Consider the following 57069-nt stretch of genomic DNA (forward strand, 5'->3'; position numbering starts at 1 on the left):
GCGCCGTCGAACAGATCAGGCTTTGCAAGGCACGCCAGGAACGCTGCGTAGTCCTGTTCGGTCAGGCCTCGAACATAACCGGCAACGCCGAGCTCCCCCAGCGCACCGACGGGGTCGGCGATCTCGGCGTATTTGAAGGTGGAGGGATTGAAGACCGTGCCGTTGCGGTTGACCATCCGGACGAACAGGCACTGGGCGTCCTTCGACAGCTGTGAGAAGCGAGCGACAAAAGCATGATGCCTCTCGGCCAGCACCGGACCGTAGGTCTCGCAAACGAAGCTCAGCATCTCCGTGAAGTGGTCGTGATAATAGTAGACCGGCAGGACAGGCAGCGTCATCCGCGCGCAGCCCTCGGCGCAGCGCAGCGCGACCCCGCTCCGGTCGAAGTTCCCCGTGATTCCTTCGCGTTCATGTTCGACTTCTGTTCTTTTCGCCGGGCACTGTCAAGCTCGGAACTTCGCGACCCGGCGCCGTCCCGACGCCGGGTTTCGGCGACAACCAGGGCGCGTGGACGCGCCTATTGCACCGCGGAACGATTTGCGACGCACCATTCAAAATGAGACTGCCCGTTAAGCCGCGCGTGGCGCCGACCGGTGCGCCGTATCCGAGTTCGGTTAGCCTTCATCCCAAGAAATCGTCGAAGACCCGATGGCCTTGCAAGAACGTCGCACCGCGCGGCGGAAGCGTGAGGTGCGGTGAAAAACAGCGACAAGAACGACCAGGGAGGAGAGCAATGTTGAAAGGCAGTCTAGGACTGATTGCGTTGAGCGGCCTGCTGATGTCGGGTACCGCCTTCGCGCAGGAGAAGATCAAGGTCGGCGTCACCGCGACCCTCGAAGGCACCTACACCGTGCTCGGCGAGGACGGCATCCGTGGCTTCCAGACCGCACTGAACGTGCTCGGCAAAAAGGTCGGCGACAAGGAACTCGAATTCGTCATCGCTTCGACGGACGCGACACCGGACTCGGCTGTGCGCGCCGTGCGCAAGCTGATCGAGCAGGACAAGGTGCAGATCCTGCTGTCGCCGCTCTCCGGCGACGAGGGCATCGCGGTCAAGAACTTCGCGAAGACCCATCCGGAGCTGACCTTCATCAACGCAGCCTCCGGCGCGCAGGAAACGACCTATGTCGATCCGGCCCCGAATTTCTTCCGCTACAACATGGACGGCGCGCAATGGCAGGTCGGCCTCGGCAAATACGCCTATGACACCAAGGGTTATCGCAAGATCGCAACGGTCGGCGAGGACTACTCCTTCATCTACACCCAGGTGTTCGGCCTCGTGCTCGAATTCTGCGGCGCGGGTGGACAGGTCACCAACCGGCAATGGGTGCCGCTCGGCACCAAGGATTTTGCGTCGGTCATCGCGGCGCTGCCTGACGACGTCGATGCCATCTATCTCGGCCTCGGCGGCGGCGACGCCGTCAACTTCCTCAACCAGTACCAGCAGGCCGGCGGCAAGGCGCATCTGATGGGCGGCTCGATCATGATCGACCAGACCATCCTGTCGTCCAAGGGCAATGCCAAGAACGCGCTGATCGGCACGCTGGCCGCCAGCGGCCAGGCCGACACGTGGGAGGATCCGGGTTGGCAGAAGTTCGTGAAGGACTATCAGGACGCCTTCCCGCCGAACAAGCGCTTCCCGAGCCCGTCGCTGCTCGCCACCAACTATTACGGCTCGACCATGGCGCTGATCCTGGCATTGCGTCAGGTCAATGGCGATCTCAGCGACAACCAGTCGAAGTACAAGGCTGCGCTCGCCAAGATCGAGCTCGATGCGCCCAACGGCAAGATCAAGCTCGACTCCAACCGCCAGGCGATCGGCACCAACTTCGTCACCGAAGTGGTCGATGACGGCAAGGGTGCGCTGTTCTCGAAGGTGGTGAAGGTGATCCCGAACGTAAACCAGACGCTGGGCTATGACCCTGCCGTGTTCGCCAAGATCGGTTTGCCCAGTCGTACAGTACCGGAATGTAAGAAGTACTGACGTAGTCGCATCAGCGACGCAATGACTGATCGGGGAGAGATTTGCAGAGGCGCGACACGCGCGCTCTTGCATTCTCTCCCCGGTTGTTGAACCCTACAAAAAAAGACAAAAGCTTTTGGGAGGGAAGGCATGAGCCGGGCGCTCGCCGTCTTCCACGGCCGCTTCGGCCGGGCGACGGTCTATCAGTTGAACCGCCCTTTCAATATCCACGCGCATCGCGAAGGTCATTTGATCTTCCATGTCGGCGGGCGTTCCGCATGCATCGATGTCAACGACGGACGCTACGACCTCACCGAAGGCTCAGTCGTCGCGGTCAATCCATGGGAACCGCATAATTTTCTTCCCACCGACCTCGACGGCGGCGCCGTCTTCTTCGTGCTCTATGTCAATCCGGAATGGTTCGCGCCGGATGCGCCCGGCGCCGACCGCCTGCGCTTCGGCCGCACCCAGTTCGCGCGATCGCCTGCGCTGGACAAGCAGATCAGGCACGCCGCAGCCCTCGTGTGCGGCGCCCCCTCGCTGAACAGCCTCGATGGCGAGCTGCGACGGCTGATCGATAGCTGCTACGACGAAAGCTGGCACCAGGCCGAGACCGCGCCCGATCTGCGCGCGAACGGTTCCATCACCGATTTTCGCGTCCGCAAGTGCATCAAGATGATGTCGGAGAGCCCCGGCGCGGAGATCGAGCTCGACACCATCGCACGCGAATCCGGCCTGTCGCGGCCGCATTTCTACCGGCTGTTCCGCACCCAGACCGGCGTCACGCCGCACCTTTATCTCAACACGTTGATGATGGAGCAGGCGCTGGAGGCGCTGGTGGAAAGCGAGGTCCCGATCGCCGATATCGGCTTCGATCTCGGCTTCTCCTCGCAGAGCGGCTTCACCCGCTTCTTCGCCGCCAATGTCGGGATGGCACCGACCGATTATCGCCGCGCGGCCAAGGTTTTGCGCGGCTGACGAACGCGCGAAAAGATACTCACGATCAAATGCCTCTCTCTCCGCCCCACTAGGATGGACGGAACGCGATCCCGGCAAAGAGGGTCGCATGTCCGGGGAGGACGCAAATCCATGGCGCGGTACGCAGCCTGCACAGGGCTGTCCGACCTGCATAAGAAGTGTCGTGGCGCCCGTCGCAAGCGGAGCGAGGAGACGCCATGACCCGCTTTGTCGAGCGTCATCCGGCCTGGGCGCTGATCGTCATCATCGCGGTCGCAGTCGTGCTGTGGCTGATCTTTGCGGTATGGCCGCCGGGGCTTGAAGATGCGATCGGCCGCAAGCGCGTGTTCCTCAACGCGGTCTTCAACGGCATCACGCTCGGCGGTCTCTATTTCCTTGTCGCCAGCGGCTTCACGCTGATCTTCGGCCTGATGCGCAATGTCAACCTTGCGCACGGCTCGCTCTATCTGTTCGGCGGCTATGTCGGCTACGCCATCAGCGCCTCGACCGGGTCGTGGATCCTCGCCTTCATTGTCGCCTTCATCCTGACGGCGCTGGTTGGCATCCTGCTCCAGGTGCTCGTGTTCCGCCGCATGGAGGGCCAGGATCTGCGCCAGACCATGGTGACGATCGGACTCTCGATCGTGTTCGCCGACCTGATGCTGTGGGCCTGCGGCGGCGACTTCTACCAGATCCAGACCCCGAGCTGGCTGATCGGTCCGGTCGAGCTGCCGCTGATCACCGCACTGAAATCCTCCGGCGAACCGGTTTACTTGCGCTATCCGCTGGTGCGACTCGTGATCTTCCTGGCCTCTGTCATCATCGGCATCGCGATGTGGCTCGCGCTCAACCGCACCCGGATCGGCATGATCATCCGCGCCGGCGTCGACGATCGCGACATCCTTGCAGCGACCGGCGTGCGCATCCAGATCGTCTTCGTGCTGGTGTTCGCGCTCGGCGCGGGGCTTGCCGGTATCGCGGGCGTCGTCGGCGGCACCTTCCAATCGCTCTCGCCCGGCGAGGACATCCGCTTCCTGCTCGCCTCCCTCGTCGTTGTGATCGTCGGCGGCATGGGCTCGATCCCCGGCGCCGCGCTCGGTGCGCTCATCATCGGCCTCGCCGAGCAGCTCGGCTCGGTCTACATCCCGACCTACGCCATCGTCGTGACCTTCCTCATCATGGTGCTGGTGCTGGCGCTTCGGCCGCAGGGCCTGCTGGCGAGGCGCTGACATGTCCGTCACCCACGATACGCGCATTCAGATCCGCAGCCCCGCCTCCTCGGCGCAGCGGCAGGCCGCACGCGGCTGGCCCGATCTCAACAATCCCGCAGCCTGGATCGTGGCGGTGATCCTGCTGATCATGCCGCTGATCGCCAACGGCTTCTTCCTGATCGAGATCTTTGCGACCACGCTGATGCTCGGCACCATCGCGCTCAGCCTGATGTTCCTCGCCGGCTACGGCGGCATGGTCAGCCTGATGCAGCTCACCATCGCGGGCTTTGCCGCCTACATGGTCGCGGTGTTCGGCACCAGCGACAACGCCAATATCAGCCTGGGCTGGCCGTGGTGGCTGGCGGTGCCGACGGCGCTGACGCTCGCGACCATCTTCGGCACGTTCGGCGGCGCGCTCGCGGTGCGGACCGAGGGCATCTACACAATCATGATCACGCTGGCGATCGGTGCCGCGTTCTACTACTTCACCAACCAGAACTGGGCGATCTTCAACGGTCATACCGGCATCAACAACGTCGCGACGCCGCATTTCTGGGGCGTCAACTGGCGGTCGGACATTCCGTTCTACTACGTCGTGCTCGCGATCGCCGCACTCTGCTATTTCGGGGTCGACTACATCTCCCGCGCGCCGTTCGGCCTGGCGCTCCAGGGCGTGCGCGACAATCCGCGCCGCATGGCCGCGCTCGGCTTCAACGTCAATGCGCACCGCGTCGCCGCCTACGCGGTCGCTTCGTTCATTGCGGGCCTCGCCGGCGTGCTCCAGGTCTGGAACTACCGCCAGATCTCGCCGGGCTCGGTCAGCGTCGGCGCCTGCATCGATATTCTGATCATCGCCATTGTCGGCGGCATCACCCGCCCGATCGGTCCTTATATCGGCGCCCTGGTGTTCGTGCTGCTACGCACCTTTGCGCTCGACTTCCTGGTCAAGATCGGGCTCGACGGCAACCGCTTCCGGCTGCTGATCGGGCTCGGCTTCCTTGCCATCGTGTTCTGGTCGTCGGATGGCGTGATCGGCCTGTGGCAGCGCTGGCGGAGGAGCCAGCGTCCGCAGTCGGATCGCCCGAACGGAGGGCGCGGCCATGGATAGCGTCGCCCGGCGCCTCTCCGCGGTCGGAGCCGGTGCAGCGCTGGAGCTGCGCGGCGTGACGCGGCTGTTCGGCGCACTGGCGGCGCTGACCGACGTCACCATCACCGTGCGCCCCGGCGAGCGGCGCGCCGTGCTCGGCTCCAACGGCGCCGGCAAGACCACGCTGTTCAACTGCATCACCGGCGACTTCCCGCCGACCTCAGGCACGATCCGCTTCTTCGGCGAGGACGTCACGCACTTCCCGCCCTATGAGCGCATCCGCCGCGGGCTCAGGCGCACCTACCAGATCTCCGCGCTATTCCCCGGCCTCACCGTGCAGGACAATGTCTACCTCGCCTGTCGCGGCGTCTCGCGGGGACGCTTCTCGTTCCTGAGGCCCGGCCAGAACGATGCGCTGATGCATGCGGCCGACAATCTGGTGCAGGCAGTGCATTTGAGCGCGGTTAGGGATCAGCGCGTCGCCGAGCTCGCGCACGGCCAGCAGCGCCAGCTCGAGATCGCCCTGGCGCTCGCAGGCGCCCCCCGCTTCGTGCTGTTCGACGAGCCCGCCGCCGGCCTGTCGCCGACCGAGCGGGCCGAGCTGGTGGAGATCCTGACCTCACTGCCCGCGCATATCGGCTACATCATCATCGAGCACGACATGGACGTTGCGCTGCGCGTCGTCGAGAGCGTGACGATGATGCACAATGGCCGCATCTTCAAGGAAGGCGTGCCGGAGGAGATCCAGTCCGATCCCGAGGTGCAGGAGCTTTATCTCGGAGGCGGCCATGAGTGAGGCCCGCCGCAGTGCCGCCGCTCTCGAGGTCCGTGGCCTCGATGTCTACTACGGTCATTCGCACGCGCTACAGGGTGTCGACCTCACGCTCGACGCCGGCGTGTTTTCCGTGGTCGGCCGCAACGGCATGGGCAAGACCACGCTGTGCAAGGCGATCATGGGGCTTGTGCCGGTCAGCGGCGGCTCGATCCGGGTTCGCGGCGAAGATATCACGCGGCGGCCGCCGGCGAACATCGCGCGGCTCGGGGTCGGCTACGTGCCGCAGGGCCGCCGGCTGTGGCGCTCGCTCAGCGTCGACGAGCATCTGCGGCTCGCCGGCGGCATCCGCTCCGGCGCCTGGACGGTCGAGCGCATCTACGACACCTTTCCGCGGCTTGCCGAACGCCGGGATCACGGCGGCGGCCAGCTCTCAGGCGGCGAGCAGCAGATGCTGGCGATCTCGCGCGCGCTGCTGACCAATCCGCAATTGCTGATCATGGACGAGCCGACCGAAGGGCTTGCGCCCGTCATCGTCGCCCAGGTCGAGGAGATGCTGCTGCAGCTCGGCGAGGACGGCGACATGTCCGTGCTCGTGATCGAGCAGAACATCGGCGTCGCCACCGCGATCTCGCGCAACGTCGCGATCATGGTCAACGGCCGCATCAACCGCATCATCGACTCTGCGCGGCTGTCCGCCGACCGCGCGTTGCAGCAGCGCCTGCTCGGTGTCGGACTGCATGCCGAGCTGGAGCCCGACATCGACGTGCCTTCTGCGGGCGACGAAGCAAAGCCTGTCGCTCAGCCCGCACGCACCAGCGGCCCGATGCGCATCTACATTTCCAATCCGACGCCGCCGACGCGCTGGTCACAGCCGGTCCCGATCGCTCGCATCGAAGCCGCCGCGCGCACGCTGTCGACGCAAGTCGCGCGTCTTGATGAGACCGCGAGGCGCAAGCGTGAGCCGATAACGGCGCAGACCTCGGGTCCGCCGGTCGTTCTGGTCGTCGGCACGCTCGACACCAAGGGCACCGAGCTACGTTTCATCCGCGACGTCATTGGCGAGAGCGGGCTGCGCACGCGGCTCGTCGACGTCTCCACCACCGGCAAGCACGCGACCTGCGACGTCTCCGCGCAGGAGATCGCGCTGAACCATGGCCGCGGCGGCTCGGCCGTGTTCGGCCCGGACCGCGGCGCCGCTGTCACCGCGATGGCGGACGCGTTCGCCAAGTGGATCAAGCGCCAGGGCAATATCGCCGGCGTGATCTCGGCCGGCGGTTCGGGCGCCGCATCGCTGGTCGCCCCCGCCATGCGTACCCTCCCCGTCGGCGTGCCAAAACTGATCATCTCCTCGGTCGCCTCGGGCGATGTCGCGCCTTACGTGGGTCCCGCCGACATCACCATGATGTATTCGGTCACCGACGTGCAGGGCCTCAATTCGATCTCGCGCGCGGTGCTTTCGAACGGCGCCAATGCCATCGTCGGCATGGTCAAGGCCCGCCTCGACCAGCGCGAAGCCAAGGAGCGCGCCGCGAGTGCCGGCTTGCCCTCGATCGGCATCACCATGTTCGGCGTCACGACACCAGCGGTGCAGAAGATCGCGGCCGATCTCTCTGGCGATTTCGAATGCCTCGTCTTCCACGCCACCGGCGTCGGCGGTCTATCGATGGAGAAGCTGGTCGATTCCGGCCAGCTCGCCGGCGTGATCGATCTCACCACCACCGAGATCTGCGACCTCTTGATGGGCGGCGTGTTTCCGGCGACGGAAGATCGTTTCGGCGCCATCGTCCGCACCCGCCTGCCCTATGTCGGCTCGGTCGGCGCGCTCGACATGGTCAATTTCGGCGCACCCGACACCATCCCCGAGCGCTATCGCGGCCGCAAATTCCACGTCCACAATCCGCAGGTGACCTTGATGCGCACGACAGCGGACGAGAACGAGCGCATGGGCCGCTGGATCGGCGAACGGCTGAACCAGATGGACGGGCCGGTGCGCTTCTTCCTGCCCGAGGGCGGCGTCTCCGCGCTGGATGCGCGTGGCCAGCCGTTCTGGGACCCCGCGGCCGACGCTGCCTTGTTCCGCACGCTGGAACGCACGGTGCGTGCGACCGGCAACCGGCAACTCATCCGCGTCAAGCAGAACATCAACGATCCCGAGTTCGCCTCGACCATCGTGAGCGCGTTCCGAACCCTGTTCGGACGCGCCGGGGCGCGCCGGAGAGCAGCGAGGTGACCGATGGCCCGGTTTGAACGCGCAGCACTCCTGAAGCGATTTCGCGACATGGCGAAGCGCGGCGAGCCGATCGTCGGCGGCGGCGCCGGCACCGGCCTTTCGGCCAAATGCGAGGAAGCCGGCGGCGTCGATCTCATCGTGATCTACAATTCCGGCCGCTATCGCATGGCCGGCCGCGGCTCGCTTGCCGGGCTGATGCCCTATGGCGACGCCAACGCGATCGTGGTCGAAATGGCCGGCGAAGTGCTGCCGATCGTCAGCAAGACGCCGGTGCTCGCGGGCGTGAACGGCACCGATCCATTCCGCGACATGGATGTGTTCCTCGACCAGCTCAAGGCACTCGGCTTTGCCGGCGTGCAGAATTTTCCAACCGTCGGACTGATCGACGGCCTCTTCCGCGCCAACCTCGAAGAGACCGGCATGTCCTACGCGCTGGAGATCGACATGATTGCGAAGGCGCGCGAGAAGGATTTGCTGACGACGCCCTACGTCTTCAGCGAGAAGGAAGCCGCCGCGATGGCGATCGCCGGCGCCGATATCATCGTCTGCCACATGGGCCTCACGACCGGCGGCACGATCGGCGCGCAGACCGCGCCCAAGCTGAACGACTGCCCGGCACGCATCGACACCTGGGCATCGGCGGCGCTCAGCGTCAACCCGGACATTCTGGTGCTCGCCCATGGCGGCCCGATCGCGGATCCCGCGGATGCCGATTTCATCATGAAGAACACCCGCTACTGCCACGGCTTCTACGGCGCCTCCTCGATGGAGCGGCTGCCGGTGGAGCGGGCATTGACGGAACAGGTCCGCAAATTCAAGGCGATCGGCGCGCCGTAACGCCTTACAAGATCGAGGGAGGGAAACATGTCAGGGATCCTGGTCGGCGAGCTCATCCTCTGGCTGATCGTCGCCATCATCGTGATCGTGGTTGGCGTCTACATCGTCAATTGGCTCTACCACCGCTCTTCCAAGGAGGTGTCGTTCGTCCGCACCGGCTTCCTCGGCGAGCGCGTGGTGATCAACGGCGGTGCCTTCGTGCTGCCGTTCATTCACGACTACACGCCCGTCAACATGAACGTGCTGCCGATGGGCATCGTGCGCTCGCGCCAGGACGCCGTGATCACCCGTGATCGCATGCGCGTCGACATCGAGGCAGATTTCTATGTGCGGGTGCAGCCGACCCGCGAGGCCGTCTCGATTGCCGCCGCCACGCTCGGCCGCCGCACCATGGAGCCGGGGCAGCTCCATACATTGCTGGCCGGCAAGTTCATCTCGGCCATCCGCTCGGTTGCCTCGGAAATGACCATGGAGGAGATGCACGAGCGCCGCGGCGACTATGTCGCGCGGGTCAAGACCAACGCGGCCGAGGCCCTTGCCCTCAACGGCCTCGAGATCGAGTCCGTCGCCATCACCGATCTCGACCAGACCGATCTCGAATTCTTCAACCCGTCGAACCGCTTCGACGCCGAAGGTCTGACCCGCCTGATGGAGGACATCGAGGCAAGGCGCAAGCTGCGCAACGACATCGAGCAGGACTCGATGATCAAGATCCGCGCCCGCAATCTGGAGGCCGAGCGGCAGGCGCTGGAAATCGAACGCGAGAGCGAGACCGCGCGGCTCGAGCAGGAGCGCGACATCGAGATGCGCCGGGCGCTCCAGCGCACCGAAGTCGCCCGCGAACGCGCACTGCGCGAGACCGAGGCCGAGCAGGCCCAGATCTCGGCGCGCGAGGCCATCGAGCGCTCGCGCATCGCCAACGAGCAGGCGATCGCGGAGGCCCGCATCGCCTCCGAGCGCGAGACCCGCCAGAAGGAGATCGAGCGCACCCGGACCATCGAGGAGAAGGAGCTGCTGGCGCGCGAGGAGATCGAGAAGACCCGCATCGCCAACCAACGCTCGATCGATACGACGCGGATTGCCAGCGAACGCGAGGTCCGCCAGCGCGAGATCGAGCGGATGCGCACGGTCGAGGAGGCCGAGATCGCAGCCCGCGAGGCGATCGAGAAGGCCCGCATCCAGCAGGACCGCGTCGTCACCGACGCCCGCATCGCCAATGAGGAGGAGACAAGGCGCCGCGAGATCGAGCGCACCCGCGCCGTCGACGAGGCCGAGATTGCCGCCCGCGAGGCCACTGAGAAGGCGCGCATCGCGCAGACGCTGATCGTCAATGTCGAACGCATCTCCTCCGACGAACGCACCCGCGCGCTGGAGATCCAGCAGGTCCGCACCATCCAGGAGGCCGAGATCGAGGCGCAGCGTGCGGTGGAAGCCGCCCGCATCGCCCGCGAACGGACGCTCGCCGCGGAACGGATCGCCGCCGAGCAGAACACGCGACAGCTCGAAATCGAGCGCAACCAGACCCTCGAAGTCGCCGGCATCGCGGCACGCGAGGCCACCGAGGCCTCGCGCATCGCCCAGGAAGAGCGCGTCCGTTCGCTGGAGATCGCGCGCAACCGCGCCGTCGAAGAAGCCGATATCGCCTCCCGCGAGGCGATCGAGGCGGCGCGCATCGCCCAGGAGAAGGCGGTGGCGGCCGAACGCATCCAGGCCGAGCGCGACACGCGTTCGCTGGAGATCGAACGAACCGGCATTCTGGAGGCCGCCGAGCTGAAGCGGCGCGATGCCATCGAACGCCAGCGCATCACGGTCGACCTCGCGCTCGAGGCCGAGCGGATCAACTCGTCCAAGAAGCGCGAGGTGCTCAACATCGAGCAGAAGAAGGCGATCGAGATCGCCGACGAGGACCGCGTCATCGCCCTCTCCGCCAAGAAATCGGAACGGATCGATGCGGATCGCCAGGTCCGCCAGGCCGAGATCGTCGCTCGCAGGGACGTCGAGACTACAGACGTCTCGCGCGAGCAGGCGTTGGAAGCCGCCCGCCTCGAACGTCGCCGCGCCATCGAGCAGCTCGAGGTCGCCCGCGTCCAGTCACTGCAGGAGGCCGAAATCTCATCCCGCGAGGAAGTGGAGCGCGCGCGCATCGCCTCCGATCGCGGCCTCGACGAGGCCCGCATCGGCCGCGAGCGCGAACTGCGCAAGCTCGAAGTCAATCGCGAGAAGGAGGTCGAGACCGTCTTGATGGAGAAGGCGATCGCCATTCATCAGAAATCGCTCGAAGAATCCGCCGCCCGCGCCGCGGCCGAAGAGGCCCGCATGCGGGCTACCGAGGCCGCCGAGCGCGTGGTTACGGCGCGCGAGAGCGAGATCGCAAAACGCCGCAAGACGGTCGAGGTGCTGCTCGCGGAGAAGCAGGCCGAGGAAACCCGCATAGCCGCGGATGCCGAACGTGTCCGCGCCGCCGTCGAGGCTGAGGCGCAGCGGATGCTCAACGAAGCCGAGAACGTGCTGACGGACCAGGCGCGCTACTCGCTGTTCCGCCGCAAGCTGCTCGACAAGATCGAGGGCATCGTGCGCGAGAGCGTCAAGCCGATGGAGAAGATCGAGGGCATCCGCATCCTCCAGGTCGACGGCCTCAACGGCAACGGCCACGGCGGCAATGGCGGCCGCAGCGCCACCGACGAGGTGATCGACTCGGCACTGCGCTACCGCGTGCAGGCGCCGCTGATCGACTCCATCCTGTCCGACATCGGCGTCGAGGGCGGCAGCCTCGCCAAGATGCCGGGCCTGATCCGCGAGGCCCGCGACATGCAGGGCATCAAGGATTCCGCGCGCAAGGGCGGTGGCGACAAGCAGGCCAGCGCCCCGCCCGCGGCCGAGGGCGGCGAGCCGCCCGCCGAGCGCGGTCCGCGGAAGAAGAGCTGAGGTCCCACCCATGCCCCGCGTCTACGTCTCCACCGTCGTCAATGCGCGCAACGACCGCGTCTGGGCGCGCGTGCGCGATTTCAACGGCCTGCCGAACTGGCATCCCGCGATCGCCGAAAGCCGGATCGAGGGCGGCGAGCCCGCCGACAAGATCGGATGTGTGCGCGACTTTCGCCTGCGCAACGGCGACCGCATCCGCGAGAAGCTGCTCGGCCTCTCCGACTACGACATGTTCTGCACCTATTCGATCCTGGAATCGCCGATGGGCGTCGAGAACTATGTCGCGACCTTGCGGCTGACGCCCGTCACCGATGGCGACCAGACTTTTGTGGAATGGACCGCCGAGTTCGACTGCGCCCCGGAGCGCGAGACCGAGCTTGTCGGCGACATCGGCGGCGGTGTGTTCCAGGGCGGGTTCGATGCGCTGAAGCGTGTGTTCGGAGGCTGATATCAGTGCCGCATATCGTCAAAAGCACCATCCTGGACGCGCCCACCGATGCAGCGTGGGCACTGCTGCGCGATTTCAACGGGCACGATCGCTGGCATCCGGCGGTCGCGACGTCTTCGATCGAACGCGCGAATTCGTCCGACAAGATCGGCTGCATCAGACGGTTCAAGCTGCAGGACGGCGCCGAGCTGCGCGAGCAATTGCTGGCGCTGTCCGACCTCGAACAAAGCTTCAGCTACTGCCTGCTCGATACCCCGATCCCGATGTTCAACTACGTCGCCCATGTCCGCCTGCTGCCTGTCACTGACGGCGACCGCACCTTCTGGCACTGGGAGTCGCGCTTCACGACCAGGCCGGAAGACCGCGACCGCATCACCCACATGGTCGCCGAAGACATTTACCAGGCCGGGTTCGATGCAATCCGCCGGCACCTGAAGGAGGCCGCCTAGATGGCCGTGACAGTGAAGACTTTTGCCAGCGCCAGCGAGGCGGCCGGGGCGCTGTCCTCGGACCGCAGCGCCCGCTATCTCGGCGGCGGCACGCTGGTGATGCGGGCGCTGAACGAGGGCGATGTCTCGATCTCGACGGTGGTCCGCGCCCAGGATCAGGCACTGACGCGGATCGACGCGTCCGGCCCGCGCATCACGTTGGGCGCCGGCGTCACCTTCGCTCGTGTCCTCGCCGAGCGCGACCTCGGCTTCCTGCACGCCCCGGCCAGATCGATCGGTGGCCCAGCGGTGCGCAACATGGGAACGGTCGGCGGCAATCTTTTTGCGCCGAACCCCTATGGCGATTTCACCGTCGCGCTGCTGGCGCTCGATGCGACCGTAGCCGTCGCGGGCGGCTTTGGCTCGCGCGACATTCCGATCGAGGAATTTTTGCAGGCGCGCGACCGACAGGCGGGGGCATTGGTCCTCTCGATCTCCTGCACCCGGCCAGCAAGCACCGAGGCGTTCCGCTATCGCAAGATTGCGCGCATCAAGCCGAAGGGTGGCTCGGTCATCACGCTGGCCGCGCATCTGCCGATCTCGGGCGGCCGTATCGCAGGCGCCCGGATCGCACTCGGCTCGATGGCGCCGACGCAGATCCGCGCCCGCGCCGCCGAGCGTGCGCTGGACGGACGTTCGCTGGATGCCGCGACCATCGCCGCTGCCGCATCGGCCGTCACCGAGGGAACATCACCATCCGACAATGCGCTCGGCAGCGCCTGGTATCGCCGCGAGATCGTCGGCGTGCATCTGCGCCGCCTGCTGTCGGGACAGGAATAGAGCCCCATGTCCAAGATCCCGCTTCAATTTCGTCACAACGGCCGCGACGTCGCCATCTTCGTCGACGGCGGAACCAATCTGCTGGTGGCACTGCGCGAGCTGATCGGCGACATGACGCCGAAATTCGGCTGCGGCCAGGGCGGCTGCGGCACTTGCAGCGTGCTGATCGACGGCGAACTCCACCTCTCCTGCCTGACGCTGGCGGAAACGGTCGCTGGCCGCGCCGTCGAAACGCTCGACGGCATGAAGCAGGGTCCGAACCTGCATCCGCTGCAGCGCGCCTTTGCCGACAATTTCGCCGCGCAGTGCGGTTATTGCACGCCGGGCATGCTGATGGCCGCCAAGGCCTTGCTCGACCGCAATCCCTCACCGAGCCGCGACGAGGTCATCGAGGCCATCTCCGGCAACATCTGCCGCTGCACCGGCTATGAGCCGATCATCAATGCCATCCTCGCCGCCGCCGGCGGCCGGGTCAGCGCGTAAGGGAACGCGACCATGCTGGAACTGCGCAAGGACATCTTCGCCGACGAGCGCGACGATAATTTAAAGGAAATCGGCAAGGGCACGCAGCGGCAGGACATGCTCGGACATGTCACGGGCACGTCGAGCTATTTCAACGATCACAAGCTTCAGGGCATGTTGCATCTGAAGGTCGTGCGGTCGACGCAGGCGCATGCACGCATTCGCCGCATCGACACGACGGAGGCTGAGCGCTCGGCCGGCGTGCGCCGGATCATCAGGGGCGCCGATGTGCCGGTCAATCTGAACACGCTGCTCAGCCTGATCAATTTCGGCAAGGACGACGAGCCCTCGCTGGCGGTCGATAAGGTCCGCTACAAGGGCGAGCCTGTTATCGCCATCGTCGCCGACAGCGAGCGCGAGGCCTTTGAGGCGATCGCGAAAGTCAGGATCGACTACGAGCCGCTGCCGGCGGTGTTCGACGTCGAGGACGCGCTGAAGCCCGGCGCACCTGTCGTCAACGAAACCTATCCCAAAAACACCTTCACCTATCACGAGACCTACGATCACCAGCGGCTGCGCTTCGGCGATGCCGATGCGGCGCTGGGGACCGCCGATCATGTGCTGGAACAACGTTACCAGATGTCGCCGATCGAGCACGCGCCGACCGAGACCAACGGCGCGATCGCTGCGCCCGACACCAACGGTCGCTATATCGTCTATACCTCGACCCAGGCGCTGTTCTTTTCGGTCGATACCTGCGCCAAGATTCTGAACGTGCCGTCCAACACCTTCCATTTCATCGGCGGCACCGTCGGCGGCGGCTTTGGCGGCAAGGTCGACACGCTGACCGAGCCGCTTGCCATCCTCGGCGCCATGCTGACCGGAAAGCCCGTGCGCTACGTGTTCGGGCGCGAGGAGGAGATGCAATATGGCCCGCCGCGCGGCGCCGAGCGCATCTACATCAAGGACGGCGTGATGCGCGACGGCCGCATCGTCGCGCGCAAGATCCGCGCCTATTTCGACAGCGGCGCCTATACCCGCCTCTCCAGCTACGCCGCGGTGAAATGCGCCGCGCATCTGCCGGGCCCCTACACCATCCCGAATGTCTATGGTGACGTCTATTGCGTCTTCACCAACCGCACGCCGGCGACCGCCATGCGCGGCTTCGGCGTCACCGCAATGGATTTTGCCATCGAGTGCCAGATGGACAAGCTGGCGCACCTCATCAACATGGATCCGATGGAGTTCCGGATCCTCAACGCCTATCGCGACGGCGACATGAAGGCGCACCGGCGCGAGGCCAAGAACACGGCGCTGATCGAATGCGTGCAGGTCGCGGCTGAAAAGGCCAAATGGCCGCTGCGCGAGGAGTTCAGGCGGGCATCCTCGCGCAAGGACGGCGGCGGCAGCCGCGCCATGATCCCGCCGACACCGGCAGACTCACGCGTACGGCCAGCGGCTCCGGTGCAGCAGCGCACCAGCTACGACCGGCTGCCACCGACCGTCACCCGCGAACCGCCGCGCGATCCGCCTCCGCCGGCTCCGACGCCGCCTTCGCCGCCGCCCGCCGCGCCCTCGCATGGCGCGACCCGCTTCTCCTCAGTCTTCGGCACCAGGAGGCGCTAGATGACCCGGCATCGCGGACGGGGCATGGCCTCGATCAACTATCCCATCGGCATGAATCTCGGCGGCGATCCCAGCCAGGCGCTGGTGCATTCCAATCCGAGCGGCAAGTTCACGGTCGCGCTGTCCTCGATCGACCTCGGACAGGGCATGAAATCGGTGACGCGGCAAATCTGTGCGGAGACGCTGGGCGTACCGGTGGAGGACGTCTATGTCGACACGGCCGACTCGGACACCGGCCCGCATTGCATGGGCTCCTTCGCCTCGCGCGGAACGCATCGCGTCGGCAATGCGGTGATGGCAGCCGCCCGCGAAGCCCGTGGCGTGATGATGGAAGCCGCCGCCGAGGAGCTGGAGGTCAACGCCGCCGACCTCGATACCGACGGGCGCGGCAACATCCACGTCAAGGGCGCGCCGCACCGTTCGATCTCGACCAAGGACGTCGCAATCGCGGCCCAGTTCAAGCAGGGCAAGACCATTTCCGGCCGCGGAATTTTTCTCGTGCCGCTCTCCGAAGTGAATCCGGAGACCGGCGAGATGTCGCCCGCGACCTGCTACGCGCATGCCTGTCTTGTCGCCGAGGTGGAGGTCGACGACGAGACCGGCGAGGTCGCCATGGTGCGAATGGACTCGGCCTATGAGCTCGGCCGCGCGCTCAATCCGCGGCTGGTCGAGCAGCAGCTCGTCGGCGGCGCCTGGATGGGCGTCAGCCACGCGCTGTATGAGACGCCCGAGCCGTATTATCCCGAGCCGGTGCATGGCCCGCGCGACTTCGTCGAATATCTGATGCCCGGGCCCGGCGACATCTGCCCGCACGATATCGCCGTGCTGGAGCGCCCCGCCCCGGACGGTCCGTACGGCGCCAAGGGGCCCGGCGAGATGTGCGCGAACCCGGTGCTGCCGGCAGTCGCCAACGCAATCTTCAACGCGGTCGGCGTGCGCATCGACGACCTGCCGATCACGCCGGAAAAGGTGCTGCGCGCGATCAAAGCCCAGGGCGGCGCGCGGCCGCAGGCGCGGCGCTAGAGGTTTTGGCTCATGCCGGTCCGCAGCAACATCGTCGGCATCGACAGCCCGGAGGCGCTGGAGAAAGCGCTGCGCGCTGCCTATTACCTCGCCGACGAAGGCCTTGCGACCGCGGCCTATCTGGGCCTTGCGCTCGGCAAGCCGTTGCTGCTCGAGGGCGCGCCGGGTGTCGGCAAAACGGAGGCCGCAAAGGCCATCGCAGCCGTGCTCGGCCGCCGTCTGATCCGCCTGCAATGCTACGAGGGCATCGACGCCTCCGCTGCACTCTACGAGTGGAACTATCCGCGCCAGATGCTTGCGATCCGCCAGGCCGGCGACGAGAGCATCGACATCTACGGCGAGACATTCCTGATCGAGCGGCCGATGCTGGCGGCTTTGCGAGCCCCGGACTCGACTGTGCTGCTGATCGACGAAGTCGACCGCGCCGACCAGGAGTTCGAGGCTTTCCTGCTGGAATTCCTCTCCGACTTCCAGATCTCGATCCCCGAGCGCGGCACCGTGCGTGCTGCCGAACGCCCCGTCGTCGTCCTGACATCGAACCGGACGCGCGACCTGCACGAAGCGTTGCGCCGCCGCTGCGTCTATCACTGGATCGACTATCCCAACGAAGCGCGCGAGGCCCGCATCGTGATGCTGCGCGCCTCCAGCGTCGCCGAAGCGACCGCGCGGGCCGTCGTCGCGGCGGTCGGCAAGCTCCGGCGCGAGCCGCTGAGCAAGGCGCCTGGCATCGCCGAGGCCGTGGATTGGGCCGAGGCCGCAACGCTGCTGCACAAGGGCGGTGCGCGCTGGCCCGATGCGTTCAAGCGATCGATTGGCGTCGCGCTGAAGGACGAGGAGGATCTGCACTTCATCTCGCCCCGGCTCGACGCCATGCTCGCGGAGGCGACCGCATGAGCACCGAGCCCCGACTGCCGCGCGCCGCCCGCATCTTCGTCTCCTTCGTCGCATTGCTGCGTGCCAACGCCTTTGCCGTCGCGCCGGAACAAACCACCGCGTTCCTCACCGCGATCGAGCTGCTCGGCCCGCGCGACCTCGGCGATATCAGGCAGGCAGCACTCGCCACCCTCGCCCCGCCGCCCGAACGCCGCACGACGTTCGACCGCCTGTTCGACCTTCACTTCCGCGGCGGTGAGGCGATCGAGCATGCCGATGACGGCGAGGACGACGAGACCGTGCGGCTCCAGGAGGAAGGACGCGGCGACGAGGAGCCGCTGCGCTCCGACGACGCCAACGAATCCGGCCTGACTGCAACGCGCACCGAGGCGCTGGTCCAGCGACGCTTCGCGCAGCTCTCCACTACGGATGCGCTCCGCCGGCTGTCCCGCGAAGCGCCAAGGCGCCTGCCCAGGCGGCGTGGCCACCGCCGCATGCGCGCGCGCCGCGGGCCGTTTGCCGATCTTCGCCGTACCTTGCGCGACTCCGTCCGCAGCGACGGCGAGATCCTGCGGCTCGGGCATATGAAGCGGCGCCAGCGGCCGCGAAAATTCCTGCTGCTGATTGACGTCTCCGGTTCGATGAAGAGCCGCACCGAAGAGAACATGAAGCTGGCGCATGCGCTGGTGCAGGCCGCGCCCAATGTCGAGGTCTTCACCTTCGGCACCCGGCTGACCCGCGTCACCCGCGCGCTGCGGCTGAAGCGCCGCGAGCAGGCGCTGAGCGCGGCCGCGCATCTCGTCAGCGATTGGGATGGCGGCACCCGCATTGGCGATGCGCTCCAAGCCTTCCTAGCGGTGCCCCGCTTCGGCAGCTATGCGCGCGGGGCGGCCGTGGTCGTCATATCGGACGGGCTGGAGCGCGGCGAGCCCGATGCGTTGCGTGATGCGGTGGCAAAGCTGTCGCGGCGGGCCTGGCGCGTGAGCTGGCTGACGCCACTGGCGACCGGACCCGGCTTTCGGCCGCAGACCGAGGCGCTCGTTGCCATCGAGCGCTTTGTCGATGATCTCGTCGACGGTGGATCGAGCGCGTCGATCGTCGCGCATGTCCTGGCCTTGGGACGAAGGAGAGTGGCGTGAGCGAGATTGTCGACGGCCATCATCATATCTGGCGGCAGGCCGATCTGCCCTGGCTGGTCGGCCCGATGCAGCCGCGCATCTTCGGACCTTACGAGGCGATCCGGCGCGATTATCCGATCGAGGAATATCTCGACGACCTCAAGGACACCGGCGTGACCCGCTCGGTCTATGTCCAGACCAATTGGGCCAATGACCGTTTCGAAGACGAGGCGGCCTGGGTGCAGCGGACCGCCGATGAGCACGGCTGGCCGCACGCCATCGTCGCTTATGCGAATTTCGCCGTGGACGATGTCCGTCCGCAGCTTGACCGCCTCAAGCGCTATTCCCTGGTGCGCGGCGTGCGCATGCAGCTGCATTGGCACGAAAATCCGCTCTATCGCTTCGCGGCCAAGCCCGATCTCTGCATCGATCCCGTGGTCCGCCGCAACGTCGCGCGTCTCGCCGGTTATGGCTGGAGCTTCGATCTGCAGGTTTTCACGCCGCAGATGCCGGATGCCGCGCATCTCGCCGACTCCTGCCCCAAGGTGACCTTCATCCTCCAGCATGCCGGCATGCTCGAAGACCTTTCGCCAGCGGGCCGCGCCGCCTGGCGCGCCGGCATGGCCCGGCTCGCCGCATGTCCGAATGTCGTCTCGAAGCTCTCCGGCCTCGGCACCTTCATCCATCGCAACGACCCCGCGCATATCGCCGCCGTCGTCGCCGACACCGTCGCGATCTTCGGCGCCGAGCGCTGCCTGTTCGGCTCGAATTTCCCGATCGAGAAATTGTGGACCAGCTATCGCGAGCTCGTTGAGACCTTTCGCGCGGCGGCCGCGCCGCTGAGCGCCGAGCAACGGGATGCAATCTTCCGAGCTACGGCGACACGCGTCTATCGACTTTGAACGACAAGAAAGAACACAAGGAGGGCAACGAATGGCGCTGGAGATCAAGATCCTGGACTACGGCGATATCGAGCTGGAATCGAGCTTCCTGGTGCTCGGTCGCGATTGCGGCCGCACCCGCCGCGTCCTCACGCTGGGCTTTCTGATCCTCGGCGGCAAATATCCTGTCGTGGTCGACACCGGCTATCGCTCCAACCAGATCATGGAGACACTGGGCATGCGCGGCTTGCAGTACCACGAACACATGATCGAGAACCAGCTCGCCCGCCACGGCGTGCGCATGGGCGACGTCCGTTTCGTCTGCCACACCCATCTGCACATCGATCATGCCGGCAAGGACGATCTGTTCCCGATGAACACGACCGTCGTGCTCAACCGCAAGGAGCTGGAATATTCCGTCTCCGGCCTGATGCACCCGCAATATCCGGCGCCCGACATCAAGCACCTGATCGACCGTCTGCACACCAAGAGCGCGCTGCGCTTCCTCGACTTGGAGATCACCGGCCCGATCGAGCTGATGCCCGGCGTCTATTGCGACGCCGCCAATGCCCATACCGAGGGCTCGATGAACATCATCGTCGAGACCGCCGACGGCATTGCCACCATCTGCGGCGACGTGATCTACGATTTCAACGACCAGATCGTCACGCCCTTCCACGAGATCCACGACTGGGAGCCGCGCACCACCGGCAACCACGGCACCAGCAAACGTGCGGAGAAGGCCGCGATCAAGAAGCTGCTCAGCAATTCGCGCTACCTGCTGCCGGTGCACGACCGCCCCGCCAAGATCGAAGGCGGCAATGTCGTGGGCCGGCTGCACGACCAGGTCCCCGGACCGATCGTGCAGTCCCTGCCCGCGCGCAACTGGTTTCCCGCCTAGCATGATGTGAGGGCCGACCGATGACACATGTCACCCTGCGCTCCGAATTCGAGACGCTGATCGATCCCTACGCGCCCGTTGCGCAAGTCGGCACAGGCTTTGAGTTCACGGAAGGACCGATCTGGCATCCGGTCGATCATTACCTGTTGTTCTCGGACATGCCGGGCGACGTGCGCCGGCGCTGGGATGCGCGGCGCGGCGTCGTCGAGGTCAAGCGTCCGTCGAACAAGTGCAACGGCATGACCTACGATGCCGAGCTCAATTTGATCGTCTGCGAGCACGCGACCTCCTCGCTGATCCGCGAACGGCCGGACGGGCGGCGCGAGGTGCTGGCCTCGCACTTTGGCGGGCAGGAGCTCAACAGCCCGAACGATGTCTGCGTCCACTCCTCAGGCGCAATCTATTTCTCGGACCCCTGGTATGGCCGCATGCCGGTCTATGGGGTCGAGCGGCCGCGCCAGCTCGGCTTCCAGGGCGTCTATCGCGTGGTGCCCGGCGGCGAGCCGAAGCTGGTGGTCGACAGAACCTTGTTCGACCAGCCGAACGGCTTGTGCTTCTCGCCCGATGAAAGACTGCTCTATGTCAACGACACGGTGCAGGCGCTGATCCGAGTGTTCGACGTCAACGCCGACGGCACGCTGGCGAATGCGCGCGTGTTCGCCAGCGGCATCCGCTCCGAGCTCGAGGCTGGTGTGCCCGATGGCATGAAATGCGATCAGCACGGCAATGTCTGGGTCACCGCGCCCGGCGGCGTCTGGGTCTACTCGCCGCGCGGCGAGTTGCTCGGAAAAGTCCGCGTGCCGGAGCTGGTCGCCAACCTCGCATGGGGTGGGTCGGATTTCCGCACGCTGTACCTGACCGCGACGCATTCGGTCTATGCCATCCCGACCAGGACCGGACCGCGCCACGAGCCCTATATGAGCGGACGGCGCAGCAGCGGTGGTACGAGCACGGGGCCCGCGGCAGCGGCGCCGATCCTCGCCGATGGCGAGTTGCGGCTCGATCCGAACCGCTGCGCCATGATCATCCAGGATCTGCAGAACGACGTGATCATGGATGGCGGCGCCTTCGCCGACTCCGGTGCGCCAGGCCATGCCAAGCAACAGCACGTGGTGGAGAACGTCCGGCGCCTGGCAGAGACCGCGCGGGCGCGCGGCGTCGCCATCATTCATGTCTGGTTCGTGGTCGAAGCAGGCGCGCCCGGCGTGACGCTGAACGCGCCGCTGTTCGAGGGCCTGGTCGACAGCAAGGCCATGGTGCGCGGCAGCTGGGGCGCCGCGCCGGTGTCAGGCCTCGAGCCGCGGCCCGGCGATTTCGTGGTCGAGAAGATGCGCATGAGCGCCTGGGAAGGCACCAAGCTGGAGACGATCCTGAAAGCCACCGGCCGCGACATGATCATCAATACCGGGGCCTGGACCAACATGTCGGTCGAGCACACCGCGCGCACCGGCGCCGACAAGGGCTACTTCATGATCGTGCCGGAGGACTGCTGCTCGACCATGAATGCCGACTGGCACTCGGCGTCGATCAATTTTGCCATGCAGAACGTCGCCGTGGTCACGCGCGCGGATGCCGTCATCAGAGCGCTGGGATGAGCGGTGGCGAAGCTTCTGCATCTCTCCTGCTCGCCGCGCCCCGACTCCGAGTCCAGTGCCGGTGCAGGCGTGTTCCTTGACGGCTTTCGCCAGGCGCGCCCCGATTGGGACATCGACGTCGCCGACCTCTGGCGCGAGCGGATGCCGGAATTTGCAGGTCCCATCGTCGAGGCCAAATATGCGCGCATGAACGCGCAGGCCTTCAACGATGCTCAGCGCAACAGCTTTGCCGAAGCCGAGCGGATGGCCCTGCGCTTCGCGCTGGCCGATCGCGTGCTGATCTCGACGCCGATGTGGAACTTCGGCATCCCCTACAAGCTGAAGCAGTGGTTCGACATCATCATCCAGCCCGGCCTGACGTTCCGCTTCGATCCCGCGCAAGGATACCTTCCGCTGCTGAAGGACCGGCCGACCATTGTCATCCTCGCCTCGGGCAGCGATTTCGCGACCGGCATGAACCGCGGTCGCATCGACATGGCGACACCCTATTTGCGCGAAGCGCTCCGCTTCATCGGTGTCAGCGACGTGCGCTTCGTGCCGATCGGCCCAACCGCAGGTCCGACTGAACCGATCCGCGCCGCCCGCGAGTCTGCGCATCGCCGCCTCGCCGAGATGGCGAAGCGGTTCTGAGCCGCATTGTCAGCTGCATCGCCCGGTGCCATGACTCATGGCCATCACTCTCCGTCCGGCGCGATCACGCCTTTGGAGAAGATGAAGCAGCCGTAGAAGCGCCGCTCGCCGGTGGCGATGACGCAATAGGCCGTCTTGGCCTTCTCATAGAAGGCGTGACGCTCGACCCCGACCAGCGGCCAGGAACGTCCCTCGGCGCGGTCGATCACGGCCTGCACTTCGCGCTGCACCGGCGGCACCTCCTGCGGCTGGCCGACGATCTCCATCCGCATGGCCGCGTCGTCCACGAACGTATCGAGCGGCAGCACCGAGAGAATGGCTTCGACCGCCTTTGCGGTGCTGACATTGTCGATGCGAAGCAGTTCGCCGAATGCGGTCTGGCGCGCGATCGAGTCGGCCGGGAAATTGGTATCGCACACGACCAGACGATCCCCGTGCCCCATGGCACGCAAGGCATAGAGCACGTCGGCATTGAGCAGCGGGTTGATGCCCTTGAGCATGTTGTATCGTTCCCTCTCTCGGAATTGCCCGGACTCTGTTGGTCCGGCTGTCCATCTATATCACCCCCAATCGACTTCTCCAGTCGCTATAAGCAGGCGTCCCGCGGATCGACCTTCGCCCCACTCCGCAATCCAGCGACTTGAGCCATGCCCTCGGTGATCGGGCCTGAGTTCTGGCCGTCACATCCCCCAGCGAAGGGCCGCGGTATGCACCGGCGCGTCCCACAATTCCTTTGACTGGTCATCGAGCACCGAGACCGTGATCGATGCGCCAGCCATGTCGAGGGACGTCACGTAGGAGCCGGTCAGGAAACGCGTCGCCGTGATGCCGGCGCCATCCAGGATGCGCTTGGCACTGTTGACCATCAGATAGAGCTCGATCAGCGGCGTTGCGCCGAACCCGTTGACCAGAAGCAGGACTTCGCTGCCCTTGCTCGGCGCGAGATCATCCAGGATCGCGCCAACCATGTCGGCTGCAATCGCATCGGCGGAGGTCAGCGGCACCCTGCGGCGGCCCGGTTCGCCATGGATGCCAACCCCCATCTCCATTTCGTTGTCAGCCAGGGTGAAATTCGGCCGCCCCGCCGCAGGAACGGTGCACGGCAACAGCGCCACGCCCATCGAGCGGGTGCGCCTGTTGACATCATCGCCGAGCGCCTTGAGCGCGGCGAGCGGCATGCCCTTTTCGGCCGCAGCGCCGACCATCTTTTCCACGATCAGCGTGCCTGCAACGCCGCGACGCCCGGTGGTGTAGGTCGATTTTTCGACCGCGACATCGTCATTGGTCACGATGCTCGCGACCTCGCGGCCCGCCATCTCGGCGGCCATGGTGAAATTCATCACATCGCCTTCGTAATTCTTGACGATGAAGAGCACGCCTGCCCCGGTATCGACGGCCTCGGCCGCCTCGATCATCTGATCCGGCGTCGGCGAGGTGAAGACCTGGCCCGGACAGGCGGCATCGAGCATGCCATGACCGACAAAGCCGGCATGAAGCGGTTCATGGCCGGAGCCGCCGCCCGAGATCAGCGCGACCTTGCCCGGCTTCGGATTGCGGCGGCGCACGAACTTCCTGTCAGCACCGAGCTGCAGGATATCGGCATGCGCGGCCGCGAGCCCATCGAGACTCTCTTCGAGCACCGTGTCGGCGCTGTTGATCAACTTTTTCATGGCGTCCTCCCGGTTATCTCTTGCGTTTCGCATGCGTCAGCCGATGCTCTCCGCGTAACGGGCGAGCTGGGCGGCAAAGTCGACGATGAGCTGCTCCAGCGCACGATTTTTCTTGTCGTCGCCGAGATCGGGCACCGTCACGGTCACATCGCGGGTGCGCGTCTCGCGATGCGCGCCGCGCAGCCGCCCCGGATGCGCGCGCCCATAGGCTTCCAGAAAGGCCGCGCGCTCGGTACCGGAGAGATGGCAGACCTCGAAGATGATCGCGACATGCTTTGCCGGAATCGGCACCAGATAGGCCGGATTCGTAATCTGGCTGACGAAGGAGCGGTTCTTGCCAAGCGCCGCCGCGAGCTTCAACCGCGTTCCGGATGGCCGGTTGTCGAGCGCCCGCCGCAGGATGAGCTTGTAATCCGCGACGTTGCTGTCGCCCGGCCGGCTTATGTCCTCGCCTGCATCCTCGCTCATGCGCTCACCCCGGCGATGGCGGCTTTGAGCCGGGCCACAGCGATCGGCGAGACCGAGAGGGTTGTCAGGCCGGTCGCCAGCAGCACCTTCGTCAAGCGCGTATCGGCGGCGGCATCGCCGCAGAGCGAGACCTCGACGCCGCGCTTGCGCCCGGCCTCGACCGTCCGTGCGATCAGCGCCAGCACGGCGGGATGGCCGGCATCGTTGAGGTCGGCGACGGCGCCGATGTCGCGCGCCGCGGCCATTGTGTATTGGGTCAGGTCATTTGAGCCGATGGAATAGAACGCCGCGCCGAAATCTTCGGCGCAGAGCGCGGCCGAGGGGACCTCGACCATGATGCCGAGAGGCGGCCTGGCGCAGTCTGTGCCTGCTGCCTTCAGTGCGGCGAATTCCTCGTCCAGCATGACGTTCGCACGATCGAGCTCCGAGGGAATCGCGATCATCGGCAGCATCACCTTCAGCGTCCCATGCACGGCTGCACGGCACAGCGCCCGCAACTGCACGCGAAACACCTCCGGCCGCGACAGCGAGAGCCTGATACCGCGCCGGCCCAGGAACGGATTGCGCTCGCCATCATCAGTCACGCCGGGGATCGGCTTGTCGCCGCCGGCATCGAGGGTGCGGATCGTCACCGGTCGCCCCGCGGCCCATTCGAGAATGCGGCGGTAGACCGCGCATTGTGCATCCTCGCCCGGAAGCCCTCTCGATCCCTCGAACAGGAACTCCGTCCGTACGAGTCCAATGCCGTCGCAGATGGCGGGATCGAGGCCTGCGAGATCTTCCGGCGCAGCGACATTGAGGAGAACGGCGATACGGCGCCCATCTGCTGTCACCGCGGGCTTGAGGCGACCAGCATCGGCGGCAATCTGCGCGGCATTCGCAGCCGCCATGCGTTGCTCGAACAGGCGGCGCGTTTCGGGCATGGGATTGAAGATCACGGTGCCGGCGTCACCGTCGACCAGCGCCAGTGACGGCGGCTGTCCGTTCCATGGCAACGGCCCCAACCCAACGACCATAGGAGCGCCACGCGATCGCGCGAGCATCGCGACATGCGACGATGGCGATCCGCTGGCGAGCGCAATCGCGCCGCCGCGGGTCCAGTCAACGGCGAGGAATGTCGATGGGGAAATATCATCACCCGTCACGACGGAATCGCCGGAGATGTTTGCGATCGTGTTTGAACCGTTCAGGCCCGCGAGGACGCGATCGCGAATGTCGACAAGATCGGCAGCACGCGCCCGAAAATATTCCTCATCCGCCGCGCGGTAGCCGGCGATCTCGACGTCGAGTGCCACCCGCCAGGCTTCATCGGCGGCCGTACCGCCCGCAATGGCTTCGTAAGCGCCCTCCGCAAGCGCTTCGTCGCCGAGCATTGCAACCTGGAACTCCAGGATCTCCGCGGCCTCGCCGTGGACCGTCGCGATCAAATCGGCGAGCTCGCTTGCAGCGCCCTCGATCGCCGCCTTCAGCGCTGCGGCCTCCTGTGCCGGATCGCCCTGCTCAGCCCTGCTCGCCACTTCGCTCGTCAGCACCGCGACCGGGCCGATGGCAAGGCCTGGCGAAGCGGGATGGCCGGTCAGGTGAATCTCGCCCACGACTTATGCCTCGCCGAACCCGTCATGCACCAGCGCCAGCATGGCCGCGAGCGCCGCCTCGCCATCAGGACCGTTGACGCGGAAATGCAGCGTTGCGCCCTGCGGCGCTTTCACACGCATCACCTTCACCGGGCTCTTGGCGTCCGTCCACGGTCCCTCGGCCGCAAGCGCAATCTCGATCTTTGCGGTAAAGCCCTTTGCCAGTTGCGTGAGCTTCACCGATGGCCGCGCGTGCAGGCCGACCGGATTGACGAGGACCGCCGAGGCGGTCAGCGGCGCAAACGTCTGGGCCGCCCGGTTGGCGTTAACATCATGCATAGAATTCCTCCGCACTGCGCTTGACGGCGGCAAGCGATGAGCCGCCCGACGATTCGGTCGCGGCGATCACCGCCCCCTCGACCACTGGGGCATTGCAAACCAGAACGCGCGCGCGACGATCTTCGGGGAGCATCTCCACTGCCATCTCGGAATTGGTCTCGGCACCCCCGAGGTCGACCAGGATCGCCACGCCTGCCGGCGACCAGGCCGTCTCGATCGCCTCGAGGATTCCGGAAACGTTCGTACCAAGGCCGCCATCGACATCGCCGCCGGTCCAGGCCAGCGGCACTGCGTCACCGACCATCTGGCGCACCATGTCGGCCGCGCCTTCCGCGATCTTCGGTGAATGCGACACGATGACAATTCCGACATTGCTCATGGATTGACCTCGAACTCCAGTGTCTCAACGGCTGCGCCGATCAGAAGGGACGCCGAGCGCGAGCCGGGATCCATGTGACCGATGGAACGTTCACCAAGGAACGATGCGCGGCCGCGAATCGCCTGCATCGGCGTGGTGCGATCGGCGGCCTGCGCAGCCTCGGCCGCGATCGCCTTGGCATCGCCGCCTCCCGCCAGGACGGCGTGAACCGGCACCAGGACATCCAGCAGGGTTTTCTGCCCCGCCTCCGAACGGCCGCGCGCCTTGACGGCTTCGATCGCCTTCTCCGTCGCGGCGACCAGATCAGACCGGCTCGGTTGCTCCGGAAGGGCCTTACCCAGTTCCATGAAGAAAGTTCCGACCAGCGGCCCCGACGCGCCGCCGACCTTCATCACCAACGTCATTCCTATCGCCTTCAGCATTTCGGGAAGCGACTTGTCGGCAAGGCCCGGCAGTGCCGCGAGCACCGCCTCGAAACCGCGCTTCATGTTCAGCCCGTGATCCCCATCGCCAATCGCCTGGTCGAGGCTCGTCAATTCGTCCGCGTGCTCGATCACTGAACCCGCCAGCGCTCGCACCAATCTTTCCCTGGCTACCCGATCAAGGCTCATGCCGCGACCCTCCAGCCATTCGCATCGAAAAACAGCGGTTTGTTGAGACAGAGTGACACGACATCTCCGGCGCCAAAGCCCGCCTCGGGATCCGCCAGCGTCACAACTGGCCGGCCGGCGAGGTCGAGATGGAGATGGCTCTGGTCGCCGAGATGCTCGACCCGCTTGACAATTGCCGAGACTTCGCCGCCGCCGCGCGCGATTGTCAGATGCTCGGTCCGCGCGCCGACCGTCGCGGCGCCGGCAGGCGCACGGCCGAACAGAGCTGCCGGAAGCAGGTTGATCGTCGGCTGGCCCAGCCTTGCTGCGACATGCGCGTTGATCGGGTTCTCGTAGATCTCGCGCGGCGAGCCGATCTGCAACAGCCGTCCGCCCTCGATCACGCCGATGCGCGAGGCCATGGTCATCGCTTCGGTTTGGTCGTGGGTGACATAAAGAATCGTCGCGCCGAGATCGACCTGGATGCGCTTGAGCTCGAGGCGCAACTCGCCGCGCAGCTTGGCATCCAGCGAGGACAGCGGCTCGTCCATCAGATAGATCGAGGGCGAACGCACCAGCGCCCGGCCGATCGCGACGCGCTGCATCTGCCCGCCCGAGAGCTGCGTCGCCTTGTTGTCCAGCTTGTTCTCGATGTGAAGCAGACGCGCGACCTCCCGCACTTTCATGCGAATATCGGCCTCGCCCACGCGGCGGGTCGGGGCCCGCAGCGCGAAGGCCATGTTCTCGAACACGGTGAGGTGCGGATACAGCGAATATTGCTGGAAGACGAAGGCCACATCGCGGTCCGCCGGCGCATTGCCGGTGACGTCACGCCCGTCGATCCGGATCGAGCCGCTATCCGGCTGCTCCAATCCGGCGATCAATCGCAATGCCGTGGTCTTGCCGGCACCGGTGGGCCCGAGCAGCGCGACGAACTCGCCGTCGCCGATGGTCAGCGACAGATCACCCAAGGCTTGCGTCTTGCCGAAGGCTTTGGAAACGGAGACGATCTCGACCTCAGCCATGCGCAACTCCTTCATGCAGCGCGGTGCGAATGGCCCGGCCCGACGCCTTGTCGAAGATCGACAGCGTGTCGGGCCGGAAGTCGAGCCCAACGGTCTCGCCCGTCCGAAACGATCTGCTGCTGGGCGAGCGGGCCTTGAGCGCGCCATAGCTGGTCGTCACCGTCACGATCTGCGTCGTGCCCAGATATTCGGTGCCATAGACCTCGCCGCGCACCATGCCGCGATCGGTGAAGCGCACGTGCTCGGGTCGCACGCCAAGCACGAGCTCGCTCTCCGCCATCGCCTCGCGTGCAGCCGGAATGGCCACATCGCGCTCGCCGAGCCGGATAGCCTCGGCGCCGGTCTGCAGGCCGCCACGGAACGGCAGGAAGTTCATCGGCGGCGAGCCGATGAAATCCGCAACGAACAGCGAAGCCGGCCGGTCATAGATGTCCCGCGGGCTTGCGACCTGCTCGACAACGCCGTTGTTCATCACCGCGATCCTGTCGGCCATCGCCATGGCTTCGAGCTGGTCATGGGTGACATAGACGGTCGTCGCGCCGAGCCGGTCATGCAGGGCACGCAGCTCATGAATCATGGCCTCGCGCATCTCGGTATCGAGCGCGCCCAGCGGCTCGTCCATCAGGAAGCATTTTGGCTTGCGCACGATCGCCCGCCCGAGCGCGACGCGCTGCCGGTCGCCGCCGGCAAGGCCCGAGACGGAACGGTCGAGGAGATGGGAGATCCGCAGGATGCGCGCGGCCTCGACGACGCGACGGTCACGCTCGGCCGCACCGATGCCCTCGCATTTCAGGGGAAAGCCGATGTTGCGCCGGACATTCATGTGCGGATAGAGCGCAAACAGCTGGAACACGAAGGCGATGTCGCGCGCCGAGGCGCGGTTCATCGTCACGTCCTCGCCGTCGAGCCTGATCGTGCCTGCCGTCGGCAGCTCCAGGCCGGCGATCATGCGGAGCGTTGTGGTCTTGCCGCAGCCGGAAGGTCCGAGCAGACAAAGGAACTGGCCGTCCTCCACGGTGAAGCTTGCGGACTTGACGGCATGGAAGTCACCAAAGGATTTGTCGAGCGCCTCGACCTTGATCTGTGCCATCGCGCTACTCCCGGACCTTCGACACGATGGTGAACATCACCGTGCCGAACAGGGTTGTTGCGAACGACCAGGAATACAGGGTCAGTGAGAATGGCTGCATCAGCATCACCACACCGGCAGCGATGATCGCGGTCGCCACGGCTTCAAGCGGGCCGCGGCGCAGAATGCGGTCTGCAAGCCCGCGAGGCGCGATGGATGGGGTGACATCGAGGCTCATTTGCGGACAGCTCCAAAGGTGATGCCGCGCAACAGATGCTTGCGCAGAAGCACCGTGAACACCACGATCGGCACCAGGAACAGCGTGGTGCCGGCGGCCACCGCGGGCCAGTCCTGCCCGCCCTCGCCGATGATGATCGGAATGAACGGCGGTGCCGTCTGCGCGTTGCCCGAGGTGAGAAGCACGGCGAAAGCGTATTCGTTCCAGGCGAAGATCAGGCAGAAGATCGCGGTTGCCGCAATTCCCGTGGTGGCCTGCGGCAGCACCACCTTCACGAAGGCCTGGAAGCGGGTGTAGCCGTCGATCATCGCCGCTTCCTCGTACTCGCGCGGGATTTCGTCGATGAAGCCCTTGAGCAGCCAGACGGCGAGCGAGACATTGACCGAGGTGTAGAGCAGGATCATCCCGAGCCTGGTGTCCGACAATCCGATGGTGCGGTACATCAGATAGATCGGGATCGCGACCGCGATCGGGGGCATCATCCTGGTCGACAGGATGAAGAACAGCAGATCATCCTTCAGCGGCACGCGGAAGCGCGAGAAGCCGTAGGCCGACAAAGTGCCGAGCGCGACGGCGAGCACGGTCGAACCGAACGCGATGATCAGTGAGTTGACGAAGCGCGGCACATAGTTCGAGGGACCGGCAACCACCATGTTGCGGCTGCGCGCGATGTCGTCGCACATCCCCTGCGGCGGCCCCAGCGAACGGATGAATTCCGGCGTCTGGCGCGACCGCGTCGTGAACAGGTTGCAGAAGCCTTCGAGCGACGGCTTGAACAGCACCTTGGGCGGATAGGAGATCGCATCGTCAGGCGACTTGAACGCGGTGAGCATGATCCAGACCAGCGGGATCATGGTGATGACGGCGTAGAGCACGACCAGCGAACCGGCAAAGCGCCGCGTCGTGGCCGAGGGCTCGACGACCGAATGGGCTGTGGTGGCTGAGGTCATCGGCTTTTCACCTTGTTCAGCGCCTTGACGTAGATATTGGCGAGACCGAAGACCGTCACGAACAGGATGATCGCGAAGGCCGAGGAATAGCCGGTGCGCCAGCTCTCGAACGCGGCACGCTTGAGCGTGATCGAGGCAACTTCGGTGGTCGATCCCGGCCCCCCGCCGGTCAGCAGATTGACCATGTCGAACATCTTGAAATTCTCGATGCCGCGGAACAGCACCGCCAGCATGATGAACGGCAGTGCCATCGGCAGCGTGATCGACCAGAACTGCCGCCATTTCGACGCGCGATCGACCTCCGCCGCTTCGTAGATGTAATCGGGAATCGAACGCAGGCCTGCGAGGCAGATCAGCATCACATAGGGCGTCCACATCCAGGCATCGACGATGACGATGGCCCAGGGGCTCAGCGTGACGTCGCCCAGCATCTGGAAGGACGAGGCCGCGCGTCCGGTGAAGAAGGCGACGACGTAATTGAACAGTCCGATCTGGGGCTGGTACAGGAACGTCCAGAAATTGCCGACGACGGCCGGCGACAACATCATCGGCAGCAGGATGATGGTGGTCCAAATCCCGTGGCCCCTGAACTTCTTGTCGATGAGATAGGCGAGGCCAAACCCGAGAACGGTCTCGATCACGACAGTCCAGATCACGAAATGCGCCGTCACCTGCATCGCCGCCCAGATGTCCGGATCGGTCAGGATCGACTGGTACCAGTCGGCGCCCAGCCAGATCGTCGGCACATTGGCTCTGTTGGCGCGATAGTTCGTGAACGACAGATAGATGGTCCAGAGCAGCGGAAAGATGTTGATAGCCAGCAGCAACACGATCGTCGGCGTGATGAAGAGCCACGCGAGCGTCCTGTCCGACAGGCCGCGGATACGATGCGCCACACTGGGCCGGACCATGACGGCCCGATAGGTGATCCGCGAAGAGGCACTCAATTCATTCATTGCAGCGACCGATCCTGGCACCCGGGATGTCGACGATGCGACAGTTCCGGTCATCGAAGGAAAGCCCGGAGCGCGAGCGCACGCGCTCCGGGAATCAACCTCAGAACTTCTTGCCTTCTTCCTTGAAGATCGCCTTCCAGTCCTTGACCAGACCGTCGAGCGCTTCCTGTGCGGTGCCCTTGTCGGCCACCACGTAATCATGCACGCGCTTCTGCTCGGCTTGCAGCAGCTGGGCGTAGGACGGCTCGGCCCAGAAGTCGACCACCATGCCCATCGATTGCAGGAACTCCTTGGCGAACGGCGCACTGCTCGGGAAGCTCGGATCGTTCAGCACCGACTTGGCGCAGGAGTAGCCGCCGAGCGCCCACCACTTCTTCTGGACGTCGCCGCCGGAGAACCACTTGATGTATTGCAGCGCCTCGGGCTGGTTCTTCGAGTAGGAGACCACCGAGATGCCCTGTCCGCCGAGCTGCGTCGCCTGCGCGGCAGGACCTGCCGGATTGACGAAGAAGCCGATCTTGTCGCCGCCGACATTCGGGTCCTTGTAGAGGCCCGGGAAGAACGCGAAGAAGTTCATCTGCAGCGCGACCTGTCCGGACTTGAAGGCATCAAGCCCTTCCGACATGTAGGAGTTGGAGGCGCCGGGCGGCGTGCAGCACTTGTAGAGCTCCTTGTAGGCTTCGAGTCCCTTCACCGCATTGGCCGAGTTCACGAACCCGTCCATCGCATAGGGCTTCTTCGGATCGTCGTATTTGAAGCCGTAATCGTAGAGGTAGTTCGAGACGCCCATGGTGATGCCTTCCGAGCCACGCTCGGTATAGATCGAGGCGCCATAGACCTTCTTGCCGTCGATCTCGCGGCCCTGGAAGAATTGCGCAATGTCCTTGAGCTCATCGAGCGTCTTCGGCACACCGATTTCGCGGCCGTACTTGGCCTTGAAGTCCTTCTGCACGTCCGGCCGTGCGAACCAGTCCTTGCGATAGGTCCAGCCCACCGCATCGCCCATCGCCGGCAGCGCCCAATAGTTCGGCGTGTTCTTCGGCCATTCGGAATAGCCGACCACCGTCGCCGGCATGTAGTCGTCCATGCTGATTCCTTCCTTCTTGAAGAAATCGTTGAGCTTGACGTACTGGCCGTTCTCCGCGGCACCGCCGATCCATTGGGAATCGCCGATGATGAGGTCGCACAGCGAGCCGTGCGAATTGAGTTCGTTCAGGAAGCGATCGGCGTAATTGGTCCACGGCACGAATTCGAACTTCATACCGATACCCGATTTGGCGGTGAAGTCCTTCGACAATTCGACCAATGCGTTGGCCGGGTCCCATGCGGCCCAGCACAGCGTGATGGTCTTGCCCTGCGCCTGCGCGGGCGTGGTGCCCGCTCCGACGCCAAATGCGGCGGCGACTGCCCCGCATGCCACTACAAGCGTCTTCGTCGTCCGTTTCATTACACGTTCCCTCCTGGTGGACCGGCCATCGACATGGCGCGGCTTTCCTACCCGCTCGAATGCTTCGAGCAGAGCAACACAGTCCATGACGAGCTGAGTAACTAAACTGGAGTTTCCTCGCGCCACCCGGATTCTATAGGCCCGGCAGGCTCGATTTGTTTAGTGAACCACCAATTACTAAACATTGCAAGCGCAGTTTCTCAGGCCTCCGGCATCGGGCCCCCGGAGATTGCACTCCGCCTCCAGCACACGAAACGTCGGCGCGCCTACAGCACTTGTAGCCCGATTGATTTGATCACCGGCGCAAGGCTTGCCGAGGTGGCATCGACAACCCGCTGGAATTTTTCCGGACTTGAATCGCTGTCGGGCTCCATGCCCTGCGCGCGATATCTAGCCTGCAGTGCTGGATCGGCCATCGCCGCCCGCGTTGCCTGCGCGATGCGGTCGATGATCGCATCGTCGGTTTTTGTCGGAGCGAAAAGGCCGAACCATCCCTCGTAGCTGAGATCAGGCATGCCGGATTCAATCGCGGTCGGGATGTCAGGCGCGCCGCTCAAGCGCCTGTCGGTGGTGACCGCAAGCAGCCTTATTTTGCCGGCCCGTCTCAGTTGCTGCAATTGGTCCGACATCACGGCAATGACGAGCGATATCTGACCGCTGACGAGATCGTTGGTAGCCTGCGAGATTCCCCGATAGGGAACGTGGACGATATCCAGGCTGCCTGCCTGCTGCTTGAACAGTTCCCCCACGAGGTGATTGCCGGTGCCGATGCCCGGGGTCCCATAGGACAGCGCGCCCGGTTTGCTCCTGGCATAGGCGATCAGGCCTTGCAGATCCGTAGCAGGCAGCGACGGATGGACGGCGAAAACCAGTGCGCTGCTGATCAGGCGATAGATCGCCCGGAAATCCCCGACCGAATAGGAAGGATTTGGCGTCGTCAGCGGGATGATGACCTGCGTGCTGCCGTTTCCCAGAAGCAGCGAATAGCCATCGGGCTTCTCGCGCGCCACCGCGGTGGTCCCGATCGCGCCGCCTGCACCGCCAACATTTTCCACAAATGTCGGACCGAGTTGAGACGACATCTTCTCGACCCAGGGGCGACCGATCTGATCACCCGAGCCGCCGGCCGCATAGGGAATCACAAGGCGAATGGGCCGCGATGGATAGTCAGCGGCTTTCCCGCTGCGCGAGAGTCCGGGGAGCGCAACGGCAAACGTGGCCGCGTTGACGAAATCTCGTCGCGAAAGGGAAGGCATGTCCTACTTCCGAACGTCGTAAGCTTTGATCAGCGGCGGGACCGGCTCCCAAAGCTCCAAACGCAGCAGGAGACAGCCATCGTCAATGGCACATGCGATCGGCGTGCCATCATGGAATGCGCGCAGAACGAGAGTGTCCATCCGTTTTCGACTAAGGTCCCTGCGCAAGCCAGACAGCTCGGTGGATGAGCAAGCCTCATCCAACAGTCTAAAGCCTTCATCTAACAACAATATTTTAAAATGCGCCGGGCTGGCTGAAGCTACGGCGCGTAGACCTGCAGCGCTCCCGCTGCTTTCGTCGGGTTTACTGTACGCTTCGTTCTGATAGGACAAGGACAGACAACTTTGACTCCCCGCTGCGGGGACGATGGCGCGTGTCAGACAACAACCAAGACTCGGCCATTTCTTTTGGGCCATTTCGACTGTTTCCGAAGTCCCGCCTCCTGGAGAAGGACGGCGCGCATCTTCATGTCGGCGGCCGTGCGCTCGACATCCTGATCTTCCTGGCCGAGCGGCCCGGCGAAGTCGTCGACAAGCGGGAGCTCGTCAAGCGTGTCTGGGCCAACGTGAATGTCGACGATGGCAGTCTCCGTTTCCACATCGCGGCCCTGCGCAAGACACTCGGCGACACCGGCAAGTCGGCCCGCTACGTCGTCAACGTCCCCGGGCGCGGTTATAGCTTCGTCGCGTCTCTCACCCAGGTTGCTCCAGCACCTTCTGCTCCCCCGACGGCTATCCCTCCGCCCCGCTCCCTTCCCGCTCCGCTCGCGCGGGTGATCGGGCGAGACGAGGTCATCGAGAAGATTTCGGCCGGGCTCGCGATGCATCGTTTCGTGACGGTGGTCGGCCCAGGCGGCATCGGCAAGACCGCGGTGGCCGTGACCGTCGGCCATCGCCGGCTTGCCCATTTCGACGGGCATGTGTTCTTCGTCGACTTCGGACCGGTGCGGAAGCCTGAACTCGCAGCAATCACCATCGCATCAGCGCTCGGGCTATCCGTCAATGCGGAGGATCCGGTCCCGGCCCTGTTGACGCACCTGCAGACGAAACCGACGCTGCTGATCTTCGACAGTTGCGAGCACGTGCTGGAGACGCTTGCACCGCTAGTCGAGCGCCTCGTTCGCGAGGTGCCGCGATTGCATGTGTTGGCGACCAGCAGGGAATCCTTCCGCAGCGACGGCGAACGGATCTTTCGGCTGTTTCCACTGGATTGTCCGCCTCGGAGCGACGACCTCACCGTAACCGACGTCCTTGCCTATCCGGCCGCCCAGCTCTTCGTCGAGCGTATCGCGCAGAGCTCCGGACCGTTTCAGCTGAGCGCAGAAGACGCGCCGCTGGTGGCCGACATCTGCCGCCGCCTCGACGGCATCGCGCTTGCGATCGAGCTCGCTGCGGGGCGCGTCAACGCCTATGGCATCGCCGGCACGGCATCCCTGCTCGACAGCCGCTTTTCGCTGCAATGGCGCGGACGGCGCACGGCCATCCCGCGACATCAGACGCTCGGCGCCGCGCTCGACTGGAGCTACGACCTGCTTCCCGCATCCGAGAGCGCGATCTTGCGGAGATTGTCCGTGTTCGCCGGACCGTTCACGCCGGAGGCGGCTGCCGCCGTCGCCTCGGGCGACGGGCTCAGTGCCGCCGCGACCATGGAGGCGATCGACAATCTCGTCACGAAGTCGCTGATCGCACCGTCAGCTGCGCGAACACTGCGCTATCGCCTGCTGGATACCACCCGCTCCTACGCGCTTGGCAAGCTGAACGAGGCCGGTGAAGCGCAGCGGATTGCGCAGCGGCACGCCAAATATTTTCGCGACCTTTTCGAGCGCGCCGAGGCCGAAACGTCCGCTCCACTGGCGGACTGGCTCGGCACCTACGGCGCCGAGTTGGACAATCTGCGCGCTGCGCTGGATTGGGCTTTTTCGCCTGAAGGCGATGGCCGGCTCGGCATCGCGCTGACGGCGGTGGCGGTCACGCTCTGGATCAGGCTTTCGTTGTTCGCCGAGTGTCGCGAGCGCGCCAGGACGGCGCTTGCCGCGCTGGGAGACCATGACGACGAGCGCGTGCGCATGCAGCTCCTGGCAGCGCTCGGCTGGTCGTTGATGTACGGCGAAGGACGGGCGCGCGAGGCCCGCCCGATCCTCGAGGCCACGCTTGAACTTGCCGAGAAGCTCGACGACAAGGATTTCCGGTTGCGCGCCCTCTGGGGCCTCTCAATCGACCAGTTCAACAACGGAGCGTTCGGCAGGGCACGCGCGCTTGCCGACCGTTTCGCCGAAGCCGCGGCGCATTCACCCGACAAGACGGATCTCATGCTGGCGGACCGGCTGACGGCCGTCGTGCTGCATTATCTCGGAGACCAACGCGAGGCCCGCCTTCGTATCGACCGGGTGAATTCGTCCCTGCACGTGCTGGCCGAGAAGCCGAAGATCTTCCCGCTCGATCTGCGGATTTCGACGCAATACTTCCGCGCCCGCATCCTGTGGCTCCAGGGTCATGCCGATCAGGCTTTGGCGTTGGCCGAACAGAATATCCACGAAGGTCGGGCCAACGGCCACGCGCTGACATTCTGTAGCGTGCTCGGACAAGCCGCCTGCCCGATTGCCTTCCTCGCCGGCGACTACGAGGCCGCCGAGCGCTACGGCACCGAGCTGCTCGAGCACGCCGATCGCCACGCCATCCGGCTCTGGGGGCTGTGGGCCCGTGCGTTCAACGCGCTGGTCGCTGCAAAGCGCACAGACGTCGACGCAGGCCTGCCGCTGTTGCGAGACGAGCTCAATCGCGCCGGCGATGCGCGCTTCCTGCCGCGCTTCCTTCCCCTGCTTGGCGAGCTCGCCGCGTGCTTCGGACAAGCCAATCAGGTTCACCATGGCTTCGACACGATCGAGAGCGCGCTGGCGCGCTGCAACGACAGGCAGGAGCGCTGGTATCTGCCGGAGCTGCTCCGCATCAAGGGTGAGCTGATGCGGAAGGAGTCACCGCAATCGGATGCCGCAGATGCCTGCTTTCACGAAGCCATGGAGCTGACGGCACAGCAAGGCGCGCACTTCTGGCAGCTGCGCTGCGCGATCAGCATTGCGCAACTCAGGATTGGACGAGACCAGCGCGCCGAGGCGCGCGCGGTGCTCGAGAAGGCATGCAACGCGATGGCCGAAGGATCAGCGATCGCCGATATGCAGATGGCGCGCGACCTGATCGCGCAGTTGCGGGCGTAAGCGGAGGTTTGCTGGCGAGCTCTATCCGCCTACGGCGGCGCGTCGGGGCAGCTTCCAGTCGGGCCGGATGAAGTGACAGGTGTAGCCGTCAGGGTAGCGTTCGAGATAGTCCTGATGCTCGGGCTCGGCCTCCCAGAATTCACCAACGGGAGCGACTTCGGTCACGACCTTGCCGGGCCACAAGCCCGATGCTTCGACATCGGCAATGGTGTCGTTGGCAATGCGCTTCTGCTCATCCGACGTGTAGAAAATCGCAGAGCGGTAGCTCGTCCCCAGATCATTGCCCTGGCGATTGAGCGTCGTCGGATCGTGAATCTGGAAGAAGAACTCCAGCATGGTCCGGAAGCTGGTCTTCGCGGGGTCGAAGATGATCTCGATCGCTTCGGCGTGACCGTCGTGATTGCGATAGGTGGCGTTCTTCACCCGTCCGCCGGTGTAGCCGACGCGCGTTGCGATCACACCTGGCTGCTTGCGGATGAGATCCTGCATGCCCCAGAAGCAGCCTCCCGCCAAAACCGCGCGCTCTGTCGTCATGTGTCAGCTCCCGTCGTGCCAGGGATGTCCATCCGGTTCCAGCCCTTCGGCGAGGAACCGGATGGCCAATCTATTCGAAGCGGGCCGGCTAGACCAGCTTGGCGTCGAGGCTGATGTCGGCGTTGAGGACCTTGGATACCGGGCAGTTCTTCTCGGCCTCGCCGGCAATGCGGGCAAAGCCGGCATCGTCGAGATTAGGCACCTTGGCGCGCAACGTCAGCGCCGACCTGCTGATCTTGAATCCCTTCCCTTCGGGCTCGAGGGTGACGGCGGCCTCAGTGGAGAGTTCGGTCGGGGTAAAGCCCGCGAGTTGAAGACCGAACGCCAGCGCCATCGTGAAGCAGCCGGCATGCGCGGCCGCGATCAATTCCTCGGGATTGGTGCCCTTCTCGTTCTCGAAGCGGGTCTTGAACGAATAGGGCGTCTCGGCCAGCACGCCGGATTCGCTGGAGAGATGGCCTGTGCCGTCGCGACCAGTGCCCTGCCATACAGCTCTTGCCTTGCGGATCATCTCTCGTTTCTCCTTGCTTGATTTGGGCTCGTCCAGCGGCGCTCCCCACCGATGAAAGGGCCATTGGCGCGCCGCCCCCGTATCGCCTACAACCGGTCGAGCGCCGCAGCGGTTCCATCAACTGCCAACCTGTCGGAGGTGGAAGCCCGGCGGGTTCTAGCGTGGGCCGCATCAGGTCGGCAGCGGCTGGCCGGCCTGCTCGCGTACGATGTAATCGGCGTACCAGTCCGGCCAGTTCTCGTCGTGTCCGCCGGTTCGCTTCTCGTGCTCGCCATGCGCCGCGGCGGCGCGCCGCAGCGCGCCCGCAAGCTCGCTTGACGAGGTGAACGTGGCGTCCTCCGCTTCGATGCGACCCGGCAACCGGGTCGTGACCTCCTGAAGCAGCCAGCCGTTGCCGTCTGGATCTCTGAATGAAGCAAACGAGCTGTAGCTGCCGCGTTTCGGATCAGCGCCGTTGAGCCTGATGCGGCCAAACAGATAAGGCTCGTCCGTCCCGGCGTGAACATCGCCGCCGCCATGGAAGGGTTCACTGACCCCAACGCCACGGGCGAGCAGATCCTGAGTTGCGGCCTTGAGGTCGGAGACGACAAGATACAGGCCCTGGGCCGAGCCAGGGACCGCCGATGTGACGTTCTTGCCGAAAATCACCGAGCAGGCCGAGCCCGGCGGCGTGAACTGAACGACGCGCCAGCCATCGGCAGAGGCGAAATCGGCATCCAGTCTCCAGCCGAGGCTCGCATAAAATATTTTGGCGCGGTCCACATCCGATACCGGAATGACAATGACTTCGAGCTTGAGATCGGCTCGCTGCGATCTCGACGCTTTTGTTTCGACGCCGTGCGCCGTCTCGATGATGGTCATGTCGAACTCCCTGAGTTGAAGTGCAGGTTCGAGCGTTGAAGCCGCTGTTCAGGCCGGCGAGATGTGTTCGAACGCCCCCGTCATTCGGCCGAGATTTGATATCGGGCATCGTAGTCTTCCCCCGTTGGGAATAGGCCTGATCGCAGGTTATACTGATATAGACTTGCACCTCATGCTCGTTAGACGTTGCAAGATTTTGTTATGATCGGACGGCACGTGATCCTTGCGTGATACGACCGGTGCACCCGTTCTGAATGCGCGCGCCGCTGGAAGCTTCGGGGCGCGATGAGCCTTGCTCGCGTCTGGCGGCGGGATGGCCGGAAGGTCGGCGCGCAGGCTCTGCTTGCGCCGCTTGTTGCGCCCTGAATTAGGAGCGTCTTCAACGGGATACCGCAAGATCTGGCTCTTGCAACTCCTAACAACTTCTAACACGCCAGGCCGCGCCCGCTCCGCCATGGTGATCCCAATTCATGGTGGATGCAGTGAGACATGGCACTTCTCGACGATGCGATCGACGCCTGCGGGGGACTGGCCCGCTGGAACAGCTTGAGCCGGTTCACCCTGCATTTGTCCGTCGGCGGAACGCTGTTCGCGGACGCCGGGCATGCCCGCGAATTCAAGGATGTCACCGCGGAAGGATCGATGCGCACACAATCGGTGCGCTTCACGGGGATCACCGGCGGCGAACAGTCAGGCGCGTTCGCGCCTGATGCGATCACGATCGAAACCCTCGACGGTCAGTTGCTGCGGACCTTGAGCAACCCCAGTCTCGCCGTCCCCACCAACGGCACGCATGCGCTGGCGGACGAGCTGCATCTGGTTTTCTTCTGCGGAGTCCAGATCTGGAACTATCTCACCACCCCATTCCTTCTCGCCCGTCCTGACGTTGCGATCGAGGAGCTGCCGCCGTGGCGGGAGAACAATGAGACGTGGCGGCGCCTTCGCGCGCAATTGCCGCCGAGCCTGATCAATCTTGCGTCCGAACAGGTGTTCTACTTCGATGAAAATGCCTTGCAGCGGCGAACCGATCACGATCTGCTCGGCGCGCGTGTCGCGCACTATTCATGGGCTCACGACAATTTCGGCGGCATCGTCGTTCCGACCCTGCGGCGCACGCTGATGCAACAGCCCGACGGCAGCGCTATCGCCAGGCCGGTGCTGATCGACGTCGAGATCTTCGACGCTGTCTTCGAGTAGCGGGGCAAGTCTCTGGGACCTGGTTCAAGGGAACTTTCTGCGATCGATGACTGCAGATTGTCTGCATCTACAGAATCTAACAGTTCCTAACGGGCTTCGAGGCCGGCTCGCGCATATGCTGTCACCATGCCGAGGGGTTCGGAGTCCCGTGGTCACAGCGAACGAGCTTTGAGAGAACAGGCGATGCTGACGGAATTGCAGACGGTTTACACCCGGATCGACCTTGCGGCGGGGCCCCGGGATCACGAGGTCCGCCCCGAATTGCCACGCGCCAAGGTCAATGCTCTGCCGAAATGGCGGCTCCGACGCGTCGAACAACACATCGCCGCTCATTTCGAACGCGGCATCAGCCTGTCCGAGCTCGCCGGCGTCGCAGGCCTCTCCAGGATGCATTTCGCCGCGCAGTTCCGTGCAGCGACCGGATATCGTCCGCGCGAATATCTGCTCAACCATCGCATCGAGCAGGCGAAGTCGCTGTTGACGACATCAGAGAGACCGTTGGCCGAGATCGCTCTTGCAGTCGGCTTTAGCACTCAGGCGCACTTTTCGACCGTCTTCAAGCGCATCAGCGGCGAGACCCCGGCGCGCTGGCGTGCGGCCAGCAAGAGCCACCGGCCTGACGTTGAAACGCTGCCACGACGGCGTCCATCATGGGATCAGGGCCACATCGTGAGCACGGCGGCATGACAACGCTCTCGACAACCCGCTTGGCGTAAGTGCGCTGCCACTGCGCCGGCTCGCGCCCTCCTCCTCCCGGGCCTACGAGCCTCTTGGGGCCGCCCTGCACCCTCACAGGACGGCCCCTTTTTTCATGGCGCCGCGGTTTTCGGCATCACGAATGCGCCTATCCCGTCGGCAGCGCATCCAGATGACAGGCGACCCATTGCTCGCCTTCCGCCGAACGAAGCTGCGGCTCTTCGGTCCGGCAGCGATCGAAGACGTACGGGCAGCGGGTATGGAAGCGGCAGCCTTTCGGAGGGTTGATCGGGCTCGGCACGTCGCCGCCGAGGATGATGGGACTGCGCTTGGCCCCCGGGTCCGGCAGCGGGACCGCCGAGAGCAGCGCCTTGGTATAGGGATGTCGCGGCGCTGCAAAGATCTGCCGCCGGGGCGCCACCTCGACGATCTTGCCGAGATACATTACCGCGACGCGATGGGTCATATGCTCGACGATGGCGAGATCATGGCTGATGAAGAGCAGCGCCAGGCCAAACTCGCGCTGCAGATCCTGCAGCAGGTTGACGATCTGCGCCTTGACCGAGACGTCGAGCGCCGAGACCGCCTCGTCACAGACGATCAGCTCGGGCTCGGCCGCCAGCGCCCTGGCGATGCCGATGCGCTGACGCTGACCGCCGGAGAACTCGTGTGGCCGGCGGTTCAGCGCCTCGCGCGGCAGGCGCACCGTGTCCATCAGCGCGGTCACGCGCGTTTCGAGATCGGTTGCCGATTTGGCGAGGCCGAAATTGCGGATTGGCTCGGCCAGAATGTCGCGCACCCGCATGCGCGGATTGAGGCTCGAGAACGGATCCTGGAACACGACCTGCACGCGCCGGCGCATCTGGCGCATCGTGCTCGGCAGCGCATCGTCGATGCGCTGGCCGTCGAGGATCACCTGGCCCGACGTCACATCGAACAACCGCAGGATCGCGCGGCCGACCGTCGACTTGCCGCAGCCGGATTCGCCGACCAGCGACAGAGTCTCGCCGCGCGCGATCTCGAACGAGACGCCGTCGACGGCATAAACGAATTCGGAGTTGCGCCCAAACAGGCCCTTGTTGACAGGAAAATGCTTCTTGAGGTCGTTGACCTGGAGCAGCGGGACACTCATGCCGCGACGGCTCCCTTGGCTGCGTAGTGGCAGGCCGCGATATGGCGCGGCCCCTTCTCCTCGAGCCCCGGCGCATATTGCCGGCAGAGATCGGTCGCGAGCGCGCAGCGGCCGGCGAAGACGCAGCCGGTGATCGGTTTGCGCAGATCGGGCACTTGCCCCGGAATTTCAGCGAGCCGCGTCGTGGTGCCTGATAGCGAGGAGCCGAGTTTCGGCACTGCGCCGAGCAATCCTTGCGTATAGGGGTGGCGCGGGGAACGGAACAGCTCGGCCACCGGCGCTTCCTCGACCTTGCGGCCGGCATACATCACCATGACGCGCTCGGCGATCTCAGCGACGACGCCAAGATCGTGGGTGATCAGGATGATCGCGGCGCCGACGCGGCGCTTCAGATCGAGCATCAGCTTCAGGATCTGCGCCTGGATGGTGACGTCGAGCGCCGTGGTCGGCTCGTCCGCGATCAGGAGCTTCGGATTGCAGGCGAGCGCAATCGCGATCATCACGCGCTGGCGCATGCCGCCGGAGAGCTGGTGCGGATATTCCCGCACGCGCCGCTTCGGCTCGGGAATGCCGACCAGCGTCAGCATCTCGACCGCGTGCGCCTCGGCGGCCTGCTTGTCCAGGCCCTGATGAATCATCAGGGTCTCGCGGATCTGGCGGCCAACGGTGAGGACCGGGTTGAGGCTGGTCATCGGCTCCTGGAAGATCATCGAGATGTCGTTGCCCCTGATGGCCCGCATCTCGCGATCCGACATTTGCAGCAGATCCTTGCCGGCGAAGCGGATCGCGCCCGCGATCCTGCCCGGCGGCTCCGGGATCAGCCGCATCAGCGACATCGAGGTGACCGACTTGCCGCAGCCGGACTCGCCGACGATGGCGAGCGTCTCGCCCTCATTGACATGGAAGGACACCCCGTCCACCGCGCGGTTGATGCCGCTGGGAGTGCGGAAGTGGGTCTGGAGGTTCTCGACTTCAAGCAACGCCATCGCGATCAGCCCGTTCAGAGACGCTTGGCCATGCGCGGATCGAGCGCATCGCGAAGGCCGTCGCCGAGCAGGTTCACGGCGAGCACGGTGACGGACAGGAAGGCCGCCGGGAAGAACACGATGTAGGGCTTGACCTGCCACAGCGCGCGGCCCTCGGCCATGACGTTGCCCCAGGACGGAATGGTGGGTGGCGTGCCGGCACCGATGAAGGACAGGATCGCCTCGGTGATCATGGCGCTGGCGCAGATATAGGTCGCCTGCACCAGCATCGGCGCAACCGTGTTGGGCAGGATGTGGCGCAGGATGATCATCGGCGTGCGTGTGCCGCACGCGACCGCCGCATCCACATAAGGCTGCTCGCGCAGCGACAGCACCACGCTGCGGACCAGGCGCGAGACGCGCGGGATCTCGGCGATGGTGATGGCCAGGATGACGTTGCCGACGCTGCCGCGCGTCAGCGCCATCAGCGCGATCGCGAGCAGGATCGGCGGGATCGACATCAAGCCGTCCATGAAGCGCATCAAGATGCCGTCGGCCCAGCGGACGAAGCCCGAGACCATGCCGATGGCAAGGCCGGCCGCGGAGGCGAAGATCGCAACCGACAGCCCGACCGTGAGCGAGACCCGCGCGCCGAACAGCACGCGCGAATAGATATCGCGGCCGAGCACGTCGGTGCCGAACCAGAACGCTGCCGACGGCGCCCTCGTGCGCTTGGCAGGCGCGAGCGCAGTCGGCTCGACGGTCCAGAGATACGGCGCAAAAACCGCGATCAGCACGAGCACCAGCAGCAACAGGCCGCCGATCGCGACGGTCGGATGGCCGCGCAAGAACCCGATGAAGCCCCGGCGGATCGTGACCGGCCGCAGGATGTCAGGCAGTTGCGGCGCGAGGACGAGCCCGGCCGGAAGCGACTGCGGGTTGACAGTGGTATCGGTCAATAGCGGATCCTCGGGTCGACGAGCGTGTAGGTGACGTCGATCATCAGGTTGACGAGGACGTAGACGAAGCTGAACAGCAGCACGATGCCCTGAATGACGGGATAGTCGCGCCGCAGGATCGCATCGATGGTGAGACGGCCAAGACCGGGAATCGCGAACACGCTTTCCGTCACGACCGCGCCGCCGATCAGGAGCGCGATGCCGATGCCGATCACGGTGACGATCGGCACCGCCGCGTTCTTCAGCGCATGAATGAACAGGATGCCGCCCTGCCCGAGGCCCTTGGCCTTGGCGGTGCGGACATAGTCCTGCTGCAGCACTTCGAGCATGGCGGCACGGGTGATGCGCGCCACCAGCGCGATATAGACGCAGCCGAGCGCAATCGCCGGCAGGATCAAATTCTGCAGCCACGGCCAGAAGCCCTGGTTGAGCGGCGTATAGCCCTGCACCGGAAGCCATTCGAGCTCGAGTGCGAAGATGTAAGCCAGCATGTAGCCGACCACGAAGACCGGCAGCGAGAAGCCGAACACGGCGAAGCCCATGATGGCCCGATCGATGAAACTGCCGGCCTTCCACGCCGCAACGACACCGAGCGGCACCGCGACGAGGATCGTGAGCAGCAGCGTGATCACCATCAGCGATAGCGTCGGTCCGAGACGCTGCCCGATCATGGTCGACACCGGCAGGTTGGTGAAGATCGAGGTGCCGAGATCGCCGTGCATGAGACGCCAGACCCAGCTTCCGAACTGGATCAGGAACGGCCGGTCGAGGCCGAGGCTCTGGCGGATGCGCTCCACATCCTCCGGGCTCGCCTGGTCGCCCGCGATCACCACGGCCGGATCACCCGGCGCGATATAGAGCAGGCTGAACACGAACAGCGCGACAATCGCCATCACCGGCAAGGTGGCGACGATGCGCCGGAGGATGTAGGAAAGCATCTGGCCTCAGCGCAGGATCATGCGGTCTTCGTCACGCCCCAGAAGAACGGCAGCGGTCCCTTGGTCACACCGGAGACATTCTTGCGCCACGCGGTGTAGGTCAGGAAGAAGCCGGTCGGCGCGTAGACGACGTCATCCATCGCCGCCTTGTTGAGACGGCCGATCGCGGCCTTCTCTTCGTCGAGGTTCTTGGCTTCGAACCAGGACGTGACCTCCTTTTCCGTGCCGGCGCTGGTCGGCCAGCCGAACCAGGCCTTGTCGCCATTGGCACGAATGGCGGTGTAGGGCGCGGGATTGATGCAGTCCGCGCCGGCATGCCAGGTGTGGAACATGTTCCAGCCGCCCTGGCCCGGCGGCGTCTTCTGGGCGCGGCGCGAGCCGACCGTGCCCCAATCCGTCGCCACGAAGTCGACATTCATGCCGAGCTTCTTCAACAGATCGGCCGTCACGTCGCCCATCGCCTTGGTGATCGGCTGGTCTTGCGCGACGAGACACGTCACCGGCTGGCCGGAATAGCCGCTCTCGGCGAGCAGCTTCTTGGCGGCATCAAGATCCCGCTTGCCCTTCAGGACCTCGCCACCCATCTCGGTGTAAAGAGGCGTGTCGGGCGTGAAGAAGCCGGGCAGCGGCTTCCACAGCGAATCGTCGTCGCCAACGAGCGCGCGCATATAGTCTTCCTGGCTCATCGCCATCAGCACGGCGCGCCGCGCGCGCACGTCGTTGAAGGGCGGATACAGGAAGTTCATGCGGAACGAGCCGATATTGCCGAGCGGATCGCCGATATCGACATTGATGTTCTTGTTCTTCTTCAGCACCGGAACGAGATCGGCGATCGGGTTCTCCCACCAGTCGATCTCGCCATTCTGCAACGCCGCCGCCGCGGTCGCCGGATCCGGCATGATCACCCACTCGATGCGATCGAGCAGGATCTGCTTGCCGCCTGCGAGCCAGGACGCTTTCTCCTGCCGCGGCGCATAGTCGGCGAATTTTTCGAACACCGCTTTCGCGCCCGGCACCCATTCGCCCGCGACGAACTTCATCGGGCCGGAGCCGATATAATCCGAAATCTGCTTGAACGGATCGGTCTGCGCGATGCGTTCCGGCATGATGAAGGCGCAGGGCGAATTGTTCTTGGCGAGCGCGTAGAGCAGCTTCGGAAAGGGTTGCTTCAGCACCCATTTGAAGGTGCGATCGTCGACGGCCGTGAGTTCCTGCTGGATCGCCTTGAGCATCAGGCCCATGGGGTCGCGCGCAGCCCAGCGGCTGAGGCTCGCGACGACGTCCTTGCTCCGCACCGGCTCGCCGTCGTGGAATTTCAGGCCCGAGCGCAGCTTGAACGTCCAGGTCGTGCCGTCGTCCGTCACTTCCTCGGATTCGACCATCTGCCGTTGCGGCTGGAACGAGGAATCGATGCCGTAGAGCGTGTCCCAGACCATCGCGGCCGCATTGCGCACGACATATTGGGTGCCCCAGATCGGGTCAAAATTGGCGAGATTGGCCTGCGGCACGAAACGCAGGGTCCGGGCTGCCGCGCCTTGCGCGATCGCCGGGGCCGAGAGGCCACCGGTCAATGCCAGACCGCTCGCGCCGGCCAGTCCCTTCAATACCGTCCTGCGATCCATAAAGTCCTCCAGTAAAGCCGTGGTGCCAGCCAATCATTGGCCAAAGGCAGGTGAAACAGAGCCCATCGGCCTGCAAATGGTATGCCAGCAACCGTTCCTTCGGCAGCGGGCTATTGGCGACTTGCGCCTGTCGCCGCGCAGCAGCGCGGACGACGATCGTCGTCGCGCCGGGTGCGCGATCACAGCAGTTTTGCTCCGAAATTCCGCTCCGGATCCATGTCCGCCACGAGCCGACCGGTCGGCTTCGCCGCCTCGCCGCCGCTGCGCGCCAGGAATTGGCCACTGCCGGCGCTGGCGAGACATTTGCCGCCGTCGACGATCAGCCGGCCACGCGACAGCACGGAAACCGGCCAGCCCCTGAGCTTGCGGCCGGCGAACGGCGTGTAGCCGGCGAGATCGTGCATCATCTCGTCGGCGATCACGGTCTCGCGGTTGGGATCCCAGATCGCGATATCGGCATCGGCGCCAACGGCGATCGAGCCCTTGCGCGGACGCAGATTGTAGATCTTTGCCGGCGCCGTCGCGGTCAGCTCGACGAATTTTTCGAGACCGAGCCTGCCCTTCGAGACCATCGCGTCGAACAGCAGCGGCAGCCGTAGCTCCAATCCCGGAAGGCCGTTGGCGACCTGCTTGAAGTTCGGATTGGGGCCGGCACGCAGCTTGCCGGTCTCATCAAAGCGATAGGGCGCGTGATCCGACGAGATGGTCTGGAGATCGCCGAGCGACAATGCCTGCCACAGTGCTTCCTGGTCGGAATGCGTGCGCGGCGGCGGACTGCACATCCACTTCGCGCCTTCCGCGCCGGGCTTGTCGAGATCGCTAGCGGTGAGGAACAGATATTGCGGGCAAGTCTCGGCAAACACCTTCAGCCCCTGCCCCCGCGAGTCGCGGATCACCTTGGCGCCTTCGGCGGTCGAGACATGGAAGATCATGATCGGCTGGTCGATCAGCGCCGCCATGCCGATCAGCCGGGTGAAGGCTTCCGCCTCAGACACGCGGGCGTGGCTGACGGCGTGGTATTTCGGCATGGTGTAGCCGCGCGCGAGCAGCCGCTTCACCATCCACGCGATGATGCCGTGGTTCTCCGCGTGCGCACACAGCATTGCGCCGGACTGGCGCGCGGCGAGGAGGATGTCGAGCAGCGGCTCGTCGTCCACCTTGAGCCGGTCATAGGTCATGAAGATCTTGATCGAGGCATGGCCCTGCTTCACCAATGCGGGAATGTGCTCTTCGACCGTCTCCCTGGTCGCATCCGCAATGATCATGTGAAAGGCGTAGTCGATCACGGCGCCCTTCCTGGCGAGTGCGTGATAATCCTCCACCACCTGCGGCAGCTTCATGCCGACATGCTGCGCTGCGAACGGAATCACCGTGGTGGTGCCGCCAAACGCCGCCGATACGGTCGCGCTCTCGAACGTATCGGCATTCATGATGCCGGCCGCGGAGAGCTGCTCGATATGGGCGTGGCTGTCGACGCCACCAGGCAGCACCAGCTTGCCGCGCGCATCGATCTCGCGCTTGGCCGGAGGCAGACCACGACCGATGGCCGCAATGGTCTCGCCGGAGATGGCAACGTCCGCCTCGAACACGTCTGTTGTTGTGGCGACGCGCCCGCCGCGGATGATGAGGTCGTAGGTGGGTTCGGTCATGAGGCACTCCATGGTTGATCGCCAGCTTGCGAGAAGGCCGTCCGCATCACTTCTCAGGCGGCGGCACCGCACCGGTGCGGCTGGTGATCAGGCCGTAATGCTCGATGCGGCGATGCCTGGCGAAGTCGAAGATCGTGGTCTTGCCGAAGGTGGTGGCGTCGAGGTCGCAGGCGTGGACCAGAACCTCGTCATCGTCGGTCTTTGCTTCGGCAACGATCTCGCCATTGGGATCGACGATCAGGCTGCCGCCGAACAGCGCATGCCCATCCTCGACGCCGGCCTTGGCGACCGCAACCACCCAGGTCGCATTCTGATAGGCGCCGGCCTGCACGGAGAGGCGGTTGTGGAACAGGCGCTTCTCGACGCCCTCTTCGCTCTTCTCCGCATTCACCGACGGCGTGTTGTAGCCGATCAGCACCATCTCGACGCCCTGCAAGCCCATGACGCGATAGGTCTCGGGCCAACGGCGATCGTTGCAGATGGCCATGCCGATGATGCCACCGAGCTCGCGCCAGACGTTGAAGCCGAGATCGCCCGGCTCGAAATAGCGCTTCTCCAGGTGCTGATGCGAGCGGTGGGATTCGTATTCGACATGGCCGGGCAGATGGACCTTGCGATATTTGCCGACGATCCTGCCGGATTTGTCGGTGAGGATCGCGGTGTTGAAGTGGTGACCGTCGGGCGTCAGCTCGGCATAGCCGAAATTCATCGCGATTCTGTGCTGCGCCGCGCGCTCGAACAGCGGCATGGTCGCCGCATTCGGCATCTCGCGCTCGAACCAGCTGTCGAACTCGGCTCGGTCCTCCACATACCAGCGCGGGAAGAACGTCGTCAGTGCCAGCTCGGGATAGACGATGAGATCGGCGCCTCTTCTCTTGGCTTCGTCCATCAGCGCGATCATGCGCTTGACCACGGCCTCGCGGCTGTCGGCCCTCTGAATCGGGCCCATCTGAGCGGCTGCAACTGTGACGATACGCATCAGCGATGTCCTGACTTCTTGACGACTTTTTTTGGCGAGGCTGGCGATCGCAGCTTCAAGGGCGGGTCTGCGCGCGCAGCATAACGTGGCCGAGCGGCGTTTTGCCAGCCAAGCAGCTTTCATGCCGTCCGTTCTCCCCGTTCGGCACCTTGCAGCCGCGCCCCAGTAAACCCTCGGGCGCGGCGATGATACTCCACGTCCAGAGGATGCGCGCTCACCTCCATCTCGGTGGACCGCACTGCCCGCGGAATGAGCACGTGAGCATAGGGATAACGTGCAGCGCACCACGGATTTTCCGCGATGAATTAGCGACTTTCGCCCGCTGCAATCGAAGGAATTGAGCTGTCTGGCTAATTTACAGGCGTCAACTCACGGGGCTGCCGGAACTCTGGCCTTCGCTTCCCGTTGATGATTTAAGCACATCCCAGCACATCCCTCGCCCGCGATCGCGTGCGCTTCCCTCCCGGAGTTTCACCGATGGCCTCAGCCGACCGGCCGGCGACGCGGCTCGCCACGCGCCTCTCGTTCCTGGTCGCCGGATTCGGCCTTGCGTGCTGGGCGCCGCTGGTTCCGTTCGCGAAGGCACGGCTCGCGGTCGACGACGCCGTCCTCGGCCTGCTGCTGCTCAGCCTCGGCATCGGCTCGGTCGTTGCGATGCTCGCAACCGGCATTTTGAGCGCGCGTTACGGCACCAAGCCGATCATCATCGCCGGCGGGATCGGCCTTGCCCTGATGTTGCCGCTGCTGGTCGTCGCCGGCACGCCTGTAGCGTTGGCGCTGTCGCTGCTCGCATTCGGAGCCGCGCTCGGCTCCATCGATGTCGCCATGAACATCCACGCCGTCGAGGTCGAGCGCGCGGCAGGACAGCCGCTGATGTCGGGCTTTCATGCGCTGTTCAGCATTGGCGGGTTTGCCGGATCGGCGGTGATGACGGCGCTGCTGTCGCTGCATCTTGGACCGCTCGGAAGCGCATTGATCTGTTCCGTACTGATGCTGATCGCGATGGCGATGACTTGGCCACGCCTGCTGCGCAGGACACAGGCGCAGGAGGGACCGCTGTTCGTGCTGCCGCACGGCATCGTGCTGTTGCTGGCGCTGCTGGCCGCCGTCACGTTCCTGATCGAAGGCGCGATGCTGGACTGGGGTGCCCTGCTCGTCATCGGCGCGGGCCTCGTCAGCGAGGCTCGCGGTGGGATCGGCTACATCGTGTTCTCGATTGCGATGACCGTGGGCCGGCTTGGCGGCGACGCTGTCGTTGCGCGGATCGGCAATCGCGCGACATTGATCGGGGGAAGCCTGCTTGCGGTCGCGGGCCTTGCGGTGCTGCTGCTCGCACCGAGCGCGGCCATTGCCATCGCCGGTTTCCTGCTGATCGGCCTTGGCGCCTCGAACCTCGTGCCGGTGCTGTTCCGTGGTGCGGCCAGGCAGACCGCCATGCCCACCGGGCTTGCGGTGGCGTCGATCACCACCGCCGGCTATGCCGGTGTGCTGGTTGGCCCTGCCGGCATCGGCTTTGTCGCCCATGCCATCGGATTGCCGGCGGCATTCTGGATGCTCGCCGCGCTGATGTGCATCGTCACGCTGTCGGCGCGCGCCGTGACCAGAAAAATTTAGCGCGTCATGCGCCTTTGCTTGCAAAGGTTGCCCGCAAGCGCCGCCAGCCGATCACGATTCCGGTGACGGAGAACGCCAGGCCAAGCGCGCAAAGCCCGACGATCAGGCCATCGCGCAGGCGCGAATGCGCCATGAGGACGGGGACGTCCAGCGTATGCAGCGCGCTGTAGGCCCAGCGATAGACGCGCCGCGAAGCATCGAGCCTTTGCAGAATGCTGCCGTCAGCGCCGTCGATATCGAACCAGAGATCGCCGCAGCGTGAGCGATAGACTGGAGCGCCGGGAACGCTGGACCGAGCCGGATAGGCGTCGTCATCCGCAACAACCGACACCGCGCCGCAGCCTCCCGAAAGGCGCGTCGTGAGGCGGAGGACCTCCTGCGCATCCAGGAACGTCTTCTGCCGATCGCGGGCCGCCTCGCCCGCTTTGGTCAAGGTCTGGCGGCCAAGATCGGTCCGGTCGCGCCGAAAGACATTCGCATTGAAAGCAAACCATTCGACTTCGCGGGCAGAAATCGACAGCGCCCGCTGATCGAGCGATGGAGCCGTGCGCCAGTCCGGTACAGCATTCGTTATGCCCGCCTCAGCCGCGGTCAATTGCCCGCGCGAAAACAGCCGGCCGTGATCCATGGAGAGCCAGCCGCTGAAAATCCAGGTCAGCACGAAGACGGTCGAAACGAGACCGATGACGTGGTGCAGAGCGTGCCAGCCGCGATAGGGTGACGAGACCCGCCCCCGGACCTTGATCCTGATGACACCGAGCAGCGCCCCAAGCGCCGCCGCGATCAGGGCCACCAGCGCCAGCATCGAGACGACCCGGTCCCACAGCACCCAGTTGCTCCTGAGAACCGTCGGATAGATCCAGTGCACGACGCTGCCGACCCAATTCCAGCCGCGCTCGCTGCGGGTCGTGTCCAGCACCACCTCGCCGGTCCGCGACGACACGTAGATTTCCGTCCCGGCCGCATCGCCGAGAGCGATGCGAAATAGCGGCCGGTGGCGATCAAACCCGTTCGGCACGCTCCATTGATCGTAATCGGCGCGCGCAATGATCGCAGCGCGTGCGGCATCGAGCCCGCGTCGGCGGGCATGGTCCTGTGCAATGGCGAGCGCGACATCGGGAAATTCCACCGAGGCGTCGGCTCCGTCTGACGCATGGACCGCCCGAACCCGCGACGGTCCCGACACGACATAGACCGGCCCGTCGCTGCGCTGGATCAGGCGAATGCGCGTGGCGTCCGTGATCCCGCTTGCGGCGACCGCGTCGGCAACCGGAATGATCGATGCCCCCTCCACCGGCGCCAGACCGGTGAGGCCTTCCGCCTCCGTCAGTGCGGGAAACGGAACGAAGTGCATCACGATCCCGCTTGCGAACCACATCGCGAACATCAGGCAGAACGCGATGCCGAGCCAGCGGTGCAGAAGGACGATCACGCCGGTCATGTGATCCCCCTACCATTTGAACGCGGCGGCGATCTCGTAGGTCCGGGGCGCACCGAGCAGGATCTGGTCGGGATAGAACGGGTCGCCCCAGATCGCGTAGCGCTTGTCGGTGACGTTGCGCACCCGAAAGGTCAGGCGGGCCTGGTCGACGGCATTGAAAACCGTCTTGGGAATATCGACGAAGGCGTAAACGTCGCCGACGGTATAGGCATTCATGGTCACCGTGTTGGCGTCGCTGTTGGTGCGATCGCCGACATGACGGCCGGTGATGCCGACCTCCACCGGCCAGGGTGTGGAGAAGCGCCAGGACGCGCCGGCATTGGCGACGATGCGCGGCACGTTCGGCGGCCTGTTGCCCGAGAACGAGCCGCCGGTGAAATCATAGTCGGCATAACGCGCATCGACATAGGCGATGTTGCCCCAGAGACGCAAAGGCGCGATGGGGCGAATCGATCCGGCAAGCTCGACGCCCTTGGACTCCTGCCGCCCCGCAATGTTGAGCGTCTGGCCGCCGGCCGCGGCATAGACGTTCTTGCGCACGATATCGTAGGCCGAGAACGACCACTCCGCCCTGTTGTCCCAGAGTACGTGCTTGACGCCGGTCTCGTAGGTGCGTGCGGTGGTCAGATCGAGCGGCTGGGTCGGCCCGAGCAGGAAGATGTTGTTGGCCGAGACATCTGCGCCGGTGGCGTACTGGCTGAAGAAGGTCAGGCCGGGAATGGCCTCCCAGGTGTAGCCGAGGCGCCCCGTGACGGGCGCCCAGGATTTCGTAAACGGGAATCCCGCGTTCTCCAGCCCGTTGACGTCGGTCGAGTTGCGGTCGAGCCCGATATGTTCGACGCGCAGGCCGCCGATCAGAGCGAATGTCCGCGTCAGCTTCAGCCGATCCTCGAACGACAGCGCCTCGTTGTCGATCCGCGCGGTCTGCTGCCTGGTCGTGAGCAGGCCATAGAAGCCACGGTCGGGATCGACGAGATCAACGGAATCGCCGGGGAAATTCGCCGCGCCCGGCCGGACGAAATCGAGATAGCTCGACGAAAAGGTCGTGACGAGACGATTTTCGAGGCCCGCGATATCAGCATCCCACGTCAGGTCGGTGATATTGCCGACCAGACGCTGGCTGTGCGCGACATAGAAGCGGCTGCGATCGACCGTATTCGTCGTTGTGTTGAACGCCTCAACCTCGTTGTTGAGCCAGGAGCGCTCCGCGCCGTAGGCATAGGCCTGACTCTTCAAGGTGAGGTCGGGCGCGAGCCCCAGCTCGAAGCCGCCGCGGAGCCACACCTCCTGAGCCACGTTGCGGTTGTCGAGAACGTTGTAGTTGGTGTTGAAGGTGCGATCGTCGATGGTAACAGGGCCGAGATTGGTCCCGTTGAAGTTCGAGATATAAGCGCCCGAGACGATGCCTGCCGTCGCGTGCGAGCCGCTGAAGGCCACGGGCACCAGGGGCGCGCCCCAATAGGCCCGTCCGCGATCCTCGCGATATTCGATCGCGCCCCAAACCTTGAGGCTGTCCGAGATGCGGTAATTGAGCTGGCCAGACACATCGAGCGTCCTGGTGCTGGTATCGTCGGCAAAGCCGTTAAGCGTGGAGCGGCTCAAGTCGAAACGGTAGTCCAGCCCCTGCACATTGGTGCTGCCGCCCGAGCCGTAATGCGCGCGGAAAGAGTTCAACGAGTCCCAGGAGAAGTCCGCTTCGTTCCGGATCGGCCCCGTGTGCGGCTGCTTGGTAACGAAATTGATCGCGCCGCCGGCGGCGCCCTCGCCCGAGATCAGCGAGGCCGGGCCTTTGAGGATTTCCACGGCTTCGAGATTGGCGGTGTCCATGATCCGCGAGGTCATGTTCTGCGGGCCGATCTTGATGCCGTTGTAGAGCGTGTTGATCTGGCTGTTGGTGAAGCCGCGCATCGAGAAGGCTGAAGGCTCGGCGGGATTGTCGCCGGCGGTGACGCCAACCGCGCCTTGCGCGACATCGGAGACGGTGCGGTAGCCCTGCTCGCGCATGGTCCCGGCGGAGATGACTTCGACCGTTGCGGGTGTCTGTCGCACCGTCAAGCCGAGGCGCGAGGCGCTTTCGGCAACCGCATTGCTGTTGAGCGGCGTCGGCGCCGCATTGTTCGTCACGACCGGTCTTGGCGCGACCTCCGCCGCGGTCGGCTTGCGCGCTGTCGCGCGGCGGGTGCCTGCCGCGTCCCGGGCGGCCGGCTTGGCCCGCTTGCGGGATTGCGGGGGCGACACCTCCACAGCCGGCAGCGTCTCGCGGGCCTGCTGCGCCAAAGCGGCGGACATATCGACAACTACAAGAGATGTCAGAGCGGCAGACGCCAGCAAAATGCGGCGTGGTCGTACAATACGGCTGGTAAACACGGTCCTGGACCTCGGAGTGACGTCAGTGGCACGTCACCGCGAACCAAGGTCCCATCATCAGGCACTAAGCCTTCCGATGAAGCCTGATGTCTGTACTCCCCGACCGACATCTTCGCGTGTGACCACGGCTGACGGCAGGTCTCCTGGCTCGCGGGTCGTGACCGCTTCGTCGCCTTCCCGGGACCGAGGACCCCAGTGGCTTTAAAGACGAAGGATTCACCGCTTACAGTTGCGGGGGCAGCTACGGCATTGGGGACGATGTCCTTACGACACTGTCCCCGCACCGCATTCCCTTTTCATCCCCTCTCGGGGAAACCGTCGCCAGCATCTAGGATTACGACCAAGACGGAGTCAATGTGCAAGACGCGGCGATATTGCCACAGCCACCAACTTCCCGGAGATTGACATGGAAGGCGCGACCTTCCTCTGGCTGATCCGACATGCGCCCGTCGACGGCGTCAAAGGGACGATCCACGCGGCCGATGCAGCGGCGGACCTGACCGATCGCGCGCAACTGGAGGTGCTGCGGTCGCGCTTGCCACACGATGCTGCGAGCTATGCGAGCCCTGCGCGGCGCACGATCGAGACGGCGCGCGCGCTGGGGCTCGAACCAGAACTGGTGCACGAGTTTGGCGAGCAGGATTTCGGCGACTGGACCGGCCGGCGGCACGACGAGCTCGCCAGCAGCGGTGGCGAGGCCTATGCGCAGTTCTGGAACGACCCTGCGCATCAGAGACCACCGGGCGGTGAAAGCTTTGAAGATCAGGTCGCCCGCGTCCGGCTGGGCCTCGCGCGGGTCGGCGCGGGTCCGGCGGCGCTGATTGTGCATTCCGGCACGATCCGCGCCGCGCTGTGCATCGCGCTCGACCTGACGCCGGATGCCGCCTTGCGCTTCGTGATCGATCCGCTGTCGCTGACCCGGATCGACCGGCTCGCGACCGGCTGGCGGGTCGTGTCGGTCAACCAGCGGGTCAGCTAAAGCATGATCCGGAAAAGTGCAAAGCGGTTTTCCGAAGAGATCATGCTCAAACAACAACCCGAAGCGCGATGACGATTCATTCTAATCTCATCGCGCTTTAGGCCTGTCGGGCACGTTGGCCTGCGCGAAGGTCGCCATGTCATTGTGGAGCGCGCAGGCCGATCGCACCAGCGGCAGCGCGATCGCGGCGCCAGAACCTTCGCCGAGCCTGAGATCGAGGCTGATCAAGGGCTGCACGTTCAGCGCACGCAACACCAGCCGGTGCCCCTGCTCCGCCGATTGATGCGACGGCAGCAGGAATGGCTGGCACGACGGATTGAGCCGCACCGCCGCCAGTGCCGCCACCGAAACGATGAAACCGTCGATCAGCACGGGAATGCGCGCCTGCGCGGCCGCGATGATCGCGCCTGATATCGCAGCGATCTCGAGGCCGCCGACGGTGCACAGGATGTTTTCGGGCGAAGCGCTCGCCACACCGTGGCGCGCGATTGCCGCCTCGATCACGCGCACCTTGTGCGCACGGCCGGCCGCATCGACGCCGGTACCACTGCCCGCGATCTCCTCGGCGCCGATGCCGAGCAGGCTCGCGGCAATCGCCGCAGAAGCCGTGGTATTACCGATGCCCATTTCGCCGAAGATCAG

General features: G+C 65.0%; 52 protein-coding genes, 1 pseudogene and 1 riboswitch (2 of these 54 only partly in view). Of the genes and pseudogenes, 25 read left to right on the forward strand and 28 right to left on the reverse strand.

The features are described 5' to 3' along the window. Positions 1-338, reverse strand: partial view of an exonuclease domain-containing protein gene (locus tag AOQ71_RS39490; RefSeq protein WP_057758755.1) — the beginning only. 1822 nt of this gene lie to the left of the window's left edge; 338 of the gene's 2160 nt are visible here — the first part of the coding sequence; its start codon is at positions 336-338; the stop codon falls past the left edge of the window. Positions 339-733: 395 nt separating this feature from the next. On the opposite strand from AOQ71_RS39490, the gene AOQ71_RS39495 reads away from it, so the two are divergent. The 20 genes from AOQ71_RS39495 to AOQ71_RS39590 all read left to right on the forward strand — a co-directional run bounded on the left by AOQ71_RS39495 (position 734) and on the right by AOQ71_RS39590 (position 22810). Next, the gene (locus AOQ71_RS39495) at positions 734-1984 is read left to right on the forward strand and encodes an ABC transporter substrate-binding protein (RefSeq protein WP_057758758.1); all 1251 of its coding nucleotides are present in this window, start codon (positions 734-736) and stop codon (positions 1982-1984) included. A gap of 129 nt (positions 1985-2113) precedes the next feature. Continuing rightward, the gene (locus AOQ71_RS39500; protein WP_057758760.1) at positions 2114-2941 is read left to right on the forward strand and encodes a helix-turn-helix domain-containing protein; all 828 of its coding nucleotides are present in this window, start codon (positions 2114-2116) and stop codon (positions 2939-2941) included. A gap of 197 nt (positions 2942-3138) precedes the next feature. Further along, entirely contained in the window at positions 3139-4149 is a 1011-nt protein-coding gene (locus AOQ71_RS39505) for a branched-chain amino acid ABC transporter permease (RefSeq protein WP_057758761.1), read from the forward strand. A 1-nt stretch (position 4150) separates the two neighbouring features. Next, positions 4151-5239: a branched-chain amino acid ABC transporter permease gene (locus AOQ71_RS39510; protein ID WP_057758763.1), complete on the forward strand. Its 1089-nt coding sequence runs from the start codon at positions 4151-4153 to the stop codon at positions 5237-5239. Further along, the gene (locus AOQ71_RS39515; RefSeq protein WP_057758765.1) at positions 5232-6014 is read left to right on the forward strand and encodes an ABC transporter ATP-binding protein; all 783 of its coding nucleotides are present in this window, start codon (positions 5232-5234) and stop codon (positions 6012-6014) included. The genes AOQ71_RS39510 and AOQ71_RS39515 overlap by 8 nt, the downstream gene beginning before the upstream one ends. Continuing rightward, the gene (locus tag AOQ71_RS39520; RefSeq protein WP_057758767.1) at positions 6007-8223 is read left to right on the forward strand and encodes an ABC transporter permease; all 2217 of its coding nucleotides are present in this window, start codon (positions 6007-6009) and stop codon (positions 8221-8223) included. Before AOQ71_RS39515 ends, AOQ71_RS39520 begins: the two co-directional genes overlap by 8 nt. A gap of 3 nt (positions 8224-8226) precedes the next feature. Beyond that, the gene (locus AOQ71_RS39525; protein WP_057758769.1) at positions 8227-9060 is read left to right on the forward strand and encodes a phosphoenolpyruvate hydrolase family protein; all 834 of its coding nucleotides are present in this window, start codon (positions 8227-8229) and stop codon (positions 9058-9060) included. 27 nt (positions 9061-9087) lie between these two features. Continuing rightward, positions 9088-11985 (forward strand): flotillin family protein, encoded by a 2898-nt coding sequence (locus AOQ71_RS39530; RefSeq protein WP_057758771.1) that lies wholly within the window; start codon positions 9088-9090, stop codon positions 11983-11985. Between the two features lie 10 nt (positions 11986-11995). Then, positions 11996-12433, forward strand: coding sequence for an SRPBCC family protein (locus tag AOQ71_RS39535; protein ID WP_057758773.1), 438 nt, complete (start codon positions 11996-11998; stop codon positions 12431-12433). A 5-nt stretch (positions 12434-12438) separates the two neighbouring features. Beyond that, a complete protein-coding gene (locus AOQ71_RS39540) occupies positions 12439-12882 on the forward strand; it encodes an SRPBCC family protein (protein WP_057758775.1) in 444 nt (147 codons plus the stop codon). Further along, entirely contained in the window at positions 12883-13701 is an 819-nt protein-coding gene (locus AOQ71_RS39545; RefSeq protein ID WP_057758777.1) for an FAD binding domain-containing protein, read from the forward strand. It abuts the gene before it with no gap. A gap of 6 nt (positions 13702-13707) precedes the next feature. Further along, complete coding sequence (locus AOQ71_RS39550) at positions 13708-14184, forward strand: (2Fe-2S)-binding protein (protein WP_057758780.1); 477 nt, start codon at positions 13708-13710, stop codon at positions 14182-14184. A gap of 12 nt (positions 14185-14196) precedes the next feature. Further along, positions 14197-15789: a xanthine dehydrogenase family protein molybdopterin-binding subunit gene (locus AOQ71_RS39555; RefSeq protein WP_057758782.1), complete on the forward strand. Its 1593-nt coding sequence runs from the start codon at positions 14197-14199 to the stop codon at positions 15787-15789. Further along, positions 15790-16812: a xanthine dehydrogenase family protein molybdopterin-binding subunit gene (locus tag AOQ71_RS39560; RefSeq protein WP_057758785.1), complete on the forward strand. Its 1023-nt coding sequence runs from the start codon at positions 15790-15792 to the stop codon at positions 16810-16812. Positions 16813-16824: 12 nt separating this feature from the next. Then, complete coding sequence (locus AOQ71_RS39565; RefSeq protein ID WP_057758787.1) at positions 16825-17706, forward strand: AAA family ATPase; 882 nt, start codon at positions 16825-16827, stop codon at positions 17704-17706. Beyond that, on the forward strand, positions 17703-18824 hold the full coding sequence (locus tag AOQ71_RS39570) for a vWA domain-containing protein (protein ID WP_057758788.1): 1122 nt from the start codon (positions 17703-17705) through the stop codon (positions 18822-18824). The genes AOQ71_RS39565 and AOQ71_RS39570 overlap by 4 nt, the downstream gene beginning before the upstream one ends. Next, on the forward strand, positions 18821-19705 hold the full coding sequence (locus tag AOQ71_RS39575; protein ID WP_057758790.1) for an amidohydrolase family protein: 885 nt from the start codon (positions 18821-18823) through the stop codon (positions 19703-19705). Before AOQ71_RS39570 ends, AOQ71_RS39575 begins: the two co-directional genes overlap by 4 nt. Before the next feature lie 31 nt (positions 19706-19736). After that, positions 19737-20585, forward strand: coding sequence for an MBL fold metallo-hydrolase (locus AOQ71_RS39580; RefSeq protein ID WP_057758792.1), 849 nt, complete (start codon positions 19737-19739; stop codon positions 20583-20585). A 20-nt stretch (positions 20586-20605) separates the two neighbouring features. Next, positions 20606-22180, forward strand: a complete 1575-nt coding sequence (locus AOQ71_RS39585; protein WP_057758794.1) for an isochorismatase family protein — start codon at positions 20606-20608, stop codon at positions 22178-22180. A 3-nt stretch (positions 22181-22183) separates the two neighbouring features. Then, complete coding sequence (locus AOQ71_RS39590; protein WP_057758796.1) at positions 22184-22810, forward strand: FMN-dependent NADH-azoreductase; 627 nt, start codon at positions 22184-22186, stop codon at positions 22808-22810. Between the two features lie 44 nt (positions 22811-22854). Here AOQ71_RS39590 and AOQ71_RS39595 read toward each other — a convergent pair whose 3' ends face one another. The 14 genes from AOQ71_RS39595 to AOQ71_RS39660 form a co-directional block, all read right to left on the reverse strand. After that, complete coding sequence (locus AOQ71_RS39595) at positions 22855-23310, reverse strand: RbsD/FucU family protein (RefSeq protein ID WP_057758798.1); 456 nt, start codon at positions 23308-23310, stop codon at positions 22855-22857. A gap of 180 nt (positions 23311-23490) precedes the next feature. Continuing rightward, positions 23491-24480, reverse strand: a complete 990-nt coding sequence (gene dhaK / locus AOQ71_RS39600; protein WP_057758800.1) for a dihydroxyacetone kinase subunit DhaK — start codon at positions 24478-24480, stop codon at positions 23491-23493. 36 nt (positions 24481-24516) lie between these two features. Continuing rightward, complete coding sequence (locus AOQ71_RS39605) at positions 24517-24948, reverse strand: hypothetical protein (RefSeq protein ID WP_057758802.1); 432 nt, start codon at positions 24946-24948, stop codon at positions 24517-24519. Continuing rightward, positions 24945-26543, reverse strand: a complete 1599-nt coding sequence (gene ptsP, locus AOQ71_RS39610) for a phosphoenolpyruvate--protein phosphotransferase (RefSeq protein WP_057758804.1) — start codon at positions 26541-26543, stop codon at positions 24945-24947. Before ptsP ends, AOQ71_RS39605 begins: the two co-directional genes overlap by 4 nt. 3 nt (positions 26544-26546) lie before the next feature. After that, positions 26547-26861: an HPr family phosphocarrier protein gene (locus AOQ71_RS39615; RefSeq protein WP_057758806.1), complete on the reverse strand. Its 315-nt coding sequence runs from the start codon at positions 26859-26861 to the stop codon at positions 26547-26549. After that, on the reverse strand, positions 26854-27240 hold the full coding sequence (gene dhaM / locus AOQ71_RS39620; protein ID WP_057758808.1) for a dihydroxyacetone kinase phosphoryl donor subunit DhaM: 387 nt from the start codon (positions 27238-27240) through the stop codon (positions 26854-26856). Before dhaM ends, AOQ71_RS39615 begins: the two co-directional genes overlap by 8 nt. Beyond that, the gene (dhaL, locus tag AOQ71_RS39625) at positions 27237-27851 is read right to left on the reverse strand and encodes a dihydroxyacetone kinase subunit DhaL (RefSeq protein WP_057758810.1); all 615 of its coding nucleotides are present in this window, start codon (positions 27849-27851) and stop codon (positions 27237-27239) included. The genes dhaM and dhaL overlap by 4 nt, the downstream gene beginning before the upstream one ends. Then, a complete protein-coding gene (locus AOQ71_RS39630) occupies positions 27848-28855 on the reverse strand; it encodes an ABC transporter ATP-binding protein (protein ID WP_057759109.1) in 1008 nt (335 codons plus the stop codon). The genes dhaL and AOQ71_RS39630 overlap by 4 nt, the downstream gene beginning before the upstream one ends. After that, positions 28848-29945: an ABC transporter ATP-binding protein gene (locus AOQ71_RS39635; RefSeq protein WP_057758812.1), complete on the reverse strand. Its 1098-nt coding sequence runs from the start codon at positions 29943-29945 to the stop codon at positions 28848-28850. Before AOQ71_RS39635 ends, AOQ71_RS39630 begins: the two co-directional genes overlap by 8 nt. 4 nt (positions 29946-29949) lie before the next feature. Then, positions 29950-30162 carry a hypothetical protein gene (locus tag AOQ71_RS39640; RefSeq protein ID WP_057758814.1) on the reverse strand — a complete coding sequence of 71 codons (213 nt, stop codon included), beginning with the start codon at positions 30160-30162 and terminating at the stop codon, positions 29950-29952. Then, positions 30159-31112, reverse strand: a complete 954-nt coding sequence (locus tag AOQ71_RS39645) for a carbohydrate ABC transporter permease (RefSeq protein WP_057758816.1) — start codon at positions 31110-31112, stop codon at positions 30159-30161. The genes AOQ71_RS39640 and AOQ71_RS39645 overlap by 4 nt, the downstream gene beginning before the upstream one ends. Next, positions 31109-32068 (reverse strand): carbohydrate ABC transporter permease, encoded by a 960-nt coding sequence (locus AOQ71_RS39650; protein ID WP_057758818.1) that lies wholly within the window; start codon positions 32066-32068, stop codon positions 31109-31111. Before AOQ71_RS39650 ends, AOQ71_RS39645 begins: the two co-directional genes overlap by 4 nt. A 100-nt stretch (positions 32069-32168) precedes the next feature. Further along, positions 32169-33515, reverse strand: a complete 1347-nt coding sequence (locus AOQ71_RS39655; protein WP_057758819.1) for an ABC transporter substrate-binding protein — start codon at positions 33513-33515, stop codon at positions 32169-32171. Between the two features lie 266 nt (positions 33516-33781). Further along, positions 33782-34771 (reverse strand): Bug family tripartite tricarboxylate transporter substrate binding protein, encoded by a 990-nt coding sequence (locus AOQ71_RS39660; protein ID WP_057758821.1) that lies wholly within the window; start codon positions 34769-34771, stop codon positions 33782-33784. Between the two features lie 374 nt (positions 34772-35145). Here AOQ71_RS39660 and AOQ71_RS39665 point away from each other — a divergent pair, with 374 nt between their 5' ends. Beyond that, positions 35146-37983, forward strand: coding sequence for an ATP-binding protein (locus AOQ71_RS39665; RefSeq protein ID WP_057758823.1), 2838 nt, complete (start codon positions 35146-35148; stop codon positions 37981-37983). A 21-nt stretch (positions 37984-38004) separates the two neighbouring features. Here AOQ71_RS39665 and msrA read toward each other — a convergent pair whose 3' ends face one another. The 3 genes from msrA to AOQ71_RS39680 all read right to left on the reverse strand — a co-directional run bounded on the left by msrA (position 38005) and on the right by AOQ71_RS39680 (position 39889). Beyond that, positions 38005-38517, reverse strand: a complete 513-nt coding sequence (gene msrA, locus AOQ71_RS39670; RefSeq protein WP_057758825.1) for a peptide-methionine (S)-S-oxide reductase MsrA — start codon at positions 38515-38517, stop codon at positions 38005-38007. A gap of 88 nt (positions 38518-38605) precedes the next feature. After that, entirely contained in the window at positions 38606-39028 is a 423-nt protein-coding gene (locus AOQ71_RS39675) for an OsmC family protein (protein ID WP_057758827.1), read from the reverse strand. Between the two features lie 171 nt (positions 39029-39199). Next, positions 39200-39889 carry a VOC family protein gene (locus AOQ71_RS39680; protein WP_057758829.1) on the reverse strand — a complete coding sequence of 230 codons (690 nt, stop codon included), beginning with the start codon at positions 39887-39889 and terminating at the stop codon, positions 39200-39202. A gap of 489 nt (positions 39890-40378) precedes the next feature. Between AOQ71_RS39680 and AOQ71_RS39685 the strand changes: the two genes are divergently transcribed. Together AOQ71_RS39685 and AOQ71_RS39690 are read left to right on the forward strand one after the other, a co-directional pair. Further along, positions 40379-41086, forward strand: coding sequence for a hypothetical protein (locus tag AOQ71_RS39685; RefSeq protein WP_057758831.1), 708 nt, complete (start codon positions 40379-40381; stop codon positions 41084-41086). 243 nt (positions 41087-41329) lie between these two features. Further along, positions 41330-41773: pseudogene (locus tag AOQ71_RS39690) on the forward strand (helix-turn-helix domain-containing protein); the annotation flags it as partial. 157 nt (positions 41774-41930) lie between these two features. On the opposite strand, the gene AOQ71_RS39695 reads toward AOQ71_RS39690, so the two are convergent. From AOQ71_RS39695 to AOQ71_RS39725, 7 genes are all read right to left on the reverse strand, one after another. Then, positions 41931-42914 (reverse strand): ABC transporter ATP-binding protein, encoded by a 984-nt coding sequence (locus AOQ71_RS39695; protein ID WP_057758833.1) that lies wholly within the window; start codon positions 42912-42914, stop codon positions 41931-41933. Next, positions 42911-43900 (reverse strand): ABC transporter ATP-binding protein, encoded by a 990-nt coding sequence (locus AOQ71_RS39700; protein ID WP_057758835.1) that lies wholly within the window; start codon positions 43898-43900, stop codon positions 42911-42913. The genes AOQ71_RS39695 and AOQ71_RS39700 overlap by 4 nt, the downstream gene beginning before the upstream one ends. A gap of 14 nt (positions 43901-43914) precedes the next feature. After that, positions 43915-44838, reverse strand: a complete 924-nt coding sequence (locus AOQ71_RS39705) for an ABC transporter permease (protein WP_057758838.1) — start codon at positions 44836-44838, stop codon at positions 43915-43917. Further along, positions 44835-45776: an ABC transporter permease gene (locus tag AOQ71_RS39710; protein WP_057758840.1), complete on the reverse strand. Its 942-nt coding sequence runs from the start codon at positions 45774-45776 to the stop codon at positions 44835-44837. The genes AOQ71_RS39705 and AOQ71_RS39710 overlap by 4 nt, the downstream gene beginning before the upstream one ends. Before the next feature lie 17 nt (positions 45777-45793). Next, positions 45794-47398, reverse strand: a complete 1605-nt coding sequence (locus AOQ71_RS39715) for an ABC transporter substrate-binding protein (protein ID WP_057758842.1) — start codon at positions 47396-47398, stop codon at positions 45794-45796. A 179-nt stretch (positions 47399-47577) separates the two neighbouring features. Continuing rightward, the gene (hydA, locus tag AOQ71_RS39720; RefSeq protein ID WP_057758844.1) at positions 47578-49047 is read right to left on the reverse strand and encodes a dihydropyrimidinase; all 1470 of its coding nucleotides are present in this window, start codon (positions 49045-49047) and stop codon (positions 47578-47580) included. Between the two features lie 46 nt (positions 49048-49093). After that, on the reverse strand, positions 49094-50026 hold the full coding sequence (locus AOQ71_RS39725) for an N-carbamoyl-D-amino-acid hydrolase (protein ID WP_057758846.1): 933 nt from the start codon (positions 50024-50026) through the stop codon (positions 49094-49096). 477 nt (positions 50027-50503) lie between these two features. On the opposite strand from AOQ71_RS39725, the gene AOQ71_RS39730 reads away from it, so the two are divergent. After that, positions 50504-51640 (forward strand): MFS transporter, encoded by a 1137-nt coding sequence (locus tag AOQ71_RS39730; protein WP_057758848.1) that lies wholly within the window; start codon positions 50504-50506, stop codon positions 51638-51640. 4 nt (positions 51641-51644) lie between these two features. Here the strand turns inward: AOQ71_RS39730 and AOQ71_RS39735 are convergent, their stop codons facing one another. Continuing rightward, on the reverse strand, positions 51645-53081 hold the full coding sequence (locus AOQ71_RS39735; RefSeq protein WP_057758851.1) for a PepSY domain-containing protein: 1437 nt from the start codon (positions 53079-53081) through the stop codon (positions 51645-51647). Positions 53082-53090: 9 nt separating this feature from the next. Beyond that, positions 53091-55448 carry a TonB-dependent receptor gene (locus AOQ71_RS46140; RefSeq protein WP_057758853.1) on the reverse strand — a complete coding sequence of 786 codons (2358 nt, stop codon included), beginning with the start codon at positions 55446-55448 and terminating at the stop codon, positions 53091-53093. 116 nt (positions 55449-55564) lie between these two features. After that, a riboswitch (cobalamin riboswitch) is annotated at positions 55565-55783 on the reverse strand. A 71-nt stretch (positions 55784-55854) separates the two neighbouring features. Between AOQ71_RS46140 and AOQ71_RS39745 the strand changes: the two genes are divergently transcribed. Then, the gene (locus tag AOQ71_RS39745; RefSeq protein ID WP_057758855.1) at positions 55855-56427 is read left to right on the forward strand and encodes a histidine phosphatase family protein; all 573 of its coding nucleotides are present in this window, start codon (positions 55855-55857) and stop codon (positions 56425-56427) included. 87 nt (positions 56428-56514) lie between these two features. Here the strand turns inward: AOQ71_RS39745 and cobT are convergent, their stop codons facing one another. Beyond that, positions 56515-57069, reverse strand: partial view of a nicotinate-nucleotide--dimethylbenzimidazole phosphoribosyltransferase gene (gene cobT / locus AOQ71_RS39750; protein ID WP_057758857.1) — the 3' portion only. 504 nt of this gene lie beyond the right edge of the window; 555 of the gene's 1059 nt are visible here — the last part of the coding sequence; its start codon lies beyond the right edge, outside the window; the stop codon is at positions 56515-56517.

This window comes from Bradyrhizobium manausense (genome assembly GCF_001440035.1).
Taxonomy (GTDB): Bacteria; Pseudomonadota; Alphaproteobacteria; order Rhizobiales; family Xanthobacteraceae; genus Bradyrhizobium; species Bradyrhizobium manausense.

Excerpts from the sequence above, each read along its gene's own strand:
- AOQ71_RS39495 (WP_057758758.1), top strand. The coding sequence starts at position 734 with ATGTTGAAAGGCAGTCTAGGACTGATTGCGTTGAGCGGCCTGCTGATG.
- AOQ71_RS39500 (WP_057758760.1), top strand. The coding sequence starts at position 2,114 with ATGAGCCGGGCGCTCGCCGTCTTCCACGGCCGCTTCGGCCGGGCGACG.
- AOQ71_RS39505 (WP_057758761.1), top strand. The coding sequence starts at position 3,139 with ATGACCCGCTTTGTCGAGCGTCATCCGGCCTGGGCGCTGATCGTCATC.
- AOQ71_RS39510 (WP_057758763.1), top strand. The coding sequence starts at position 4,151 with ATGTCCGTCACCCACGATACGCGCATTCAGATCCGCAGCCCCGCCTCC.
- AOQ71_RS39515 (WP_057758765.1), top strand. The coding sequence starts at position 5,232 with ATGGATAGCGTCGCCCGGCGCCTCTCCGCGGTCGGAGCCGGTGCAGCG.
- AOQ71_RS39520 (WP_057758767.1), top strand. The coding sequence starts at position 6,007 with ATGAGTGAGGCCCGCCGCAGTGCCGCCGCTCTCGAGGTCCGTGGCCTC.
- AOQ71_RS39525 (WP_057758769.1), top strand. The coding sequence starts at position 8,227 with ATGGCCCGGTTTGAACGCGCAGCACTCCTGAAGCGATTTCGCGACATG.
- AOQ71_RS39530 (WP_057758771.1), top strand. The coding sequence starts at position 9,088 with ATGTCAGGGATCCTGGTCGGCGAGCTCATCCTCTGGCTGATCGTCGCC.
- AOQ71_RS39535 (WP_057758773.1), top strand. The coding sequence starts at position 11,996 with ATGCCCCGCGTCTACGTCTCCACCGTCGTCAATGCGCGCAACGACCGC.
- AOQ71_RS39545 (WP_057758777.1), top strand. The coding sequence starts at position 12,883 with ATGGCCGTGACAGTGAAGACTTTTGCCAGCGCCAGCGAGGCGGCCGGG.
- AOQ71_RS39550 (WP_057758780.1), top strand. The coding sequence starts at position 13,708 with ATGTCCAAGATCCCGCTTCAATTTCGTCACAACGGCCGCGACGTCGCC.
- AOQ71_RS39555 (WP_057758782.1), top strand. The coding sequence starts at position 14,197 with ATGCTGGAACTGCGCAAGGACATCTTCGCCGACGAGCGCGACGATAAT.
- AOQ71_RS39560 (WP_057758785.1), top strand. The coding sequence starts at position 15,790 with ATGACCCGGCATCGCGGACGGGGCATGGCCTCGATCAACTATCCCATC.
- AOQ71_RS39565 (WP_057758787.1), top strand. The coding sequence starts at position 16,825 with ATGCCGGTCCGCAGCAACATCGTCGGCATCGACAGCCCGGAGGCGCTG.
- AOQ71_RS39570 (WP_057758788.1), top strand. The coding sequence starts at position 17,703 with ATGAGCACCGAGCCCCGACTGCCGCGCGCCGCCCGCATCTTCGTCTCC.
- AOQ71_RS39580 (WP_057758792.1), top strand. The coding sequence starts at position 19,737 with ATGGCGCTGGAGATCAAGATCCTGGACTACGGCGATATCGAGCTGGAA.
- AOQ71_RS39585 (WP_057758794.1), top strand. The coding sequence starts at position 20,606 with ATGACACATGTCACCCTGCGCTCCGAATTCGAGACGCTGATCGATCCC.
- AOQ71_RS39595 (WP_057758798.1), bottom strand. The coding sequence starts at position 23,310 with ATGCTCAAGGGCATCAACCCGCTGCTCAATGCCGACGTGCTCTATGCC.
- dhaK (WP_057758800.1), bottom strand. The coding sequence starts at position 24,480 with ATGAAAAAGTTGATCAACAGCGCCGACACGGTGCTCGAAGAGAGTCTC.
- AOQ71_RS39605 (WP_057758802.1), bottom strand. The coding sequence starts at position 24,948 with ATGAGCGAGGATGCAGGCGAGGACATAAGCCGGCCGGGCGACAGCAAC.
- AOQ71_RS39615 (WP_057758806.1), bottom strand. The coding sequence starts at position 26,861 with ATGCATGATGTTAACGCCAACCGGGCGGCCCAGACGTTTGCGCCGCTG.
- dhaM (WP_057758808.1), bottom strand. The coding sequence starts at position 27,240 with ATGAGCAATGTCGGAATTGTCATCGTGTCGCATTCACCGAAGATCGCG.
- dhaL (WP_057758810.1), bottom strand. The coding sequence starts at position 27,851 with ATGAGCCTTGATCGGGTAGCCAGGGAAAGATTGGTGCGAGCGCTGGCG.
- AOQ71_RS39630 (WP_057759109.1), bottom strand. The coding sequence starts at position 28,855 with ATGGCTGAGGTCGAGATCGTCTCCGTTTCCAAAGCCTTCGGCAAGACG.
- AOQ71_RS39635 (WP_057758812.1), bottom strand. The coding sequence starts at position 29,945 with ATGGCACAGATCAAGGTCGAGGCGCTCGACAAATCCTTTGGTGACTTC.
- AOQ71_RS39640 (WP_057758814.1), bottom strand. The coding sequence starts at position 30,162 with ATGAGCCTCGATGTCACCCCATCCATCGCGCCTCGCGGGCTTGCAGAC.
- AOQ71_RS39645 (WP_057758816.1), bottom strand. The coding sequence starts at position 31,112 with ATGACCTCAGCCACCACAGCCCATTCGGTCGTCGAGCCCTCGGCCACG.
- AOQ71_RS39650 (WP_057758818.1), bottom strand. The coding sequence starts at position 32,068 with ATGAATGAATTGAGTGCCTCTTCGCGGATCACCTATCGGGCCGTCATG.
- AOQ71_RS39655 (WP_057758819.1), bottom strand. The coding sequence starts at position 33,515 with ATGAAACGGACGACGAAGACGCTTGTAGTGGCATGCGGGGCAGTCGCC.
- AOQ71_RS39660 (WP_057758821.1), bottom strand. The coding sequence starts at position 34,771 with ATGCCTTCCCTTTCGCGACGAGATTTCGTCAACGCGGCCACGTTTGCC.
- msrA (WP_057758825.1), bottom strand. The coding sequence starts at position 38,517 with ATGACGACAGAGCGCGCGGTTTTGGCGGGAGGCTGCTTCTGGGGCATG.
- AOQ71_RS39675 (WP_057758827.1), bottom strand. The coding sequence starts at position 39,028 with ATGATCCGCAAGGCAAGAGCTGTATGGCAGGGCACTGGTCGCGACGGC.
- AOQ71_RS39680 (WP_057758829.1), bottom strand. The coding sequence starts at position 39,889 with ATGACCATCATCGAGACGGCGCACGGCGTCGAAACAAAAGCGTCGAGA.
- AOQ71_RS39685 (WP_057758831.1), top strand. The coding sequence starts at position 40,379 with ATGGCACTTCTCGACGATGCGATCGACGCCTGCGGGGGACTGGCCCGC.
- AOQ71_RS39695 (WP_057758833.1), bottom strand. The coding sequence starts at position 42,914 with ATGAGTGTCCCGCTGCTCCAGGTCAACGACCTCAAGAAGCATTTTCCT.
- AOQ71_RS39700 (WP_057758835.1), bottom strand. The coding sequence starts at position 43,900 with ATGGCGTTGCTTGAAGTCGAGAACCTCCAGACCCACTTCCGCACTCCC.
- AOQ71_RS39710 (WP_057758840.1), bottom strand. The coding sequence starts at position 45,776 with ATGCTTTCCTACATCCTCCGGCGCATCGTCGCCACCTTGCCGGTGATG.
- AOQ71_RS39715 (WP_057758842.1), bottom strand. The coding sequence starts at position 47,398 with ATGGATCGCAGGACGGTATTGAAGGGACTGGCCGGCGCGAGCGGTCTG.
- hydA (WP_057758844.1), bottom strand. The coding sequence starts at position 49,047 with ATGACCGAACCCACCTACGACCTCATCATCCGCGGCGGGCGCGTCGCC.
- AOQ71_RS39725 (WP_057758846.1), bottom strand. The coding sequence starts at position 50,026 with ATGCGTATCGTCACAGTTGCAGCCGCTCAGATGGGCCCGATTCAGAGG.
- AOQ71_RS39730 (WP_057758848.1), top strand. The coding sequence starts at position 50,504 with ATGGCCTCAGCCGACCGGCCGGCGACGCGGCTCGCCACGCGCCTCTCG.
- AOQ71_RS39735 (WP_057758851.1), bottom strand. The coding sequence starts at position 53,081 with ATGACCGGCGTGATCGTCCTTCTGCACCGCTGGCTCGGCATCGCGTTC.
- AOQ71_RS39745 (WP_057758855.1), top strand. The coding sequence starts at position 55,855 with ATGGAAGGCGCGACCTTCCTCTGGCTGATCCGACATGCGCCCGTCGAC.